Here is a 57,671-nt window from a genome sequence, read left to right as displayed (position 1 = left end):
TTGCTATCACTTGGGATAGTGCAACTCGCACTGTCAACTTACGCTCAATTTTGACAGTTTGCTCCGCACAAATTGACCGGATTCTCTCTAATGGCAATACCTCAGAAGTGCAGTTGCAATTATTCCTGAGAAATAACAATGAAAATGCTCTTGTGAATTTTCCCGACCTACCAAAACTCTATCGGGAAGAAGCCGCTATTGAGGGGATAAACCATGATATTTCTTTCTGCCAAATGTGTATAGAAACTGGATTTTTACGCTTTGGTGGTGAAATTAAACCAGGGCAAAATAACTTTGCAGGTTTAGGCACAATTGGTGGTGGTGCAGAGGCCGCATCTTTTAAAAGCGCTAGACTTGGAGTCAGAGCGCACATCCAGCATTTGAAAGCTTACGCCAGCTTAGAACCTTTGGTACAGGAAGAAGTAGATCCCCGGTTTCGCTTTGTTACACGCGGTATTGCCCCATTAATTGATCAGCTATCAGGACGCTGGTCAGCGGATTTAGAATATGGAGCTAAGATTACAGCAATGGTCAAACGATTATATGAATCAGCAGGAATGCTGTGAGTATTGATTAGGCAGTTTTGAAAAATCTGATAATTTCCCGGACATGATCGAGGAATTGCCCATCGGTAGAAAGTTGGGCGATCGCATTTCTGGCTTCCCGTGACAGCCGCTCATGTTCGGTTTGATTTGTCGCACGTAATTCTTCTAAATTAGAAACTATCCGGGCTAACTCTCTGCGAGTTTCTTCAGAAAAGCGTTGTTGAGTCACTGGTAATGAATAGGGCTGTTCTAAATCAAGTTGGTTCTCTAAAGATTGAATTTTTTGTTCCAATTGGTTGAAGCGGCTGCGAAGTTCAATAATATCTTCGCGGGGATAGGTAAATTCTTGGCGAATCATTGCCAACCTGGCGTATAAATATTCATAGGCGCGGATAGCTGGACGGAGGATGGTTAATAATAAAGCCGCACCAGAAGTTATATAACCCACAGCACTAATACCACTAGCAGCCAGAGTATAAAGACCAACCGCTGAGAATAAGTGTAAGGCAATGGCAACCCAGAGCGATCGCTTTGCCAAAACCTTGACATATCTCACTTGTTTCTCATCCACGGGAATGCCTTTTTCCTCTGATTGCGCCGCTTCCGCTAAGACTTCTTTAGCCTGGAAATGCACATTCCACGGTACGGTAACAATTACCAACAACCACCAAAAACTTGCGCCACCAATCACCCAGTCGAGGAAATTGCCAGTAGGTATGTGGAACCATTGCAGGATACCAAAAGCTAGCAGTACTGTAACCACGATTCCCAAAATGGAACTGATGAAAAAGTTGATATACATCTTGTTCTATCTCCGGTAAAATTATTACCCTGATCATGGCTGCGGATTAGCAGTTCTACTTACACACCTGTGATGGTTTTTCTAGTAGCACATCTCAGCTACAGCATCAGATAGCTGGGGGTTAGCAGTAATCCCAAAATGCTTGTGCTAGTTTTTCTAGTAGCACAACTCAATTACTCTATTAGATAGCTACGCCAAATTGCTTGAGTATTTTGACTCCCCTGTTCTGGATATAGCAAGCGCCAAGTTTTACGTTCTCGCTGAAGTTGCAAGTAAACTTCAAAGGCTTTTTGCGGTTGCGTCAAGTTTCGTTGTTTAGGTAATTTTAAAACCAGATCGTAAGTTCCCTGAACCTTGTAGGACAAAAGGTTTTGTATTGTTAGGGGTTTTTCTTGGGTAATTGATAGCCGCTTAATGTCAAATCCTCGGAACTCTATATCCAGCTTTTGGCTAAGTTGCTGTTGGGTTTGTTCTAGTTGCAGTGCGATCGCTTTTTGCACCAACTCGCTACTCGGTACTAGTGAAACACTGCCACAATTGGTCAATAACACCAGCAAAATCATCGTAAAAACGAGCCGTACCATGCTTTTCATATACTACTCTCCAGCGATAGTATAGCGGTAGATAGTTTAAATTCTCTCATCCAACGATGTGAAAATAGACTATTGGTGTTGATAACCAACTTTCTTTATGCAAACAAACTATGCAGACTTCTATCGATTTGAATTGACTACTTATCTTTAGAACTAATAAAAAGATAAAGAATTTTTCACTAAAGTGTAAATTTTTATTGACAATTTTAAATTACCAGTATTTGCCCAAATCTATGACTAAAGAAGGATAGTAAAACTCCTAGTAGACAGTTATCTTAACGATGGTTTAGTTAATACTTACCTACGCAATAACTCTAGGATCTACAGTTAAACGCCAGAAAACGATGATTAATTGGGATTCTAGATTTTAAATTATGGAAAACTAGTTGCGGCTATTTGTGGTTTTGATACACTGATGGATTAATGGAGTTTACACTAATTGTAAATCTAATTTTTTTGCGCCAAAATTGAAGGAGTGAAGAGCAGAAACTTATGTACTCATTGCTACAAAAAACCCAAAATAAAATCCTGAAAAAGATTTATACAATTCCATTTTTAGAATATCAATCAGAGATAGCTTATCAAATAGCAGCAGCAAAACATACTCTAAATTTACCTGTAATTTCCAGCACTGACCTAGATTTAGTAGAGAGAATAAGACAGTCAGGAGTTGTAATTACTTCATTAGAAGAGTTGGGAATTTCATCTACTCCTCAATTACTCCAGGCAGCAAAAAAACTGATGTCAGAAATAGCAGAAACTGTTGCTATGTCTAAAAATGAATTTGCAATTCATGCTAGTTCCCAGCAAATCATGAAATATCCAGCAGTCTTTTTGTGGGGGCTAGAACAACGTCTACTTAATATTGTAGAAAATTTTCTTGGTCTACCAGCAGCCTATCATGGCGCATATTTTCGTAGAGACATCGCCAATAAGGTAGAGAAAGGGTCAAGGTTGTGGCATCTAGATAAAGAAGCTCGAAAAGTAATCAAAATTATAGTTTATTTACATGATACAAGTGAGAACCAAGGCCCATTTCAATATCTTCCCCAATCTTTAACTTCAAAAATAGCTCGCTCTCTCAAATATACATCAGGCTACATTTTAGACAAAACCATGCAAGAGATTATATCACCAGCAAATTATAAATCCTGTATAGGATCGGCTGGTACAGTAATATTTGCTGCCACTAGTAATATCTTCCATCGAGGCAGCATTCCTATAGCCTCAGATCGATTTGCCGTCTTTTTTGATTACACTCCAAGACTAAAAAATTACTCATTTTATGGATCATCTTCCTTGCCACATACAGATTTACTCTTACTGGCAAAAAATCTTTCAGAAAAACAAAAGCGGTCTATTTTTTAGTAACAAAAGTCTAGGTAGCACTACGGGGATAGGACTATTGAATACAAGGCGGAAATTGGTAGATGGTTATTTTATCAAAATTCTCAAACAGTTAAGTATTACTGAAAAACCGTTTAACCAGTTAAAATACATGGTTTGTGCAGTTTTTACTGAAATATAAAGATTTTCTCTTTTTCCCTCCACCTGCGCGGAGCACAATCGCACTTTTAACACTATGCTCCGCGCCACACTGCACTAAATTGTCAATAGATTGCACCCCTAATACCCTCGCAAACGCCTCAGCTTTTTGAGCAGGCGTTTCGCTATCGCAGCACTCTAGTATCAAGCGATCGCTAAATATCCCAGAAAATTTAAATTACAGCTTCTTCAGGTTTATGATCAAAAACAACCTCAAAACAAGCATTAGGTGTCTCTTGGCGTAGGTGTCTCATATAACCGTCAGCATCAGAACGAGTGCGGAAGCGAGCAACAATCACCCGTTCGGCATTGGGAACTACACGAGCAATAGCCCAACCATTCAGACGCGCTTTGTAGGCGATCGCCTGATTTTCTAACTGAATTTCTGATTTTGGTTCTTTGTAATCCGTATTTTGTGGCATGATTATGTTATCCGTATGTACTTGTAGTAAACGGCGTTAATGAGTCTCTTCGGGGGGATGCACTAGCGCCTTTGCAATTGATGATGCCACCTTGTTATTACATAATTTATGAATTGTCAATACTTAGTGCTACAACTTAGCGCCAGCTAAACAGTACATCTGAGGCGAAGGTTATTTGCAAAGTTGACGGTTACACAAACTAAGCCCGCAAAACAAGGGCTGAAGACAAATGGTTAACTGGTACTGGTCTTGTCTCCAGGTATACCGATGTGTAAGGAATTTTCCCAAACCCTACTACAGGCATTCGTGCCTTTCTCTAGTTAGTAGAGTAATTGTTTTAGAGTGATTAAAATTTTCAAGAATTATTGAGATATTTGAAATGAACTAGCCCTCATTTTTGCAGATATTTTCTGGTAGCTACAAGAATATTTTCCTGGTGTAGCCCTCTAACATTATACCATCTTGACCATTTTTTGCAAATTAGTTAAAATTTTTTGGCGTTAAAATTACACTCGGATAATAAAAATGTCATTAGTGACATCAATGCTTCAAAAAATAGCCCCTCAAATAGGAGCAGTAGTTGTAGTAGAACCTGAATATAAATTAGTGGGGCATATTACATTTAAAAATGGCAACAAGGCAGTCTTTAGCACGACTAAACTAAATATTAATGGCTTCGGTTCAGCAGAGTTAGCAAAAGATAAAGCTTATTCTAACTTTTTTCTCAAACATTTTGGATATAGAGCGACGGAAGGACAAACATTTTTTAATGATAAAATATGTGCAAGGATAGCTAATCCCCGGAATATTGATGATGGATTTAGCTTTGCTAAAGAAATAGGATTTCCGGTAATTGTCAAGCCACTAAATCTCAGTCAAGGACTATTAGTAAGCAAAGTCTACAATCAAACAGAATACTATGAAGTAGCTGAGAAAATCCTGCAAATTAACTCAGGATTAATCGTTGAGCGGTTCTATAGTGGTAATGACTATAGAATTGTAGTATTAGATAATGAAATTATCGCGGCTTATCAAAGAATTCCCTTATCTATCAAGGGAGATGGTAAATCTACTGTTCTAGAACTTCTGGAACAAAAGCAAGAAAATTTTCTCAAAACTGGGAGAAAAAAGCTTATAAATGTTGAGGATTTCCGCATTCATCAAAAATTACAAAGGCAGGATTTAAATTTTAATAGTGTTATCCCCAAAAATACTATTGTCTATCTCTTAGACAATGCAAATTTATCTAGCGGAGGGGAAGCAGTAGATTTAACCGAGAGTATTCATCCTGACTTTCAGAAATTAGCAATAAATATCACAAATGATATGGCCCTGAGACTAGCAGGTGTGGATATTATTAGCAGTGATATTACTCAGTCAATGGTAGACTACACTATCATTGAAATCAATGGTTCTCCTAGCTTATCTCACTATGCTGCCAGTGGTGAAACTCAAATTAAAAGAGTAGAAGATTTATATCTCAAAGTTCTCAAAGCGCTTGAAAATCAGGTAAGTAGAGATGAGATACCAGCCACCCCATAACCTACAGCAGTTTTCGGCTAATTAGACCACTATAGAGACGTTGCATACAGCGTCTCTACACCGGGAAAGAGTTTCTGTTGTGTGGTTCATTTACCTGAAAATATCTCTAGGAACGGGAACGCTTACCGCGCAGCGTCTATCAGAGAAAATAAGAGAAGCAGATTAACGCAAAATACTATTTATTTAAGAGATAGGATAAACATCACCAATTTTTACCTAATAGGGATTCAAATTCAGCTTGTAAACCCTGGATATCGGCTACCCTGGCTACTAGTAAATTATCCCTACCAGCATCAATTAAACGTGCTTTCCAATAGTTAACGCTCTCTGAGTTATTTAACCAAAATTGAACTACTGTTTCTATTACTTGATCTAGATTACCACCCCAGGTTGTTGTAACTGATTCTACAGATCCTAAAAATGCATCCAGTGTACAAATATGCGTTCCTAGATATTCCACGCATTGGGGCTGTGGTGTTTGCCGAATTTGCTGTTGGTGATTAAAAAAGTACAAAACTGGAGATACTCCAACAATATCAAAAGTGTACTTCATTTTAGTTCTCCCAAAGATTAATTCAGTTGTATCGAAGCTTAAGTTTTCACTAAAACTTTTTTCTGAAATAGTACTTAATTCTCTCTATACAAAAAAGTAGAATTTTAGTCTATGTCATAGGTCTTTAACTTTAGTCAATAATTAGCACTTGCAAGGGGAGAGTGCTAATTTTTATTTAGTTGTTGAATGTATTATTCAATATTTTCAGGCATTACTTAAGAACTATATGTTATTTTTAATAATTTCTTAATGATTGCGCTTACTGTTGGCACAGGTGGAGTGGCTGCTTTTTCTAGTAAAGGTTGGCGGAAATAAACCACCTATTCCCATTCACACAATATCTTGGGTGATGCCGCGCTGCACACCGAGTTTACCCATCTAACCAGTAGATTTTAGATAACTTTAATGAAACCCCACGGCAGCGGAGTCTTTAAGAATGCCTAGTAAGCAAAGGCGGAGTTAGATTAGGTGCTTGAGTGGTACTAGCCGAATGGAAACGGGGTTGGTTTAGTAATTTTGAGGTTTTAATTTATTTAATGGGTACTCTGACTTAGTAAGGAGTTATCTATAAGTAGATGTCTGATACCCATGGCTAACAATATTCAAGCCTATCAATGGTTAAGCGGTGTGTTTAAGGTGGCATTTGGCAGAAGTACTGCTCGGCAAAAGCCCCTGTTTGGATTGCTGTTTGCTTCCTCGGCGTTTTTGGTGTTGGCTTTACCAACAATTACTGATTTACCAGGAAGTAAAATACTGGCACAAAACCTGGTTTCTCAGGATCTCGAAGCAGCTAGCTTTTTCCAGCAGGGAGTTATGCGCTATAACCGTCAAGACTTGCAGGGTGCAGAATTTGCCTTTCGCAAGGCGTTGCAACGAGATGGCAATATCGGGGCGGCACGAAATTATTTAGGCAATATCCTCATGCAGCAAAATCGCCTAGATTTAGCTGTGCAAGAATATGGCGAGGCGGTGAGACTGAGTCCCAATCTTGGCGAGGCTTATTATAATTTAGGGCTAGCGTTGCAGCGACAAGAACAAAAAGAAGCAGCGATTACTGCTTACCGTCAAAGTTTGGTAGTAAATCCCACAATGGCAGCAGCTCACTACAATTTAGGGTTGCTACTACAGCAACAAGGACAACTAGAGGATGCGATCGCCTCCTATCAGCAAGCAATTAATTTAGATAGCAGTAATGCCAATGCTTACTTTAATTTAGCGATCGCCCTACAACGGGAAGGTAAAATAGAATCTGCGATCGCGGCTTATCGGCAAGTCTTGAAGCTAGATCCTGAAAATGCTTTAGCCTACAACAACTTGGGGAGTTTGATGGTAATTCAAGGTCAAGCCTCTGGGGCTATTTCCCTTTACCAACAAGCTATTCGCCAAAATCCCAAGACTGCCTCAGCTTACTATAACTTAGGCGTGACTTTATACAATCAAGGCGATCTGAAGACAGCCAGCAGAGCATTAAACCGTGCCAGCAAAGTATACCGTGAGCAAGGCAATATCGAGCAAGTTGAGAAAGTTGACCAGCTAATACAGCAAATTGACCAGCAGAGAGCAAAAAAGCCACCCCAAGCTAGTCAAACAGTTATTCTTGTTGCACCTGTTACGGTTGAACAACAGCCAACTCAACTAACAGTTCCTAATGCAACCCTAGATAAAACTGACACTAATGATCAATAATCGAGGTTAAATTGGCAAGCGATTAATATCTCTGTTGCAGCCAATAACTACCATTACCGAACCACGTTCTAGACGCTTAGTCGGGTCAGGATTAATTTGAAATTTACCATCCTGACTCACCGCCAACACATTTAAACCATAACGGTTACGAAGTTGGATTTCGGTGATGGTTTTGCCCTGAAATTCATCAGGAACAATCAACTCTACAATGCTGTGATCTGGGTCGAGGTCAAATCGCTCTAGAATTGATGGTTTGGTAAGTGTACGTGCTAAGGCAGAACCCGCTTCATACTCAGGAAAAACTACATGATCTGCACCGACTCGCTTTAACAGCTTGCGGTGAACCTCACTAGATGCTTTAGCAACTACGTGGGGTACACCACCCTCTTTCACATTGAGAGTAGTAATAATACTTTCTTGAATATAATTACCAATCGCTACAATGACGGTATCAAATTCAAAAATACCAGCTTCTTTAAGGGCGGCTGGTTCGGTTGAGTCTAGTTGCAAGGCATGACTGACTATTTCTTCAGTTAATGCTTCGCATACCCGCTTTTCATCAATATCTGTGGCTAGGACTTGATAACCTAAATTATGCAGTGTAGAAGAGACAGATCGACCAAAACGACCTAACCCAATTACGGCAAATTGCTGGTTATCTTTACGTAAAGTGCGAAAAAAATTTAATGATGAAAGGTTCATAATTTACTAGTCATTTTTTGTTTGTTATTTAATTTTCCATTTTATAATTTTGATGGAAAATTTGCAAATTAATGCTGTGGAAACTTGATATCTTTTTCTCAATCTATATTTGTCATTTTTTCCCCATGTCTGCTGAATTATCCTACTAGTAAATTTTCTTCAGGATAGTGAATTCTAGTGGGACGGGGGTCGCCTAATATAGCTGACATAAATAATAAAACACCAACTCTCCCAATATACATTGTGATAATTAATATCAGCTTTGCTGCTATAGAAACACTACTAGTTATGCCTGTAGAAAGACCGACTGTAGCAAAGGCTGATACCACCTCAAATAGAATTTGAATAAACTCCAATTTGGGATCTGTGAGACTAATTAAAATCGTTGCCAGAATTACGGTTGCTATTGAACCCACCAATACCCCAACAGCTTTCAAAATTAAGGATATTGCTATCTTGCGATCATATAGTAAAACTTCTTCTTTACCCTGGAGTATTGCTTTTGTACAACTGGTAAGAACTCTCAGGGTTGTTGTTTTTATCCCACCTCCCGTACCACCTGGACTTGCACCAATAAACATCAAGGCAATTGTAATAAATAAACCAGCATCGGTCATTTTTCCAATATCAATGGTGTTAAAGCCAGCAGTTCTAGGCGTAACTGATTGAAACCAAGCTACTAATAACTGGTCACGTAAACTCAAAGAACTAAATGTTTCAGGGTTCCTGAACTCTATACAGAAAAATGCAATTGCTCCTAGCAATAAAAGTATTATGGTTGTGCTAGTAGCAACTTTAAAATCTAGGGAAAAAACTAAAGCCTGTGTCTTTTTTTGTAGGCGATCGCGCAGCCAAAGGTAAATATCTAAAATTACCTGATAACCAATGCCACCAAATATAATTAATCCTGTAATCGTCGCAACGACTAAAAAAGATGATTGATAGCCAATTAAATTGTCTTTAAACAGGCTAAAACCCGCATTATTCCAAGCATTAACACTATGAAATACTGCCAACCACAGTCCTTGGTTCCATCCATAATCGGGAACAAAAGCTGGTAGTAATAACAATATTCCAGTGATTTCAAAAATCATAGTTGTAGCAATGATTGAGCGGATAATTTGAGCGCTACCACTCATTCCTGGTCTATCTAAAGCTTGTTGAATTGCTACTTTTTGCCGTAGATCAAACCTCCGTCCAATTAACAAAATTAGAAAGGTGGAGGTTGTCATGTAGCCCAAACCGCCAATTTGAGCTAACAGTGCAATGAACAACTGACCCCAAAAAGAAAAAAAAGTACCAGGATCAACTACTGATAAGCCTGTAACGCAAACTGCCGAGGTAGAGGTGAATAGTGCCACAATCGGGTCATTCCACGTACCACTGCTAGTTGAGAAAGGCATCATCAACAGCATGGTTCCCACCAGGATGACAGCCAGAAATCCCAAACAAATCGTGCGAGCAACAGTCATAAATAATTCAAAAGTGAAAATTTTAAATTGCCCAAACCACCTGTAGCAACTATTATGACTGCTTGTTCGATGCAAATTCTGGGTTTTAGATTTGCTCAGGATCAAGTTGATAACTTTTTGCCAGCAGGGTAGACCAGGGTTTGCTTTTCCTGGAAGTAAAAATAGCCTGATCTAATTAAAAACACACATGGTAGCCTACCAATATGTTTTTTTATGCAGCTTTGTCTTAATCTGGTGGATTCATGAGTGCAACGCTTTACCAGCAAATTCAACAATTTTATGATGCTTCCTCTGGTCTATGGGAACAGATTTGGGGTGAACATATGCATCACGGCTACTATGGCCCAGACGGTACTCAGAAAAAAGACCGTCGTCAGGCGCAGATTGATTTAATCGAAGAACTGTTGAACTGGGCTGGGGTAGAGGTAGCAGAAAATATCTTAGATGTGGGTTGTGGCATTGGCGGCAGTTCTCTCTATTTAGCAGAAAAATTTCATGCTAGAGCCACAGGAATTACCCTGAGTCCGGTGCAAGCGGCTAGAGCCACAGAAAGAGCTATAGCGGCTAATTTGAATGATAGAAGTCAGTTTCTGGTGGCTAATGCTCAAGCAATGCCCTTTGCTGACAATTCTTTTGACTTGGTTTGGTCGCTAGAAAGTGGTGAACACATGCCAGATAAAGCCAAGTTTATGCAAGAGTGCTACCGGGTGTTAAAGCCTGGTGGGACTTTGATTATGGTGACTTGGTGTCATCGACCAATTGATCAGTCTCCGCTGACGGCAGATGAGCAAAAGCATTTGCAGGATATTTATCGGGTGTATTGTTTGCCTTATGTGATTTCTTTGCCAGAGTATGAAGCTCTAGCTCTTCAACTTCCGTTACGCAATCTCCGCACTGCTGATTGGTCAACCGCTGTGGCCCCTTTTTGGAATTTTGTGATTGATTCGGCTTTCACTCCCCAGGCATTTGTGGGGTTACTGCTTTCGGGTTGGAGTACAATCCAAGGGGCGTTGTCTCTGGGGTTGATGAGTCGGGGTTATCAATCTGGGTTGATTAAATTTGGTTTGTTATGTGGCAGGAAGTAAGTAACGAACCGCAGAGAGGATAAAGAATGAATCAGTTTTCTGGACAAAAGTCTTCTAGTGTTCGGGCTAGTTGGCTTGATAGTTTTTGGAAGTTTTCCCGTCCGCACACGATTATAGGCACGAGTCTGAGTGTGTTGGGTTTGTATTTGATTGCCGTTGCTGTATCTTCAACAGAATTTTCTAGTATTCATCTAGAACAACTTTTGGCAACGTGGATTGCCTGTTTGTGTGGCAATGTCTATATTGTGGGGTTAAATCAATTAGAAGATATTGAAATTGACAAGATTAATAAGCCTGATTTACCACTAGCATCTGGAGCTTTTTCCCGCCGCACTGGACAATTAATTGTCATCGTTACTGGGATTTTAGCGCTAGTTTTGGCTTGGCTATCTGGGCCTTTTTTGCTGGGGATGGTGGCTATTAGTTTGGCGATTGGTACGGCTTATTCTTTACCCCCGATTCGCTTAAAACAGTTTCCCTTTTGGGCGGCATTGTGTATTTTTTCTGTGCGGGGGACAATTGTAAATTTAGGGCTGTTTTTACACTTTAGCTGGGTATTGCAACAAAGCCAAGCAATTCCGCCTGTGGTCTGGGTGCTGACTTTGTTTGTTTTGGTGTTTACTTTTGCGATCGCTATTTTTAAGGATATCCCCGATATGGAAGGCGATCGCCTCTACAATATTACTACTTTTACTCTCCAACTTGGGGCGCAAGCAGTGTTTAATCTGGCGCTTTGGGTGTTGACTGTCTGCTATTTAGGGGTAATTCTCGCTGGTGTACTCCGCATTGCTGACATTAACGCCGTATTTCTGGTGATCACTCACCTGGTATTGCTGGTTGTGATGTGGTTACAAAGTTGGTCGGTGAATTTGCAAGATAAAAGTGCGATCGCCCGCTTCTATCAATTTATCTGGAAACTCTTTTTCCTAGAATATCTAATATTTCCCATTGCCTGCATTTTAGCTTAAAATAATGTCAGAAAGTCTGCCCACAAATGATATCATTGCAATTCTTGTGGTGGGTTCCAGTCTCGCCATTCTCGGTTATTTTGGTTGGAAAACCTTGATCACATCTAATTTGTACCAACAAGGAGTCAAGCTTTATCAGGCAAAAGATTACCAAGGTGCAGAAGCAGCTTTTAGAAAAGTCATTGCTATCAACTCTACTAATGATGTGGTACGCTTACTTTTGGGAGATATTCTCAATCAAAAAGGGCAAATAGAGGAAGCTAAGGAATTGTTCTGCGAAGTAATTAGCCGCAGTCCCAAAAATGCTGATGCTTACTTGCGTTTGGCGAATGTTCTCATGCAGCAAGAAAAGCCAGCAGAAGCCAGAACTAACCTCCAACAAGCTAAAGAATTATTCCAAAAACAGCGCAATCCTCAAAAAGCCCAGCAGCTTGAACAAATTCTCCAAGAAATTAGCAAATTGTAGTCAGATGTTCTTGAAAGTCTCTATGAGTCATGTTGACCAAATTTTAGATTCCGCAAGGGGCGGGGCTTGAATCGAAAAATAATCCAAAATCCAAAATCTAAAATTGTTTGACTCTTGTTTTGGCTCAGATGAGGGTTTCTCTTCCTAATCAACTTAACTGAAATCATGGCTGAAGAAAAAGGCAAAGTTTACCTTGTAGGTGCTGGGCCTGGAGACGCCGCATACCTGACGGTAAAAGCTTACAATCTCTTAGCTGCGGCTCAAGTATTGGTCTATGATGCCTTAGTAGATGCCCAATTATTGCAGTGTGTACCACCTGATTGTTTAAAGCTGGATGTCGGTAAACGTGGTGGTAAACCCAGCACTTCCCAAACTGAAATTAACAAGTTACTAGTAAAATATTGCCAGGAAGGGAAACAAGTTGTCAGGCTAAAATCAGGCGATCCATTTATATTTGGGCGCTGTACTGCTGAAATTGAGGCATTAAAAGCATCGGGTTGTGAATTTGAAGTCATACCAGGAATTTCCTCAGCCCTTGCTGCACCCTTATTGGCAGGAATTCCGCTGACAGATCCGGTTCTCAGTTGCTGTTTTGCTGTGTTGACGGCACACGAACCAGAGGTTTTAGACTGGGAAGCGCTATCACGGTTGGAAACATTGGTGATTTTGATGGGGGGGCAAAATCTGCCAGAGATTGTCCATCAATTGGGGCGCTACGGGCGATCGCATTCCACGCCTATTGCCATTATCCGTTGGGCTGGAACTCCTAGTCAACAAATCTGGACAGCTGAACTGGGGAATATTCTCGAACAAACCGCTAGTTTATCTCTTTCTCCGGTGGTAATTGTGGTTGGGGAAGTTGTTAGGTTACGCAAGTACTTACAACCTGAGAAAATATATTCTGAACATTCAACTACAGTCAAAATTTTTAGTCCGTTAGCTATGTCAAGCAATCTCCCCCTCGCTGGTAAAACGATTCTGGTGACACGTTCAGTTGGACAATCGAGTCAATTTAGCGATCTCCTCACTGCATCAGGTGCAACAGTAATTGAAATGCCTACCTTAGAAATTGGCCCGCCGACTAGTTGGGAAGAGTTAGATCGGGCGATCGCTAATTTATCTGACTTTGACTGGTTAATCCTCACTTCTACCAACGGTGTAGACTACTTTTTTGCTAGGTTAACCGCCCTAGGTAAAGATACCCGTGCCTTAGCTAACCTCAAAATTGCCGTTGTTGGTGAAAAAACTGCTCAAAGTCTCAAACAATACGGCATCCAACCAGATTTTATTCCCCCCAGGTTTGTCGCTGATTCTTTAGTGGAAAATTTCCCTGAAGACATATCAGGTAAAACAGTTTTATTTCCTAGAGTTGAAAGCGGTGGTAGAGACGTTTTGGTAAAACAATTAACCGCCACAGGTGCCCAGGTGATAGAAGTTGCCGCTTATGAATCTTACTGTCCCAGTAGTATTCCCCCAGCAGCAGAGTTAGCTTTACAAAACCGTACAATAGATATAATTACTTTTGCTAGTTCTAAAACTGTGCAATTTTTCTGGCAATTAACAGCAAGTAAATTCGCAGAAAATATAGTTAAAACCTATTCAGACAAAATTTGTATTGCTTCTATTGGCCCCCAAACCTCAAAAACTTGCCGTGCTTTATTTGGGCGCGTAGATATAGAAGCGGAAGAATATACTTTAGAAGGCTTAACTCAAGCACTAATCAAATGGGCAACTAATTCTAAGTAACAAATGACTAATGACTAATGAAAAAACGCTTAATCGGCTTAACTGGTGGTATCGCTACTGGTAAAACTACTGTTGCCAATTATTTGGCTAGTGCTTACAATCTGCCGGTTTTGGATGCAGATATTTATGCTAGAGATACAGTAACTATAGGTTCGCCTATTCTCGGTGCGATCGCTCAACGTTATGGGACACAGATTTTATCAGCAGATGGTAGCCTTAACCGTCAATATCTAGGGGAAGTTATTTTTAATTCTCCACAAGAACGCCATTGGTTAGAAGGATTGATTCATCCTCAAGTAAGAAAGCGCTCTCTCAATGCCATTGCTGAATCACCTGCACAAACACTGGTGTTAGTCATACCTTTATTATTTGAAGCTGAAATGACCGATTTGGTTACTGAAATCTGGGTAGTAAGTTGTTCACAGCAACAGCAAATTCAAAGATTAATACAAAGAAATAATTTAAATACAGAACAAGCAATAGCGAGGATTAACAGCCAATTATCTATGGACGAAAAAGTCTCTCGTGCTGATGTTGTTTTAGATAATTCTTCCACCCTAGCCCTACTACTGAAGCAGGTAGATGAAGCCCTGAAAAAAGGGAGTAATGACTAATACTCAACCTTGAACAGCTTTTTCTTAGCGTAGTCTGCCACAGGTATATTTTGACAAGATTTACCCAATAAGTAATACCAATTCAAAATTCTCTCATAGAGCCTACGGCACCCTACGCGAACGCTATTTTGCACTACAAATATCCTGTAATTATTTACGTTGCTCTACTTAAGTTAGTTCGGTAAGGTAGTAATTTTACGGTTTAAATCTTTAATTTTTTTTTAAAATATTAATTAATCATAAAATATTCAAAAAGAATGATTTTTACTCTTTAGTGCTGAATTACAATAAAAATCTTTAAGGCTGTTTACAATAAAATTCTGGGAATTTATGTATTCCTGTTTATGGGTGTAGATACTTTGTTCTTTTGGGTGGTTCATTGTCTTAATTACATCATAATCCAGTTGATTACTGACTAGATTTTTCACGCCTTCTGTTCCGGATTGGTGACTGCTCAAGATTTAGATTCATCTAGCGATCGCTATTATTGAAGGTATTAAAAACAGAGCCGCCCACGGTTAGTACAAAAACGTTTTATGTTTAATTAGGTTGAGCTACTTAGAAGCCAGAATTTTGATTTTTTAGATATATTCTTCTTCTTTGGGATAACTCACTTATGTCTTTTATCAGAACAGGTATGAACTTAAGTTGGAGTTTTTTAAGTTTATTCACCGTGCTTTTTCGCCCGAAACATGAATTGAAACGGCAGCATAAAGCACATGATTACAGCGAATTAGTTTGGGGAAGCGACTACATATTTGAGTCGCTAAATGAAGGCATGCGAGGTTGTATGACTGGATTTGGTAAAGGTATCAAACCTGGCGATCTCATTATTTTGCAACAAGATCGGAAATTTTATCGTTATCAAATTGAGGAAATTGATTATTACTCTGACCCTGCCGATATGTGGATAGCTTTACTCAAGCCAGTACTGATTGAGTAATAAAACTTAAACTTGGCTCATGAGGAAGGTGCATTTTCCATGAATTTTAAGTTAGTCCTTGTCTTGCTAACTTCCTTTGTATGGTTCTGCAACTTCTAGTTCTTCGGCATTTCCCAATCTTAAGCTTCTCCCCCAACAACTACATCTCGAATTCGCAGACTAGGGCCACCACAACCTACAGGTAAACCGTTTTGTCCACCTTTACCGCAACCCCCGGATTCATCCCAGTAGAAGTCATCACCAATTGCTTCAATATCCGCTAGGGTTTGGAAAACATTACCCGACAGCGTTACATCCCGCACAGGTTCAGTAATCTTGCCGTTTCTAATCATCCACGCTTCCCCAGCGCTAAAGGTGAACATTTCTCCATTGGTCATCCCCCCTAACCAATTGCGGGCATATACTCCTTCTTTAATGCCAGTAAATAAGTCTTCAACTGGCGTATTACCCCTAGCAATCCAGGTATTGGTCATGCGGACAATGGGCGAAAAGTGGTAATTGAGACAACGGGCGTTACCTGTAGGTGCTTCCGCCAATTTGCCAGCGGTTTCACGGGAATGTAAACGCCCCACTAAAACACCATTTTTAATCAGTTGGGTAGTAGTAGCAGGTGTGCCTTCGTCGTCGTACAAATAACTACCACGATGTCCCTCTGGGGCAGCACCATCAAAAATTTGCAGTTCTGCTGGGCCAAAGCGCCGTCCAATAGTCATGACTTCCAGCAAGTCGGGGTTTTCGTAAGCCATATCAGCTTCCGAAAGATGCCCAAAGGCTTCGTGGACAAATAAACCGCTGAGAATTGGGTCAATTACTACGCTGTAAGTGTTGCCTTTCACTGATGGTAGAGATAAGGCCCCAACGGCTCTTTCGGCGGCACTCTTGACTTGTGTATCTAAATCTGTTAAATCTTCGTAGGCTTTGCGAGAACCAGTAGTTTCCCTGCCAGTTTGTACGGTTTCGCCGTTTCTAGCGGTGGCAGCAAAGCGCATTTCCATATCTACCCAAGATTGCTGAATCAAGGTGCCTTCCGAGGTAGCGAGGATCACTTTTTGGGCGCTGTCAGCGTAGCGCACGGAGGTAGTGGTAATGCGAGAGTCAACACTTTTGAGCAAGTCGGTATAGCGATCGCACAATTCTTTCTTTTGCCTCAGGTCAATTTTGCGCGGATCGACACCAGTCAAGGGTAACTGGCAGATGACTTGCACCGGATCAATGGGGGCTAGCAAAGTTTCTTCATCACCAACCATTCGCGCAGCTGCGATCGCTTCCTCTATCCGTTCTTTAATCGTCGCCAGCTGGTTAAAGCTACTCAACCCCCATCCACCTTTATAACAAGCGCGAATATGCCCACCAATAGAGATGCCTTCGCAGAGAGTTTCTACCTTGTCGCCACGCAACAAGATATCCGTCCCTTCAGCTTCTTCCAGGCGAATCATCAGATAGTCTACGCGGGATGCGTAGCGGGCAATCAAGTCAGAAAGCAAATTTTGTGCGTCAGCAAGTGTAGTCGGCATTTCCAGGTATTCACCATGACTAACCACATTTATTTTGCATTTTTTTGGGCAACCTTTACTACTGAATAAGGAATTTAAATTGTCCCACTGCCAAACAACAGTGTTTGATATCTTACTTAAACTAAATATTATCGCTGAGATGAACGAACAATACAGTCTGCTCTTAGTATCATAAAACGTTCAGTTTCTAAAACAGCACATTGTTTACTTACCCTCGCTAACGCTGGAATATCCCCCTGTTTCAAACTGCTTAAAGCCTCCGTAAAAGCCGGTTGAAAACTTTTCAGCCAAGTTTTGTTGGTCAAATACTCAAGCTTAAAAGCTGAACTTTCCAGAATCCAAAAATTGACTCCATACTTTTGAATTAACTTTTGTACTTTTGCTAAATCCTGACTGTATTGAGCCTCAATCAAATCGGTAGTGCGTTGGCGCATTGGTAAGTAATAACCAAGATGGAAAGGAAGCGCATATTCTCTAGCCACTAAAACAGAACGGTGGGCAAAAGTCGGGATATTATCCGCTTCATCAGAGAGAGAAGCAATCAGACTATTTTTTGGTTGCTTTTGCAGATATTCATATATAGCAGACTCTCCAGATGCTCTGTAATCCGTAGTTGGAAAGCGTCCCGATAAATTAGGGTAGAGAAAGAGTACACCTACTAAACTTACTGTTAATCCCAGTTGCCAAAACCTTCGTTTTTGTAGATAAGCATCAAAAAAACTATCCAACATCACAATTAAAGTGATTCCCGCAGCTATTGCCAAGATAATTCGGAAAGTATGAACTGTATACCGAGTAGGAAAAAATAACTTAAGTAGTAAAAAATGAGCAGCAAAATATAAAGTCAAGGATACTATAATAATTTCCGGCAATAATCTAATTTTAAGCTTAACTAAACTGACCAAGGGAAAGCGAAACCGATAGCGCATTACCAGGGGAAAAAACAACCCAATCCAAATCAGCGGCGGCATTAACGGCGGGAGGATGCCGCTATGTTGTCCAATCAGCCAAAACCTGCCAGGATTCTGGTCAAAAAAAGGATGCCGTCCACCTGTCCAGAGTTCTGGCATCTTCCAGGCTTGAGTTGCTGTGACAACTGGGCCAAATTTAGAAGAAGCTAAAGCATAGGGCAACATTACTAAAAACCCTAATCCTAGGCAAGCTACCAGCAAAAAATAATTACTCCGTAATCGCAGACACAAAATTCCCAGAGAAATAAGTAATAGTGGAGGATAGAAAAGTCCTTGCAGAATAATTATCAGGCAAATAATTAGCCAGGATTCACGTAAAAGATAATAGAGAAATGCCAAGAACAAAGGATAAATAAAAGCCCTAGGTGTGGCAGAAACCAAGTCATCCTTAAACCAAAGACTTTGATTGAGTAACAAAGTAGTGATAAATCCAGCAGATGGCACTGGAAACAATTCAAGACATAGCCAAAAACAATAAATGGTAATAATAAAGCCCAACACAATGGGCAAAATTTTACTCAACAAAAGCGGATTGATGCCAAAACTTGCCATCAGTTTAAAAACTGCGGCATATCCAAATGGTGTAATGGATTTAAAATAATCGGCAATCAAATCATGAGGCAGTAATTCTGGATCTATAAATCGCTGCATCCAAAATACATATTCTCGCGCATCATCCTGAACGACATATTCACTTCTGAAGGCTCTCTGTAGTCCTAAAATACCATAAAATGCTGCAAAAATTAGGCTACTAATTAACCAAAATATAACAGATTTACAGTTGTATTTATCTATTGGTGCAGTTAAAAATTTACGCGGATGGGATAATAACATTGCTATTAAGATACTGCTAAATCACTTTTTAAAGTATTCAATATAGAACTTACGCATTGACAAACAATGGTGAATATGTTCATCAATTTTATTCATTGAAACTCCTATAAATTGTGCGTTAGGGAACGCACACTACGTGTAGGACGCGTAAAGAGACCCATCGAAAAAGCTTGAAAAAAGGGTAAATTTGTACAGTGCGTAAGTCCTACAATAAAATCATATATTTTCAATGAAGCTGAGGTTTATTAACTATAGCTTGCTTATTTTGTATTTACACAAATCAAATAGCTTTTGCTTCCTACCTTCTAAAGAGTGAAGACAGGAATCAAATAGATAATAAATAATTCTTGTTTAGCTATTCAAAAAGATATTTCTCGGCAACTTTCCAATAGCGCGAAAACCGCTTTAAGTCAATATAGCCGTCATAGTCAAAAAATGGCTCTACCTCTAGCTCTTTCAGAGTTACAGAATGCTCAATTTGCTTGCAGATATCATTAAACCGGGGGCTGGGACTTGCTGCTGTCACCACTAAGTTAGCATTATGCTCTTGGGAAAAGGCTAAAATTTCTGATGCCACATTGCCACGGCGAATCACAACGGGTAACTCTAGTAAGCATTCATATATAAAGGTCAGGCGTTTGAGACTCAGTTGCCATTCTTCTATTAAAGCATCGTCCCAAACCCAAATAGCTGGAGCATTGGGGTATTTTTGGAGTGCGGGATTTTTGGGGCTAAGACAGTCTCCATGTATCCAAACAATTGGTTGATTCATCGCTTTTTGCCACGCTGCCAACTTTGGCTATTTGGTTGTTTGTTAAATTCCCCATTGGGAAAAAGTCGCTGTTCTAGTTCTTCATAGCTGCCTTCAAAGTCACAATGACCATAAAGGGGACATTTGCGACAGTAAACGCCTTTGGTGTAGCGTTCTAGGTTCTCGCGGTTGAAGAAATAGGGTTTATGGCTAAATGTGCTGGCAACCCACTGCCATGACATATTATTACTAGCTGGGTCACCATCGAGAAGATGTTGGAGAAACCATTTCGCTCCTGCTTGCCAACGAATCTGCCGCCAATGAACAATGTAAGCTGCTAGCCACATCCGGGGGTGGTTGTGTAGGTAGCCAGTTTCTCGTAAGTCGCGGCTAAAACTGTCGATGCAAACTAGTCCTGTGGTGCTTTCTTGGATATCTTGGGGTAAATCTGCTGCATAGCGCTTGGGTGCGTAACCGGTTTTGTATTCTTCTTGATCTTGCCAAATACCATTTTTTAATTTGATATATAATCGCTGCCAGTAGTCACGCCAACCCAATTCGTTAATCAGTTTAGTGGCGTCGTCTGGGTGCTTGACACCGTTAACCACATAATCGCGAATTTCTCGCAAGCTGAAAACGCCATAACGAATATAAGGCGAAAGTCGCGTTACTGCGCCAGTTAATAAGTTACGTGTTTTTGCATAGACTGCTGGGTCTATTTTTTGCAGTACTTCCTCCCCGGCTTGGCGTCCACCCACAATCGTGCTGATATGGTTATCGGCGGTGGGGAATTGTTCTCGGAGGTAGGCTACCAATTCCTCACGGTTGGCAAATTCGCGACGCATATTTTGAGTCATGGGACTTTGGCAGGATGAGAATGGACGAAGTGAAACCACATTATCATCGCATTTTCACTTTCACTTTTGCGATCGCTCTTTTGAGGTGGAAATAACTTTTTTATAGTCATAAATGATGAAAATGTGCGATCGCCCTGATTGCTAATTTTCTTCCGGGATATCAGTTTTGCGCCTCTGGGTGAGACAAAAAAACCTTGTAGTGGCAAAGTGCAATATCTCGCTACAATACTCAAGCCCCAATCTCTAAAAATCCCATCATGACCAATATTCCCCAAACTGGACAACCAGCGCCTGACTTCTCCACCCCCGACCAAAATGACAACCTAGTTACTCTTGGCGACTTAAGCGGACAGTGGATTATCCTTTACTTCTACCCCAAAGACGACACCCCCGGCTGTACCACAGAAGCAAAAGACTTTACCGACTTATATCAAGACTTCAGCCAACTAGGAGCCAAAATATTAGGCGTTAGCCCAGATTCGGGTAAAACCCATTGCAAATTTATTAATAAACATAACTTATCAATCACCCTCTTGAGTGACCCAGAACATATTCTGACAGAAGCCTATGGTGCTTGGCGCTTAAAAAAGTTTATGGGTAAAGAATATATGGGTGTAGCTCGTTCAACATTTCTAATTTCCCCTGATAGAATCATCGCCCATGCTTGGCCCAATGTCAAAGCCAAAGGTCATGCTCAAGCAGTGTTAACAAAATTGCAAGAATTAGCAGTTAATTGAAAGTTGGTGATATTTAATCACACCACTTAAAAACTGCCAAGCAGATATTATACAATAAAAGTATTACCGCGTCTGATAAATTTACTTTCTCCCCAGGAGAAAATGAACTGTACCAAGTTCTCAGCATATTAAAAAAATTAGGTCAAATTTTGAATTACTTATGTCTAATCGCCCTATTTATCTCGATTGTCACGCTACCACACCCGTAGATGAACGGGTACTAGCTGCCATGATTCCCTACTTCACAGAAAACTTTGGCAACCCAGCCAGTAATAATCATGTTTACGGTTGGGAAGCAGAAGCGGCTGTGAGACAAACGCGGGAAATTCTAGCAGCAGCTATTAACGCCACACCAGAAGAAATTGTTTTTACCAGTGGCGCAACAGAAGCTAATAACTTAGCTATTAAAGGTGTTGCTGAAACTTATTTTTCCAAAGGTCAGCATATTATTACTGTTGCCACAGAACATAGTGCAGTTCTTGACCCTTGCAAATATTTAAAAACCCTTGGTTTTGAAATTACAATTCTCCCAGTTCAACAAGATGGACTGATTGATTTAACTGAGTTAGAAAAAGCTTTGCGTCCTGAGACAATTTTAGTATCAGTGATGGCGGCAAATAATGAAATTGGTGTATTACAGCCCTTAGAAAAAATTGGGGAAATTTGCCGCGATCGCCAAATCCTATTTCACACAGATGCAGCTCAGGCAATTGGTAAAATTCCTCTCGATGTGCAAGGCATGAATATTGATTTGCTGTCCATGACGGCACATAAAATATACGGGCCGAAAGGCATCGGGGCCCTATACGTCCGCAGGCGCAACCCCAGAGTCCAAATTGCTCCCCAGATGCATGGTGGTGGACATGAGCGAGGCATGCGTTCTGGGACTTTGTATACACCGCAAATTGTCGGTTTTGGGAAAGCTGTAGAAATCGCTTTAGTAGAACAAGCAAAAGAAAACCAACGCTTAATGGAACTTAGGCAAAGATTATGGTTACAGCTTTCAAGCTTGGGGGGAGTTAATCTCAACGGAGATCCTACCCAACGACTAGCGGGAAACTTGAATATCAGTGTTGAGGGGGTGGATGGTGCCGCGCTGTCCCTCGGATTACAACCAGTAATGGCAGTGTCTTCTGGTTCTGCTTGCACCTCGGCAAACACTTCACCCTCTCATGTTCTCACAGCACTGGGACACTCACCACAGCTAGCTTATGCCTCGGTACGCTTTGGTATTGGACGTTTCAACACCCCAGAAGAAATTGACAAAGTCGCACAACAGGCAATTTCTACTATTGAAAGTTTACGCAAGCAAACCACTCTGGTGTAGAAATCAATTCAAAATGAAGAATTCAATCTTTCCATTTTGCATTATTGATCAATAGGGATTTGAGTTGATCCGTCCCCGCTTAACACTCCTGAGGTAATACCCTGATATCGGTCTATTTTTCAAGTTGAATGTGCCACCACTCCTAACTTTCCAAATCTTGTAGTTAGAAAAAGTCAGCGGAGTTCTGGGTTCGCATACTTCTGGCTTGTGATCACCAAGTACAAAATAAACTGAACCCTTACCCATAACTTTAGCCAAACCGTTTTTATCTACAACTATCGAAGTACCTTCACTCACCGCTATCCCTAAAGCGCTACTCGATACACCGTCCTTAATCTGACGAGCAATGAAAGCCATCAAACGACCCATTCTTTCACGCTTATCGAAGTGTGTATCTACGATGGTGCCGTTGAGATTCTTCCATGTGAAAAAGTTGTAAGTAAAGGTAATATTCCGGTAGGGATCTTCAAGTGCATCCCTAGCATCAACGCTGTTTTCACAGGCATTAAAGATGTAATCACCTTGGATCATTGCACCCGCGCTGGTGCCACCAATACCACCACCTCTTTTGTAAACTGACTCGACGGCAGCCTTTAGCTTAGTGTTTTTCCAGTTGCGGATGTATTTACATTGGTCGCCACCAGCAAAGAAAATCACTTCGGCTTTCTTCACCTTATCGAGCACTTCAGGTTTGTTAGCATCATCTCTGTTGTTAATAAAGAGTGTTTCCACCGAGTCCACTCCCTTCATGGCGTAAATTGGTAGATTGTAGCCATCACTCCCAGATGCCCGAATAACTACAACATCAACTTTGGTAGCGCAGTTAGTACACCCGCGAACCTGGTTAATCATCCACTGAATCGCCTCATCTACATCGGGCCCACCCCCACCCAAGTTAAAGACAGGGCCAGCTAAGGAGGGAGTGACATCATCAGCGTTACCCTTCAAATAACGCTTCACCTTGGTTTCAATAGGTAATGCCAGCAAGCCTGCGATAATCAACAACAGTGCCACCCCAATCTGGAACCACTTTGTCATCAGCTTGCCCTCTGGATAGAACTGCAATTTTCACTTCTGTATTTCATCCTCAAACTCCACTTCATTAAATTTGGGGATCAAAGACAGGATCTAACAACAAAGGTCGTAGATTTTCTGTAGCAAAATATAGATTATCCAAAATAGTTGTTTTAGATAACCTGAGGTAATAGGTATGGGAAATAAAGCCTCTATATTTAGACTCTACCCTAACAAAACACGGCCAGATTTTTTAGTCAAGTGTTTTGGATAATCACACTTTGTATATAACCATTTTTTAAGAATTACAATAAATATTGATGCAGACTTGAAAAAGTATTTAAGATATAATAGAAATTGAGCAAAAATACTGTTTATTTCAAAAAGTGAATTTGATTTTTTTAATTTATTGCCTAAGACAAGCCTTGCTCAGGACAGCTAAAATTAGCTGTCCCAAACGTCACATATAAAACAATTTAATCAATTTAAAACCAAACAACTTGCGATCGCTCTCGCATAACTCGCTGATAAACAGCTGCTGTTTGTTTGGCTAATTTCGGCCAGCTAAAGCGTCTTCCTAAATCCTCATAAGCATTATCAACTAGCCATTGTCCATAACCTGGATTTTGCAACACTTCCAGTATTCCCCAAGCAAGAGAATCAGAGTTGTTTGCCCAGGTAATCACACCTGTTTTGGTATGTTGTACTACTTCGGGAAAGCCGCCTGCATCAGAAACTACTACAGGTACGCGAGAAGCAAAGCTTTCTAAGGCAACAATACCAAATGGTTCATAAAGACTAGGAAATACTGCACAATCGGCGACAGTTTGGAATTTATCTAAGTATTCGTCGGAGAGAAAGCCAGTGAAATAGCATTTGTGCCAAATTCCTAAATCCTCAGCTTGGCGCTTGAGATGGTCGGTATTTCCGCCACCAATAATCACAAATTTAACGTTACCCCCCATTTGAGCGAGTATTTTGGGAGCGGCATTAAGCAATACAGGTATACCCTTTTCATAGGTCATGCGACCGAGGTAATAAACAATTTTTTCATGATCACAGGCAAATTGACGGCGAAAATCCTGAGCATAAAAATCTTTGTGCTGCTGTTTTTTTTCTGGGCGGATACCGTTATAAATGATATCAATTTTGTTCCCAGGACTGTGTAACGCTTGCTCTACTTCCCGTCGCATATAGTGGCTACAAACGATTACTCGCCAAGCATTGTAAGCTAGTAGGTTTTCTTTGCTATTAATATAATGTTGGGTATCATTGTGAATACCGTTATAGCGCCCGTGTTCAGTAGCATGAATTGTCGCAATTAAGGGGATTTTAAAGTTGTGTTTGAGTGCGATCGCTGCATCTCCTACTAACCAATCATGAGCATGGATTAAATCAAACGGGCCTTCCTCCAAAAGCAACTTACCACCGTGATGCCCCATACTCGCATTCAGGTTAACTACCCAATGGAAAAAATCGTTACTGTAAGACACTGGCACTCGATGCACATATACTCCCTCAACCACTTCATACAGTGATGCCTGAGCATACTCTACCGTGATCAAGTGGATTTCATGGCCTAGCTTCACTAATTCCGGATACAACTCAGCCACATGACGCGCAATTCCTCCTACGATCCTTGGCGGAAATTCCCAACTCAGTACTAGTATCTTCATTGACTTAACTCCCTGATGATTTACAAATATCTAAAATTTTTTAATTTTTTTGGCAAGACGATATCTGATCAAAGATTATCAAGGTTATGGAACTGACTGCACTTTTCTCAATCATTTAGGATTTACGCATACCTATATCAGAAACCCGGTTTCTTCAAGAAACCGGGCTTTTAACTATCTGTGATTTGGGCTTGACAGAGATTCAGTATTAGAAAAAGACAAGGGAGAAATTTCTCCAATAATCCCCCTTTCTCCTCCTGGGAGTAAAAAGTTCCCAGTTTTGGCTTTTTTAGCAGCTAGTTTTGATCTAAGCGTAACACTGCCATAAAAGCTTCCTGGGGGACGTCCACTGTCCCTACAGATTTCATCCGCTTTTTACCCTTTGCCTGCTTTTGTAAGAGTTTCTTTTTCCGGCTAATATCACCGCCGTAGCACTTGGCTAGCACGTCTTTCCGCAAGGCGGGGATGTGTTCGCTGGCAATAACTTTACTGCCAATAGATGCCTGAATTGGCACTTTGAATTGGTGGCGAGGAATCAGTTCTTTTAACTTCTCAGCCATTGATCTACCTACATTGTAGGCTTTATCTCGGTGGACAATCATCGCCAAAGAATCCACTGGATCACCGTTAATCATAATATCCAGTTTTACCAAAGGATTTTCACGGTAGCCGATCAGATGATATTCCATACTGGCGTAACCACGCGATCGCGATTTCATTTGGTCAAAAAAGTCAGTGACCACTTCCGCCAAAGGTAGCTCGTAGGTCAGTGTGGTGCGTCCTTGGGTAAGATATTTCATATCCTTGAAGATGCCACGCCGATTTTGCGACAACTCCATTAAAGAGCCAACGTAGGTTTCTGGCGTAATCATTTCTACTTTGACGTAGGGTTCCTCGATTCTTTCGCGTTCGTTAGGTGAGGGTAAGCGGCTGGGATTATCAATGTACAGTTCTTCTCCTTTGATGGTGATTACTTTGTAAACCACCGAAGGGGCTGTAATGATTAAATCTAGGTTGTACTCTCGCTCTAACCGTTCTTGGACTATTTCCATGTGCAGTAACCCCAAAAACCCGCAACGGAAGCCAAACCCCATGGCGCTAGAAGTTTCTGGTTCGTAGTGTAGGGCCGCATCGTTGAGTTCGAGCTTTTCTAGGGCTTCCCGCAAGTCTTCAAATTGGTCTGCATCAATGGGGAACATCCCGCAAAAGACCATTGGGTTAGCTTCGGTGTAACCAGGCAGAGCTGCGGCAGCTTGGGCGTTAGCTAGGGTAATTGTATCTCCCACCCGTGCATCGGCTACAGCTCTAATTGATGCGCCTAAATAGCCTACTTCTCCAGCGTGCAGTTCTTCAACTTGCTTTTGGGTAGGAGAGAGTACACCCAACTCATCAATTTCATATTCTTTGTCTGATGCCATCAAATGGATGCGATCGCCTTTTTTGACTGTGCCATCCATCACCCGGAAATAGACAATTACCCCTCGGTAACTATCATAGTAGCTATCAAAAATTAACGCCCGTAAGCGTTCATTGACTGTATTAGATGGTGGCGGTATGCGATCAACAACTGCTTCTAAAATCTCATCAATCCCCAGTCCTTCTTTAGCAGAAGCCAGAATTGCACCACTGCAATCTAGACCAATAATTTCTTCAATTTCGCCGATTACCCGCTCTGGTTCTGCCCCCGGCAAATCGATTTTATTCAAAACTGGGATAATTTCTAGGTTATGCTCCAGCGCTAAATACACATTCGCCAAAGTTTGTGCTTCCACACCTTGGGAAGCATCTACCACCAACAGTGCCCCTTCACAAGCAGCCAGAGAGCGTGACACTTCATAAGAAAAATCTACGTGACCAGGAGTATCAATTAAGTTGAGAACATACTGCTGACCATCTTTAGCTGTGTAGTTCATCCGGGCAGCTTGCAGCTTAATTGTAATGCCGCGCTCCCGTTCCAGATCCATATTGTCGAGAAACTGTTCCTTCATTTGTCGGCTTTCTACAGTGCCAGTGGCTTGTAGTAAGCGATCGGCGAGGGTTGATTTCCCGTGGTCAATGTGAGCGATAATACAAAAATTGCGAATGCGAACTGCGGGAACGTCAGTCATATACTATTTGTGCTAAAGCAGCAACCAAAGTGAAAGCAATTTACTTAATGTATTTTAATGCTTTCTTTGCCAAGACGCTGCCAGAGAAAGATAGAGAACTCAGAACCACCTCTGGGGACTAGCGGCAGTGTTCAGAAAAATTAATAAATATTGACTCTTTAATAACTGACTCTAGAGACAGGTGTACTTTTAAGAATTTTATGAAAGTCTATTTATAGCTGCTGGTATTCATCAGCCAGGAGCGTACAATAAATATAACTTAAAGTATATGTAGAGATCAGGGACAATTACCATCGATAATTACCCAAAACCTCTGATGTACTGACAAAATGTCTAAAGAAGCTATTGTCTAGCGATTTATATGAAAATTGCCACTTGAAACTTGAAGAAGTGTTACTTTGGTACTATTTCGGGGAACTATGTAACTGTACTCTTTCATATTTGTCAGCTAAATAGCCCGAATCATGAATATAGACGCTTGACAGAGCTTTGGACAAAACAATTTCAGAGCATCTAAACCCATGAATATGCAAGAAAAACCTACCGATCCGGGACACAGACAAGCCGATAAGGTAGAAATAGCTGTCCGCCTGGACTCTGAGTTAATAGAACAAATTCAGCATCTCACTAATGATCCTAGTAAAGTGATCGAGGTGGCAATCCGCCAGTGGTTACGCGGTGATGTGCCCAGAGATGATGAACTGACACGCACCCCGGTGCGTACACCTGTTCCACCACGGGGCGAATGGAACGATTGAAATTATCTATCCAACTGTTAGCCAAAGATTAAAAAAATGTGAAGTTTGCTGATCTGGATTCCAGAAAAGCTGAATATAGCCAACTAGAAATGAAAAAGCTGTAAAATTTTATGCCAAAATTTAAACAGCTTTAGTATAACCACGGTGGGATGCCATTTGTCTACCCAACTCGATTAATGACTATTACTGCCAATACCCAATTGCCGAATTTGTCTCCCCAAAATCTGGACTCTGTTACCAGTAATAATGATGGTGTATTACCAACTTCTGGAGCTGAGTTGGTATATACCCAAGATGGGGCAGGGCGCTATCTGACCTTTTATTGGCAGCACAGCGAACTCCTGGTGTTAAACCCTGAGAAAATACTTGAGGATCTGAATCCGGATGAGAACTTTGTGCCAGTAGACAAAGTTACTTATTTGGAAAGGTTGCAGCGGATTTTAACAAGTTTAGTGCCGGAAAGGGTTCAGTGTTGGTTTAGCTACTGCCAGGAGTTATTTGAGTTGGAGTTGGCAATCACTCCGATCATGCCGCGATTGGGTCACGCTGCGACTACAGTGTTGGTGATGGGACGGTTGCTGCAAGCTAAAGTCAACGCCAAAGAAGTGAATGGGGCAACAAAAACGCCTACACAACTAGAGTTGGCGATGCGATCGCAGCAACACCAAAAACTGGTAAATCAAATTACCAGCAATATCCGGCGGACATTAGATATAGATATTATTTGGCAGCAAACAGTTGACAGTTTAGGCAAAGCGCTAAAGCTAGAGCGTTGTATTATCTGTCCCTACCAGCCCTCTAGCTCAAAAGTGCGGGTGATAGCAGAGTATCACCAGCCAGGGCAAAGTTCAATGATTGGCTCAGATATAGATATCAGTTCTGAGCCTGCCTTTGCTCAGACCCTGGCAACCCTAGAACCAATCATCATGGAAGTGACTGGCCATGGTCAGTTTCAGCAGCAGAAAATTTTGGTCGTAGCTACTTGCTATCAAGACCAAGCCAATGGATTGATTGCCTGGAATTTGCGAGATGAATGCTACCAGTTGACAGCAATAGAACTGGAACTAGCTAAAGAGATAGCAGATCAGCTGGGAACTGCGATCGCTCATGCTACTTTATATAAAGAATTAGAAGCAGCAAGACAAAAAGCAGAAGAAGCCTCCCGCCTCAAAACCGAGTTTCTGGCCAATGTATCCCATGAAATTCGTACCCCCCTCAATGGAATAATTAATCTTGTGCAGTTAATTTTGGACGGCACAGTCACCGATCCAGAAGAACAAAATGAGTTTTTGACAGACGCTCACAAATCATCAATTCATCTGCTGAATGTCCTCAATGATATCTTGGACATTGCCAAAATCGAAGCAGGCAAAATGGAGATAGTTTGTTCTCCAGTGAGTCTAGATGAGCTATTTAGTGATGTAGAAAACTTCATGCGTCCCCAAGCAGAAATGAAAAAACTGAGCTTCCGGATGCAACAACCTGCGATCTCCGATGAAATCATCGTCCAAGGCAACTATCAGCGGCTGCTACAAGTCATGCTCAATTTGGTAGGCAATGCCATCAAATTTACCCATGAAGGTGGTGTCACCATCAGTGCTGATTTAGTACTGAAAAAGGGGAAGGCAAAATTACCCAGCCAGGGATTTCCAGGGATAGTAAAAGTCCGGGTGGCAGATACTGGTATCGGTGTTTCACTGGACAAACAAGATAAACTATTTCAATTATTCTCTCAGGTAGATGGCTCCCGCACTCGCCATTACGGCGGTACAGGTTTGGGACTAACAATATCCCAAAAGCTAGTAGAGGCGATGGGTGGCGAAGTGCATTTTTATAGTCTAGGGGAAGGACTTGGCTCAACAGTCACATTCACCATCCCACTCTATCAACAACCAGTGGTGTTTTCTTCTAGCGAGGTAGTTCAACAACCCTACCTTTAGAAGTTGGGGAGAATGTCAATAGTCTGGTTGTAGAAACAGACCGATAACGTTCTAGGTCTCGGTACTTCAACTACACTGAATAAAAGTGATGTCGAAGTTGTGATATGACAGTTCAGACAACAGCAGGTGTTTTATTCCAAACCGCTTACGAAAGTCGTTACACTTGGGACGAAAACTTTCCTGGCTACAGTGCAGATGTGCAGCTGCTACAGGGGGATGAAGTTTACACTGGAAAAATACGCATTAACCACGACTTGAGCGTAAAAGTGACGGATGTTAGGGATGCAGAAGTAGAAGAAGGTATCTATATCCAGTTGCAGGAAATGGTTACCCACTGCAAACGCTCCGATTTCCAGCAGTCCTATGGTAAATTTGAGTTTATCTTAGGCGAGATAGATAAAAGTGGTGTGGTAGAAATTTTGGTTCAGGGCGACTCCATAAATTCTCATTACAAAATCCGAGACCAGGAAATTTGCCAGGAAATTCGGGTAATGGGTCGCATGGCTTTAGTGATTAATACCCACGAAAACTTCAATACTGGTGCTGGCTACATTGCAAGTCGCTACGATGCAGTTTTCCGCGACTCAAAATCGAATCAAGTTAATAGTGTCCTAAAATTCGCCGACACATATCAAAAAGTTGGCGACTATTACATAATGACCAAGCAGGTTGTGCAAGAGTATCAAGAGTGCGCTAACGATACTCCTGCCCAAGAGGCTCTGTCCATAACTGAGTTTAACTACTCCAATATCAAGCTGCTAGAACCAGTAACCGTTTAGGGCAAAATCTCACGGTCATTGGATCTAGTAGGATCGATTTGAAAGCAGGAAAATAATATTTTGGGTAATGGATCACAATCCTAATCTCCAATTTACTTCCCCATCTTTAACTTAGCAGGTCTAAAACTATGGAACTTACAATCGCCAACGTGGAAACAGTCTTAGATGAAATGCGTCCTTATCTCATATCTGATGGCGGTAATGTAGAACTCGTAGAACTTGATGGGCCAATTGTCAAACTACGGTTGCAAGGGGCTTGCGGTTCTTGTCCCAGTTCCACAATGACCTTGAGAATGGGTATTGAACGACGCTTACGGGAAATGATTCCCGAAATTGCCGAAGTAGAACAAATTATGTAGGGACTGAGGATTAGGGGCGATGGGTGTTTGATGAGTGATCAAGATTAACTTGTTATCATTGATAATTTATCATGAATGCCTGATCTCTAAATAGCCCCTAACTACTCCCTATGTCTCAACCCCTCTACGTCGCTTTTATCTGGCATCAACATCAGCCGCTGTACAAATCCCCTGGCAGCGGCATTTCACTATCTTCTAGTCAACAGTACCGTTTGCCTTGGGTACGCTTGCATGGTACTAAAGACTATCTGGATTTAATATTAATTCTAGAGCGGTATCCTAAGCTTCACCAAACGGTGAATCTAGTGCCGTCGTTGATATTGCAATTAGAAGATTATATTGCTGGTACTGCCTTTGACCCTTACCTCACAGCCAGCTTGACGCCTACTGAAAATCTAACTCAGGAACAGCGGGAATTTATTATCCAACACTTTTTTGATGCCAATCACCACACTCTGATTGACCCACATCCCCGGTACGCCCAGTTGTATTACCAAAGGCAAGAAAAAGGGCAGGCTTGGTGTTTGGCTAATTGGCAGTTGCCAGATTACAGCGATTTATTAGCTTGGCACAATCTGGCGTGGATTGATCCGCTATTTTGGGATGACCCGGAAATTGCCACTTGGTTAAAGCAGGGACGAAATTTCACTTTAAGCGATCGCCAACGAATTTATACCAAACAGCGAGAAATTCTCAGCCGCATCATCCCCCAACACCGTAAAATGCAAGACTCAGGGCAACTAGAAGTCACTACGACGCCCTACACTCACCCGATTTTACCTTTGTTAGCGGATACTAACTCCGGTCGGGTAGCAGTGCCACAGATGAATTTACCAGGGCAGCGGTTTCAGTGGGCGGAAGACATTCCTCGTCACTTGCAGAAAGCTTGGGATTTGTATACAGACCGTTTTGGGCAGGAACCGCGTGGTTTGTGGCCTTCAGAACAGTCAGTCAGCCCCGATATTCTGCCGTACATTATTAAGCAAGGTTTTAATTGGATTTGTTCAGATGAAGCCGTTTTGGGTTGGACACTAAAACACTTCTTCCATCGCGATGGGGCGGGGAATGTGCAGCAACCAGAACTACTATACAAACCCTACCGCTTGCAAACTCCTGCAGGTGATTTATCAATTGTTTTTCGCGATCACAGATTATCAGATTTGATTGGTTTTACCTACGGGGCAATGCCAGCAAAACAAGCAGCAGCTGACTTAGTGGGACACCTGCAAGCGATCGCCAGAAAGCAAAAAGAATACCCTAGCGAACAACCTTGGTTAGTTACCATCGCCTTGGATGGGGAGAATTGCTGGGAATATTATCCTCAAGACGGCAAACCCTTCCTGGAAGCTTTATATCAAAATTTAAGCAACGAACCCCATCTGAAACTCGTCACCGTTTCCGAATTTCTAGCAGAATTTCCCGCCACAGCCACTATCCCCGGAGAGCAACTGCATAGCGGTTCTTGGGTGGATGGTAGCTTCACCACCTGGATAGGTGATCCCGTCAAAAATCGCGCTTGGGACTACCTAGCACAAGCTAGGGCAGTGCTGGCAAATCATCCCGAAGCCACAGAAGAAAATAACCCCGAAGCTTGGGAAGCTTTGTATGCTGCCGAAGGTTCCGATTGGTTCTGGTGGTTTGGTGAAGGACATTCTTCAAATCAAGATGCCATCTTTGACCAGTTGTTTCGGGAACACCTTTATGGCATTTATAAAGCGTTAAATGAACCAATACCTTCATATTTACAGAACCCGCTAGAGGTTCACGAAGCACGCACCAACCATACCCCAGATGGGTTTATTCATCCCGTAATTGATGGTAGGGGTGATGAACAAGACTGGGACAAAGCTGGACGGATAGAAATCGGTGGGGCCAGAGGAACGATGCACAACAGCAGCCTCGTCCAGCGACTTTGGTATGGGGTGGATCACCTGAATTTCTATGTGCGGGTGGATTTTAAAAATGGTGTTTTTCCAGGTCAGGGGTTGCCCACAGAGTTAAGTTTGCTGTGGTTCTATCCAGACAAAACAATGGTCAATAGTCCGATTCCCTTAGCAGATTTGCCGGATACAGGGCCTGTTAATTATCTGTTCCACCACCATCTGGAAATTAATTTGCTGACGCAATCGCTTCAGTTTCGCGAAGCTGGAGAAAATCATCAATGGCATCCCCGTTTCAGCCGCGCTCAAGTAGCGTTAAACACCTGTTTAGAGGTGGCTGTGCCCTGGGCAGACTTGCAAGTACCGCCTGATTATCCCTTGCGGCTGATTTTGGTACTTGGGGATGAAGGGCGATTCTGTAACTATTTGCCGGAAAATACTTTGATTCCCATTGAGGTGCCATAATCCAGGCAATAGAGGCGGCATTTTACGCAGTATTAATCCTTAATTTCAAAGCTGGTGCAGGGATAAAAACTCCGCACCAGCTTTGTATGACTATATCGTCGAGTGCCTGATCAGTCTGCTTCCATAAAAGCGCTAAAAAGCTGGGGGCAGACTATATGGCGAGACTAGAAGTCTGACTAATTGACTAACTTAAGGCGACGGCGGTAGCAACCTAATAAAGCAAGGGCGCTGACACCGAGAAAAGAGCCAAAACTAATACTTGGTTCAGGGACAGCAACAACCGTGAGTCCGATGAGACGCTTCTCACTACCGATAGTGCCTAATGAGGTAGCGGCACCTGTGGTCAAGTTGATGTTATATAGAATGGAGCCTGATGCCGAGGCTGGAGTCAATGCGGCGAAGGCAGTATTCACCCCATTGTTGGTAAAAATGTCGAACCCTGCTGCCGAGTCAATGTCAATACCGAGTGAACCTACTTGCACCAAAGTACCATTATTAGGCGGATTCTGTATAAATAATGCGTCGAGGATGTAGTCAATGTCGTACAGCGTCGTTCCAGTTGCCGGGTTAATATCTGCATTAGTGTATGCTACAGCAGTGATGTTGGGGTCTCCTGGGTTCAGTGTGCCGTCAACAATGACCGCACCAGTATCTACATTGATGCGGTAGTTTTGGTCATTGCTACCGACGACCCGTAGGCGATCAGGTACTGGGTTGAAGTCCACTCCGGAAATATTCCCCCCATTGAAGGGTACGGAGAGGGTACTCACAAAAGTAGCCGCACCAGTGAACGGGTTAATTGTGTATATCTCATTGGTAGTCGTGAGACCGTATATCTTATTGTTAGCTGGACGACGGTCAATGCCCAACAAAGTACCATTAAGCCCAGTAACTTGGGTACTGGTAGTAGCGGTCGGAGTGCTGGAGTCAAACAAAACTAGAGTGTTGTTGTCAGTTAGACCTACCAGAGTAGCGGCTGCCACAGGTTTGGCTACGCTGATTAGGTCAAATATCGTTGCCACGGCCAGTGCAGTGACGACTGTAGCGAGCTTATTTATTTTCATTGAAAAGCCTCTAAATTATTAAATTTTTGCTAAATCTAAACAAGTAAAATTTCAGACGACTACGCAAAGGCTAAGTATACTTGCGTCCTTGTAACTTGCTTTTTGTAACATTTCTTAAATCTTACTCTAAGAATAGACAGTACATTAGGTAATACGGTTAACTCAAGTAAATAGATTTACCTTCATCAAATCTTTAAAGAACTTTAGATAAAATTATAGCTAATTGAACTATGGGTAAAATTATACCTAATTCCTGACTTTTACTTGGCGATACCCATGAAAAACAGTGAGAATCCTTGCAATTGGACACTTTAGTTATTAGGAAAATACTGAAACTATTCCTGTAACACCTAACTATTATTATACATAAATACATTTAGGCAATTTCTGGTACGGTTGTCCCATTTTGTATAGTTTCGATAAAGGGCTTATGCTTTTCTTTGCCATGAGAAGAGAATGGCATGAAGGCAAGGGACTAGGGGTTTCATTAAAGTTATCCTTTCATTGGCGGTTCCTGATCCAAAATCTACTGGTTAGATGCGTAAACTCGGTGCTTTTTGGCGGCTTCACACAAAATCTTGGGTGAAAACGAGATTGTAAAAACCGCCAATGGCTGACCAATTTTGGACAGGTTTTCCCCAAGGGAGAAAAATATAGGCGCAGGCAGATTTATTCAAGATTTTACAGACTACTAGCGCTAAATACTAATTGTAGTTAAATTAAAAATATCCCAGAGTAGCTCTTTCACTTCAACTAGCCTTTTTAACCGATGAATCGCTTCTCTCAGAACATAACGAATTTGCACGATTACACTTTACAGCAAACTCAGCTTGCTCAGATGTGTGGTTCTAATGTGCTATTTCGCGATCGCTATGAAATAGTGCGAATTTTGGGTAGAGGTGGTTTTGGTGTCACCTTTTTAGCCAAAAATACCCCACTACCTGGTAGCCCTCTATGTGTAATCAAACAGCTTTATCCCAAGGTAACTAGTGCCAAGAGTTGGCAAAGGTCATGTCAGCGTTTTGAAAAAGAAGCAAAAATATTAGGTCAACTTGGTAGCCATTCTCAAATTCCCATGCTTTTAGACTATTTTGAAGGTAATGGAGAGTTTTATTTAGTCCAAGAATATGTGCGTGGTTCTACTCTGGCAAGAGAAGTGAGGCGAACAGGCCCCAAAAGTGAAGCCGCAGTTAAACAGTTTTTGCAAGAATTATTGCCAGTATTGCAGTATCTTCAAAAACATCATGTAATTCATCGGGATATTAAGCCCCAGAACTTGTTGCGGTGTGAAGAGTATCAACGGATAGTGCTGATAGATTTTGGCGCGGTGAAAGAGGAGTTAGTTGATGCTTGTCAAAACTCAAGCAATAAAAATGCTAGTACCAATTTTGTAGGTACAGTAGGATTTGCACCACCAGAACAGCTTTCTCTCAGTCCGGTTTATGCCAGTGATATTTATGCTCTGGGTATGACTTGTCTTTATCTGTTGACTGGTAAAGGCCCTTTAGATTTTCAATATGACATGAATACTGGTGAGGTATGTTGGCAAAAAGAGGTAAATATCAGCAACAATTTTGCTAGGCTTTTGGACAAAATGTTGAAAATTTCTTTAGATGAGCGGTTTAAGACTGCTAATGAAACAATCGAAGCTCTTGGCAGAGAAAGCCAACCTACTTTGACTAACTGTTTAACTACCCAAATATTGAGTAGTAAAAGTTATACAGAGGAAGAAAAACAGCCCCAGGTATATGTATCACCTGTGGCCAGAACTGCTAGCGCTATTCGCGAATGGAGACAAAAGCTCAAGGAAAAAAAGCTGTACGGCAATTTTTCTCGTTACGAATCTAAAGTATCAAATTAGCAATAAATCATCAGCTATTTAAATTTTTCAAAAAAATTAGTAAATATTTAGACCGCATTAAATTTTATTGATGCTTGAGGAATCAGGGTTTTCACTTTTAACTCAGTAGCTTTCTGGTGGCGAATATACAAGCAAAATTACAGCCTCAGCAGTTTTACAAGCTTTTCAATTCAGATTGTTATATAATCGGGAAAATAACTAATCCTATGGCTTTCGTGGTTTTTTACTGCTGATGATAACTGACTACTATTTTCAAATTCTGATTATATTAAGTAATTCTCCAATCTTCAAAACAGGGTCATCTAACATCAGTAGACGAGAACCTATTCTTTTCAGGGTACAGCCGGGGTCAAATTAGCATAATTTGTTACGCAGTCGCGCCTGTCAGCTCATGATCTGCTGCTTAAATCCCGATTGCCCAAATCCCCAAAATCCCGATGGAAAAAAAATTTGTCAAGCTTGTAGTACCCCGCTGGTACCACTTTTGAGAAATCGCTTTCGTGTCATTCGGGTGCTTTCAGACGAGGGGGGATTTGGCAGAACCTATCTCTCAGAAGATATAGATAAACTAAATGAACGTTGTGTAGTTAAGCAATTAGCGCCCAAATTTCAAGGAACTTGGTCGCAAAAGAAGGCAATGGAGTTGTTTGCTGAAGAAGCAAAACGACTCCAAGAACTGGGAGAACATCCACAAATTCCCACTTTGTCAGCTTACTTTGAGCAAGATAACTGTTTGTATTTAGTGCAGCAGCTAATAAATGGAGATAATTTATTAAGAGAATTGCAGTTGCGATCGCACTATAGAGATTGGGATATTCAATCAATTTTGCTAGATTTATTGCCTATCCTCAAGTTTATCCACGACCGCGGAGTTATTCACCGAGATATCAAGCCAGAAAATATTATCCGGCGTCAAGGTGATGGGCGATTAATTCTGATCGATTTTGGCTCATCCAAACAATTTACAGCAAAAGTACAAAATAAAATTGGCACATCAATTGGTTCACACGGCTATTCGCCAATTGAACAACTCCGAGATGGTCAAGCTTACCCATCTAGTGATTTGTTTGGTTTGGGGGCTACTTGCTTTCATCTACTAACAGGAATTTCACCTTTTCATTTGTGGATGGAACATGGGTATAGTTGGGTAGCAAATTGGCAGCAATATTTACATTGTCCTTTGACTAATGAATTAGCTCAAGTTCTCGATAAACTGTTACAAAAAGATATACGGCAGCGCTATCAATCAGCCGATGAAGTTATTAGAGACTTGACTAAAAACCAAAGGAATTTATTATCTCCTGCCACCAATTCATCTGTTAAAAAACCAAAGCTTAGGTCAGTTTTTGTTCCTAAAAAATATATCTTTCTCAGAAATTTACTATTGATAGTTGCTGTTATTTTGGTATTCGGATTAGGCGAATCTGGGTATAGACAATATATGCGTCTGCAAACTGGTCTACCCTCTAGTTTGAGTCGGCCGAATTACCATTCAAATAGTGAGGCGGTTCTGAGTCAACCACCAAAAATTGGCTGGGGTAATATTGCCTTAGTCAACACGCTGAAAGGACATGATCAATCGGTTTTATCTGTCGCTATTAGCCCCGATGGTAAAACTATAGCCAGCACTAGCGATGGGCTTCGCCCAACCGGAGGTGATGGGCTACGCCCCACCGGAGGTGATCGCATTATTAAGCTATGGAATCTCGCCACAGGTCAGCAAATCTCTAGCCTGAGTGGGAATTCTCAAAGGGTGAATGTGGTGATTTTCTCCCCAGATGGTAAAACCCTGGTTAGCGGCGGTGATGATAACACAATCAAAGTCTGGAATCTGGCAACAGGTAAGCAAATTCGCACCCTGGAAGGGCACTCTGACTCAGTTCACGCCCTAGCAATCAGTCCTGATGCCCAAACCCTGGTTAGTGGTAGTGATGATAACACAATCAAAATCTGGAATTTGACAACAGGTAAGCAAATCCGCACCTTAGTCGGTCATACATTCTGGGTGCGGTCTGTGGCTTTGAGCAAAGATGGTGTCACCCTCGCTAGTGGTAGTTTTGACAAAACGATCAAACTCTGGAATATCAGCAAGGGAAAAGAAATCATCACACTCAAGGGGAATACTCAAACAGTGACATCTGTAGCCTTTAGCCCCGATGGTAAGACCTTTGCTAGTGGAAGTCGCGTTCGCTTCCAGCACGACGGAGGTGATGGGCTACGCCCCACTGGAGGTGAACGCACTATTAAACTGTGGGATTTAGCAACAGGAAAGGAAACTCGCATATTGGCGGGACACGCTAACACCGTGACATCTATAGCCTTTAGCCCCGATGGTAAGATTTTGGCTAGTGGGAGTCGTGATCGCACTATCAAACTGTGGAATCTCGCCACGGTCGAGGAAATTACCACCTTGGAAGGACATACCAATACTGTTACATCCCTCGCCTTTAGTCCTGATGGTAAAACTTTGGTTAGTGGCAGTGAGGATAATACAATCAAGATTTGGCGTTTATCTTAGTGTTAGGGGCACAAGATTGTTTTTTAATGTTTAAATACTCCACCATCTTCTAGGTAGCAGATAATTTATGTAGGCTAGAAATAGAAAAAGGTTAGTTTTTAATAACTTGGATCTAACCATGCTATTTTCACTATTCAAGTAATAATTAATTGGTACGTCCAGTAAATAAGCCCCAGAGAAAAATGGCAATAATGGCACCAATAATGGCAACAATTAGCCCAGGAATACTTAGTGCGGCAGTGGTAAATTGTAGTCTTCCTGTTTCTAAAAGAGTCACAATAATCCCCCCGATGACCGCACCTATGAGTCCTAAAATCATTGTTGAAACAATTCCACCACCTTGACGGCCAGGGTAAATAGCTTTAGCGATCGCTCCGGCAATCAAACCTAGAATTATCCAAGCAATAAAGTTCAGCATAATTCAACCCAACAAAAACCTTATAACTAGATTAGTTATTCCAGTTGAGTTGTACTTCTACCATAAGTGATAGTTAATGAGCAAACAATAGACTCATGTGTCCAAATTAACTTTTTCTTCAGCAGTAGAAAATATGTAATTCCTGGGAGCAAAGCTTGTAATGAATCTAAGAATTTATTAAAAGCTGTACTTAGGGAAAAAAGTGGACTTCTTCGTAAACCATTCTCAAAAATCAAATCTTTTGTAGATATTCAGGTGGTACTTGATCTACCAACCAAACACCATTATCAGAACAGTAAAAAATGTAACCCATCTGATGCATTGCCTTAGAATCAACAGCAAAAACTATGGGATTACCATGTCTTGATCCGACTGTTCTTGCTGTGGCAATATCCCTTGATAAATGGACATGATGCCGCAACATTTTGGACAGTCCTGTTTGGAGAATTGACTCTACAGATTTACATCCCGTACCGTGATAAAGGACATCTGGAGGAACAGCAGGTTCTAACTGTAAATCAATTTCCACACTGTGCCCTTGATTAGCCCGAATTAGAGTACCTGTAGAGTCAAAAGAAAAACGTTGTTTATCGTTAGAGTCAACTACTACCTGTAATTCTTGACGAGTAATCGGAAACTTGTTTTTAGTACAAGCAATAAGTAGTTCATCAACAGCAACCCAACCACCAGAATTAAGTTTAATTCCAATTGCATTTGGTGTGTGTCGCAGATATTTGCTGAGAAATTTACTGATTTTTACTAGGCGAGAATTATTCATTTGTAATCATCTGCTATCGGTATTTAATCAGGGAGATACTCATGGTTTTCTAGTAATCCCAGAAGCAACCTATCAAGGCGATGACACACATCCATAAACTGAATATATCATTCCACAAATTGTGTTAATTATTTCCGAGTATTTAAATTGACAGTATTTGTTTAACTATCAAGGCTAAGGCAACTGTAATCATGATAATTAATGTCGCCTTACCACCAGGAACGAGTGGTTGATTCATACTATTTTTGAGTTCTTGTGCTTCACGTTGCTTCCAACTCATCAATGCTGGAATAATTCCACCTAAAATGGAAATGCTTAAGGTTCCCGTATAATCTAGGGCAGTAAAAAAGATGCTGGGATTAAGGGTTCCGAGACTCATCGGCGGGAACAGAATCAACGAATATAGGGGTAAGCGAGAAAGTCCACCTTGTGTAATTAGAGAAATATCTTTGAATAAATCCAGCAACCCGTAGACAAATCCAATGAAGGATGTAACGATCGCAAATTCTGAGAAAATCGATACTAGCACTCCTAACAATTCTCCTGCACCACCCGCTCGCAGGATTTGCAGGGGGTCAAAAACAGTTGCGCCAACTGATGCCAGCTTTAGCATATCGGGACTGACGCTTCCCAAAATCACTGCATTCCATGCCAAGAACATAATTAGGGGAATCAGGGAACCAATAACGATAGACTGACGAATCTTTTGCACATCTCCTTCTAGTTGAGTTACAACCACTGGCACAACGTTTTGGTAGAACAGCGCTACACACATCACCGAAACGGCGCTACCCAAAGCAGTCCAGTCTTGAAATAATATTTGGGCGCTCTTAACTTGCCCCCCTCCCAGCAACAATAGTCCCAAAAAGGAAACAATGACAATGGCAACAAAGGCGCTGTTTAACTTTTGAATAAATCTTTCTCGCCCAAGATACATAATGCCGCCAAACAAAAGCGTGAAAGTCGTTGTTCCCACCCATGTAGGTAAAACGTTCTCCATACCGAAAATTTTAGCGATCGCAGATATTAGAATATCTCCACCTTGGGTGATGTATGCCACTAACAGGGCATAGTGCATAAATAAATATGCGCCACCGGCAATTCTGGCTCCCAGCTTACCCAGAGTCTTCTCAACAACTACCAACAAACCTACGCTTGGACGTCCTTCCAGACGCATCGCGTTCAAAGTCACTTCTGCAATCAACAAACCTGAGACTAAAGCGTAAAGCCAAACAGCAATCAACAGGGCTGTAGATGGCAGCACACCAGACGGTAGAGTTACCGCAGGTAGGGCAAGAATACCAGCCCCAACAGTGGTTCCCGCAACCAGTGCCGTACTGCCTAATACAGTGCCTGGTTGATGATTTAGCTGTTTGCCATCAAATTCCAGGTGAGAAAAGAAGCGAGTGACTTGGCCTTGATCTGATTTGAGAACAGTCTTCATAGTTGATGCCAAAATACGCGCCTAAACTGAGGACACAATATTAACTTATATGACTAAGTATAACAAACTTCCTCGATTTACTGCTTTTTTCAGCTACAAGCTAGTGCTAGCGGCAGATTACGCTGTCATACATGCCACTTTCACATCTCAAAAATTAGTGGCGATCGCTCCTGTTTTTAATAGATAGTGGGTGATAGAGGAGTCGAACCTCTCTAGGGCGGATTAAAAGTCCGCTGCATAGCCGCTTTGCTAACCACCCATTAATTAAACAATAAGTAAATACACTGGGAAGGTACTGCCCCTTCTACAACACAGTTATCGGCTGTGTGCGTCGCTATCCCGCCTCCAGTGCATCAAAGGAAGATGGAGGAATCGAACCCCTACAGTTGCCTATACCCTGGTTTTAAAAAATAAGTTTACTTATTCCTTAGATTTTCTAGTTCTTCCTTGAGGTTTTTGATTTCTTGGTTGAGCCTTTCGACTGTTTTCCTTAACCCAATTACCCCCAGTCTTTTTTGTCTGAGTTTCTCTGCTTCTTTCTGCCAATATTTTTTTAGATCCAAATTCCTTTTTGAAGAATATTCAAATTTATCTCTTGCAACTTTTAATTTATCTATTGTAAAGTTTAATTTATCTATTGCGGCTTTGGAGACAGACTTTTGCCATTTTATCTTTTCTAAAGAAATACGCCTATTGGCTGCATTATTTATTTTTTCAAGAATTGTTTCATAAGGTTTTTTTAGCTCTTCTATTCTTCCTAATAAAATTTCATTTTGTATTCTCAAGTTTTTGTTTTCTTGTCTCAGAGTTTCGTTTACGTCGTTTAGAAAGTTATTATGTTTTTTAAGATTTTCAATTCTTGTATCTTTTGGAAGAGATATCCCTGTTTTTTCAACAGAAGTATTGACTTGTGAGTTCAATACTTCATCGCTGCGCTCCTGAATGTCTTCATTATAAGATACATATCCCATATAAAATGACTCCGGGCTAAAGGGTTAGTCTTAATTATACCTCAAGCAATATTACAGCTACTGGGTCTTCCATTTGGTAACGAGAGAGCAGTACCCCTGACAGGAGTCGAACCTGCATAAAAAACCAGGTCTAAGCTGGCCACGTTTTCCAATTACGTCACAGGGGCAAAGTCGGGGTGACAGGGATCGAACCTGTGACATCCTGCTCCCAAAGCAGGCGCGCTGCCATCTGCGCTACACCCCGTTGATGCTCCTGGAGGGAGTCGAACCCACACATAAACCGTGTTTAAGACGGCAGCCTCTACCAATTGGGCTACAGGAGCAAGGGTTTGGTACTCCTGGTGAGACTCGAACTCACAACCTACTGATCTTGAATCAGTCGCCTCTACCAATTGGGCTACAGGAGCATATATAAATTAAAATTGGCTGCCCTGCCTGGGTTTGAACCAGGAATCTTCCCGTTCAAAGCGGGAGATGTTGCCAATTACACCACAGAGCAATAAATGGATGCCGGAGTTGGGGTTGAACCAACCTCTCCATCGTTCAGAGCGACAGCGACTTACCCAATCGTCCATCCGGCAATAAATGGCTGCCCCAGTAGGACTCGTAGCTTGCTTCCCGAAGGGTACCTACAACAAAAGCAGTTAACAGCTGCTTGCTCTACCAATTGAGCTATGAGGCAACGAAGCCCCCCAGGTCAGAATTGAACTGACGACCTCTTGATTTTCAGTCAAGCGCTCTCACCAACTGAGCTACCGGGGGATAAATGAGACGAGAACGGAGGGATTTGAACCCTCAAATCTCCAGTTTCGTAGACTGGGATGTTATCCAGTTACACCACGTTCTCAAAAACGGAGAGGACAGGATTTGTTCGCGTAGCGTGCCGGAGGCATACCTGGGACGGATTTAAAAACCCGTTTCCTCTTAGCAGGAGGACGCTTTGAGCCACTCAGCCACCTCTCCACAGTGGGTTGGGTAGGAATTGAACCTACAACCAATAAAGGACACTTTTACAGAGTGCTGCCTACACCATTAGGCGAGCCAACCCAAAACCATAGCCCCAACGGGAATCGAACCCGTGTTAACCAATCGAAAGCTGGTTGTCCTTGACCGCTAGACGATGGGGCCAAATAAGGCAGGGACTAGGATTTGTAGACGCGGAGCGGCTTCCCGTAGGGTACCTAGAACTAACGGTTTTGGAGACCGTGATGTTGCCGTTACACCATCCCTACATTTGGTGGCAGCGGTGGGATTTGCACCCACATCACCCAGGTTATGAGCCTGGTGCTTTGCATTAAGCTACGCTGCGTTATCACGGGAGTAACGAGAATTGAACTCGCAACCTTTCGCTCGACAGGCGAATGCTCTAACCAATTGAGCTATACCCCCATGTTCGATATCTGCGCCTAAAGTTTTAGGGATTTGGGCACAGATGTTTGGTGAAGTTGCCCTTTTCTTATTCAGTTTTCAAGGTTCGGAAGATTTACTTTTAAGTCTGAAAAATTGTTAGAAAAACAACCGACGATCAAGGTAATAAACTTGTCGTGTATTACGGATGTATTCTATGGTTTTTATCTTGGCAAACTGAGAACTTTTTTTGTTCATTGCCTCTACTTCAGATGGTTTGGAAGTGTGAGGGGTTTTAGTGGGTGGGGAATTTGGTTGATGCCAACGTTTTTCCTTTCTTACTGTGTAGAACATGACTTTTGAGTCTTGAGAAGCTTTGTTTTACGCTTCATACATTTATACTACATAAATACTACAAAGGTGTCAAGGGGTTGGAGAAAATATTTTTTAAATTGTCTACAACTGTTGCTGTAGTTAGCTTTTAACCGGAGGGCATCTAGAAAAAGTCAAACTACAGCTTATGATTATGTGAGTCTTTGGAAACCTGATTTGACAGACAACCACCTTCAGCGACAAAAGATTCTTGGTGTTGTCGCGATCGCCTTTTTTGTAACCGCTTGTAGTATTGCCCCAAGCTCCCCGCCAAAACAGCTTAAAAGCGAACCCAATTCGGTATCTATCCCCGAAAATCCGGCAACCAGCCAGGCTAATCCTCAATCACAGCCAGCAGCTAAAGTAGAAAACCTCACTTTTAGCGTCCCAGCTAAATTTCAGGGAAAAACCGTTTATAAAGTCCAACCCAGCAATAGCGATAAAGTGATCGCCCTGACTATTGATGATGGCCCCTGGCCGAAAACAACCTTAGAAATGTTGGATATACTCAAACAAAATGACGTTAAGGCGACATTTTTTTGGGTAGGGAGTGCCTTAGAAGCACATCCAGAAATTGCTAAACGAGTTGTAGCTGAAGGTCATGCCATTGGTAACCATACTTGGCATCATTGGTATCGAAAAATGGATGAAGCCACAGCTAAGAGTGAAATTGAACGCACGGCTCAACTGATGTACAAAACTACAGGTGTAAAAACATCTTTGTTTCGTCCTCCAGGAGGGTTTTTAAACAACGGATTAGCTGCTTATGCTAAAAGCCAGAAGCAGTCTGTCGTTATGTGGTCTGTAACTTCAGCCGATACTGATCCTCATGCCAAACCACAGGCATTTGTGAATAATGTCCTCAAAGGCGCAAAACCAGGTGCTATTGTGTTGATGCACGATGGCGGTGGCGATCGCTATAGAACAGTCAAAGCATTGCCAGAAATGATCAGAGGACTCAAACAGCAAGGCTACCGATTTGTCACAGTTCCCCAACTACTATCTATGGAAAACTAATGGGTAGGCTGCAGACCTAACCCAATAGTTTGATTATTCACTCATTACAGAGGCGCTGCTTTCTTGCGCTTCCTGCCAAAGTTTTTGCAGAAAGAACTCTGTGCGATCGCTCAAAGTGGTGACAAACACACCCACCCCATCCTCGGAAGCATCTGCTAACCAAGAACCTTGCAGAGTAACTTCCATATACTCAGCATCGCAGGTAGAGAGCGCCATGATTTCACTATCATTGCGTTTCACCCCAGCAATCAGAGTTTCTACTCCTGGCAAATCAACAGGAAGCAAAAAGGAAGCAGTGCTCGGTTCAATGCAGATACTTTGCCCGACTCGCAGTGCCAAAATCACTCGCTGTGCCACCCATTCTTCTAAGGAATGAGTGAGACACTCTAAATAAAAGCTCCCTTCGGTGTAAGTTAATTTCAGCATTCCTTATGCTCTCCTGTTATTCCAGGTTTGCTTGCACATCATTCCAAAACTGTGTAGTGCTTTCGCGGACGGCAAAAGAAATTGCCGGGTGAAGTGGTGCTTTCGGTTTAGTACGAAGTTGCATACCAGCTTCAGCAAGGGTGCGATCTCCTTTACGGGAGTTACATCTTTCACAAGCCGTGACTACGTTATCCCAGGTGTGTGGGCCGCCTTTAGATCGCGGCAGCACATGATCTAGTGTTAGCCGTTTGTTGCTACCGCAATATTGGCAACTGTGATGGTCTCGCCGCAACACTTCCCGCCGATTGACCGGCGGAACTTTCCACATCCGCTCAGTAGAAGCGATTTTTAAGCGGATGTGTTTTGGCACATAAAGTACCAAGCTGGGTGAGTGAACTTGCCATCCGCTTTCCGTTGACAAATCCAGCGCTTCCGCCTTATCTGTTACTAACAGCACAATCGCCCGCTTGATATTGATCCGACACAGTGGCAAGTAATTTTGCGAAAACACCACCACAGATTGCTTTAACACTTGCATTCCGCTCGTCACAGCTTCACTCCTTATAAAGAAACCCCCGCTTCTTATTTGGTAGAAGCGGGGGTTAGAAATAGACCGAAAAGTTCTCTGGTCTTATATCGATACAGTGTTCCTTTCCCTGTACCCCCCGCTTCTCGCGTCTAGTTGTGGTTTTGCATTCAGCCCATTAATGCTGATATCTCTAAAATCATAATTACCCTCTGTGTTATGCCGTTGATCTCGGCTGCCGCCACCCATAAATAAATACTCCACTCCCATAGCGACTAATTCCCAACTGAAACGGCAATTGGTAGCTCGCAAAGAAGTAGAGATGGGGTAAGCGGATTTCACAGAAAATTTCACCTATTGAACATTCCTTTAAACATACTACACTTGTATTACTATCCTGTCTATACCTTTAAGGAGAAAAAATCATGCATACCATTACTCGCACCCCAACCACCGACATGGAAGTTACCAGCATTCGCTTAGAGCGAGAACTCAAAGATAAACTCAAAGAAATAGCAGGCAATCAGGGATATCAAGCCCTAATTCGAGATATCCTCTGGAATTATGTCCAGCAAAAATCAGGCGAGTGGAAACCCCGATTTTCACGAACTGACATTCGAGCGAGTATAGCTGCTACAGCCCAGCAAGAGGAACGCTGTGTACTCACAGGTCAACTAATTCAAGCACAACAACCGATGTTATTAGGACTAACGAGGAATGGCGATATGGTTCCTCTAAGTGTCGAGAGTCTGGCTGGCTAGTCTCATATTCAGTTGAATGCAGCCCAGTTAGCTCAATAGCAACTGGGCTGTACTCAAAATTTAGCTTTGTTTTTGAAGATCAATAAATTTAATTTTTAAAGCTTAAAAGCTATATAGTTATTAAATTGTACTGATATGGCAAATAGTCAAGACTTACGCAAAAACTCTCTCAAACCCTTCTTCCTTTGCGTCCTTTGCGTCCTTTGCGGTTGGTTTCTTCATGATGAAAGCCTAAGTCCCGATAGTTTATCAATCTGCTTCCCACCCCATAGATGCTTTGCAGTTATCCCTCAATAGAATTTTTATTAGTCTTTGGACACCTAGGAATAAACTGCAATCCCTCTAAATCTCAATAATTTGGGATTACTTATACCTGTGCGTGTCTTTGTCTAGACTAGGACTTACGCATTGACAAAAAATGGTAAATATGAAGATCAGTTTTATTCATTGAAAGTCCTATAGATTGTGCGTTCCCTAACGCACACTACGGGTAGGATTGCTAAAGAGACGCATCCAAAAAGCCTGAATAGAAGATAAATTTTTACCGTGCGTAAGTCCCATAGGCATAGAAATTGAATTTGTAAAGTACAGCAAAATATGCGACTTAACCACGGCTTTACTACACCCAATAGATAGATACCGCAGTCAAGACAAGGTGAGAGAAAAATATTACGTGTTACTGTAGGCGTACCAGTGTTAACCCGGAGGCAATTAACTGAGATTTGGGTGAAATTCTAGAGAAATTACGGTTTAACAAGAGCTAGAGACAGGCTATTGTAGGTCAAAGATAGTAAATTAACTCAAAATATAAATGCCAAAAATAATATCTGTAAAGCATCTATTTGTGAGTAATCTTACTATCCTCTAGAATTTTTATCGCCTATGTAGAAATTTGTTGAAAATATTAAATAACTTGTTCATCTGACATAGAAAGGAACTATAACAGGTGAAAGGAACTTTCATAAAAAAATTAGTAAATAATTTATTAGGGTCTAGCAATACAACTAACTGTAAAGGACATAGCAAGAGGTTGGGTACAAGAAATGGGATCATTATCCAAAAGCGTGCTAGGAATGAAAAAGCGTTTATCGTCACTGCCAAAGTGTTCAGATGAATTTGAACGACAAGTATACCCAGTCAAGCTGATGCAGCATCAGGAAAAAACTGCCGATGGGTTGGCACAAAAGATTAACCAAATCATTGCTAAGAGTTCGGTGTCTTCGATGTTGCAAGAAATTGCTCAATTGCTAGGAGGAGCCTTTCAAGTAGATTGTTGCTGTATGGTTACAGTGACAGGTGAGATATCTGGTGAAGCGACTGCGGCTAATTGGTGCGCTGATAAGTATTTAAAATTGCCTCACTCAGACGGAATGTTCTCAATGGAACAGTTGCTGATAAACTTGCCAGTGGTACAGTGCGCTGCTGAAACATTAACGATTGAAGACATTTCGACAATTCAAAAAAGTCTGGTAATTGGATGTCAATATTTTCCACTCCCAATCAAGGCAGTGTTAGCAATTCCTACTCGGTTGGGCGGGAAAAATAATGGCATAATTAGTCTAATAAAATTCCAACCCTATGAGTGGAATGAATCAGAAAAACAATTGCTCAAAGCGATAGAATCGTCTTGTGCGATCGCATTTTCCCAAGTCGCACAATTACAGTTGATTGCCTCTCAACAGCAGTCTCTGCAAAAGAGCAACCAGTATCAAAGCTTAATCAAGCAATTAACCATACTGAGCCGTAGCAACTTGGAGTTGAATCAAATGCTCCAGTTAGTTATTGCCTCAACTGCCGAATCTCTACAGGCAGATAAGGGTTTGCTGATTCTCCTAAAATATACAGATCCCCTGTTTAGAACTCAATCTAAAAAACAAATTCCCAAAGCAAAAGCCACTGTCATTGGGGAATGGAATCAGGTTAAATCCATCTCCCGCAGCAGTAAACCAGACAAATCAGATCAGTCCTACTGGCTTTCAGACTGTGGTTTATGCCAGCGTGTGTTCACAGAACCGGGAAAAGCAGTAGTCATTGATGACTATCAAGACCAAAAGGATAGCTGTACCCCTAATCCATTGTTTGGTGTTGAGGAAATGCCTGCGGTGTTGTTAATGCCATTAGAGAGCCAAGGCAAAGTTTTAGGATTTTTAGTCCTCCAACAAGCAGTTGCTCGCAGTTGGGAACCAGCAGAATTAAATATTGTGGAAATGGTCTGCGCTCAACTGAGCAATGCCATCATACAGTCACAGACACTACGGCAAGTACAGACTTTGGTAGATGAGCGCACAGAGCAACTAAAGCGCAGTCTGGAAGTGCAGGCAAAACTCTACGAAAGAACAAAGCAATATGTTGAGCAATTGCAGGAACTAAACGAGCTCAAAGATGAATTTTTGAGCAATATGAGCGATCGCTTACGTTACCCCCTGACAAATATGCTAATGTCCATCAGAAACTTGCGTCTGCCGGGAATCGCACCAGAACGCCAGGCTAAATACCTAGATATCCTAGAGGTAGAGTGTACCAAAGAAATTAACTTGATTAATGACTTACTCACCCTCCAGAAACTAGAGTCTCATCAAGGAACTCCACACCTAGAAACCATTGATGTAACTCTAAAAATTCAGGATTTAGCCGCATCTGTTAGTAAAAATCTAGCAGAAAAAGGATTAAGCATCGCTGTAGATTTACCCAATAAGCCGTTAAAACTCCAAACTGAACTAGAGAGTTTTGACCGCATTCTCAAAGAGTTATTAACTAATGTCTGTAAATACTCGGAGCATGATAGTATCGTTCACCTGGAAGCGGCTCACCGAGTTGATCAAAAAATTGATCAGGTTATTATTAAAGTGACCAATATAGGACGTGGCATCTCTGAAGAAGAAGCAACCTATATTTTTGACAAGTTTCGTCGCGGTAAAGGGCGCTGGATTCCAGGGACTGGCTTGGGACTTGCTTTAGTCAAGTCTTTAGTGCAGCATTTGAATGGAGCGATCTCACTAGAGAGTATTCCCCTAAAGGATTCGCATTTGAGCGAAATCTGTTTTACCTTAACTCTGCCCCAATTTTCTGACGCAAGTAAACCACCTAGCTGAAAGTGACTAAACAACAAAACACTATCAAGGGACTTGATAGCAACTCCCCTAGTGATCACACCAACCTAGAAATAACTTCGAGTGCTAACCCAGCTGCTGTAATAACCACTGATGTAGCAATCCAAGTTGAGAAAATATCAGAGCGGCAGCGGCAAATCAAGGCCACAGTACAAATTCCTCAACCAGTGGAAAAAATCTGGAATATTCTCACAGATTATGAAGCCTTGGTTGAGTTCATCCCCAACCTTGCTAAGAGTCGCTTGCTAGAGCATCCCCAGGGCGGTATTAGACTTGAGCAAATAGGCTCTCAGAGCTTGCTTAATTTCAAATTTTGTGCGCGTGTAGTTTTGGATCTAGAAGAACTATTCCCCAAAGCAATTAATTTCCAGATGGTAGAGGGAGATTTCAAAGGCTTTTCTGGTAGCTGGTGTTTAGAGCCTTATTCCCTCGGTGCAGCCCAAGGCACAAATCTCTGCTACACGATCCAAGTTTGGCCTAAGCTCACTATGCCAATATCAATCATTGAAAATCGCCTCAGCAAAGACCTGCGGTTAAACCTGTTAGCAATTCGTCAGCGGGTAGAAGCACTACCTAGTTAATAAGCTTGAAAAAGCGAGTAAAGTATCTCTAAAATCCACAGTAGTTATACTTTACTCACTCAGATAAAAGCTTTAGACTTTCTTCTTACTTTTTTAAAAGTACCCCCAGGGGAATTCGAATCCCCGTTACCTCCGTGAAAGGGAGGTGTCCTAGGCCTCTAGACGATGGGGGCATCTGTCTCAAACCTTTTATAAATTAACTGATTTTCCAGCAGATGTCAACAGTTTTTAGAAAAAAGTTTTGGAGGCAGCCAATAACCATAACTTTTGACCGAAAACGCTCCTGGGTCTCAACTGGAACATCACAGAGACAAAGAACATCTTTGATGGAAGAGCAGCCATTGAGGGCGGTTTGCTGGGCAGTGGGATCTTTTCTGTGATACTAACTAAAAGAGCACGCCCAACAGTTCCTACTTGATCCCTAACTAGCTGATCAGTGGGTATTATAAAAAACCAAGGATGAGAAAATCTCTGAATTCAGCAAGGGTCAAGAGATGTACTGTTGTACCCTGTAGAGCTAATATCTACTGTTCTTTACAAAAGATTTTGAAATAAATCACTCAAAATCTACAACATGGAAGCATCATTTGAAATCACCCTACAGATGGTGGCCACTGTTCTCGCAGGCATTAGCGCCCAGGTGCTGGCTGCATATCTGAAAGTACCCAGCATCGTCTTGTTACTCCTGCTAGGCATTCTGCTTGGCTCTGATGGCATTGGGCTGTTGCACCCACACTTGCTAGGCGCGGGACTGGAAGTGATAGTTGCTCTAGCAACGGCGATAATTTTGTTTGAAGGCGGACTCAACTTGGATTTGCGAGAGTTGGGCAAAGTTTCAGTTAGTTTGCAATTGCTCGTCACATTGGGAACCCTAGTCACACTAATGGGCGGTAGTATGGCGGCTCACTGGCTGGGCGAATTTCCCTGGAATATAGCTTTTCTCTACGCTTCGATCATCGTGGTGACAGGGCCAACGGTTGTCGGCCCTCTGCTCAAACAAATCAACGTAGATCGACAAGTGGCGACCCTTTTGGAAGGGGAAGGGGTTTTAATCGATCCAGTGGGAGCTATTCTCGCCTTCGTTGTCTTGGACACGATTTTGAATGGTGATGCTGACCCCATCAAAGCCATTATCGGTTTACTGATGCGTTTGGGTGTTGGCGGGGCAATTGGTGGCGCTGGCGGTTATCTGATGAGCTTGATTTTTAAACGCGCCAACTTTCTGTCATTTGAACTCAAAAACCTGGTGGTGCTGGCGGTACTCTGGGGTCTGTTTACCTTAGCGCAGACAATCCGCAGTGAATCGGGAGTGATGACAACGGTGATCGCTGGGGCCGTATTTGCCAATTCTTCGGTGCCAGAAGAACGCCTGTTGCGGAGCTTTAAAGGTCAGCTGACAATTCTCAGCGTTTCTGTACTGTTCATTTTGCTAGCAGCTGACCTATCAATTGCTAGTGTATTTGCCTTGGGTTGGGGCAGTTTATACACGGTTTTGGTGCTGATGCTAGTCGTTCGTCCGATTAATATTCTCTTGTGTACCTGGAACAGTGACCTCAATTGGCGACAGAAACTTTTTTTAAGCTGGGTAGCTCCGAGGGGAATTGTATCTGCTTCTGTTGCTTCTTTGTTTGCGATTTCTCTAACTCAACGGGGCTTCAACGGTGGTGATGCTATCAAAGCTCTGGTGTTCCTGACAATTATCATGACGGTTGTCTGCCAAGGGCTAACCGCTGGACAGGTTGCTAAGTGGCTGCAAATCACTTCTAAAGATGCAACTGGAGCGGTGATTGTGGGTTGTAATCCTTTGAGTCTGTTGATTGCCCGGTTTTTTCAAGAACGGGGAGAAAACGTAGTGATGATTGATACTGACTCGGAATATTTTGTCCAAGCTGAAGCCCAAAATCTCCGGGTGATTGCTAGCAGTGCGTTGGATGCTGAGGTTTTGGAAGAGGCGGGAATTAGCTCTCTTGGCACTTTTTTGGCGATGACGAATAACGGTGAGGTGAATTTTGTTTTGGCCCAACGGGCTGCTGAGGAATTTAACCTGCCGCGGGTCTTAGCGGTGTTCCCCCGTGATCCACAAGCGAATAACTCTGTAAATAGTAAAGTTAATCAAGCTTTTGTCTCAGATTTAGCGATTAAGACCTGGATTGAGTACTTGAATGATGGGCGTGTGAAGTTGGGGACAACGACCTTGAATGAGGAAGAATTTTCTAGCCAACAGGAGCATATACAGGAAAAGGTGCGGACTGGGGTATTAGTACCGCTATTGGTAGAACGAGAACAACGTTTACAGATAATGCAAGTCAGCCAAGAGTGGGAAATTGGCGATCGCATTATCTATTTGTTATATGATTCCCGACCGAATCTTTTAAAACGTCTATCTGGTGCTAGTCAGTCTACTCCCCTGTCTCTGGAAACGTTGCCAGAAGTTGAAGAACTACCCCTAGCTAAATTGTCTCAACTTTCTGCTAGTGAGGTTTCTAGCGGTTGAATTTCTTTTTCTTGCCAAAGTAAAGCAGATAAATGCACCACAGCCAGAATAATTACAGCAGGCAAAATAATGTAACTGTGGATGGCGTAGAGATGTTGTACAGTAACCGTGCTAATAGCTCCACCACCCGCAAGGATATCTCTGAGTTGCTCACCAATCAAAGGAATGGCTTCGATGTTTCTTAATTCGATGTTAAAACGCCAATATCCTTCTTGATCCCAACTCAGGAGCATTGCTGTCCAATTTAAGGCGATCGCACTCAGGGTAAATAAAATTCCACTAATCCAAGCAGTCAGCCAACTCTGGCGAAATTGCCTTCCTAAAAACATCACCACAATATCAATTAGAGCGAGGGCAATTACGGCATTACCAGCGATATCATGTGCTCTGTGGAATAACCAGCCGTAAGGCACTTGTGTATTAATCATTTTTAATGATTGATAAGCCCCTCCGGCTGTTGGTGCATAGTAAAAAGAGAGCAAAACACCAGTAGAGGTGTAAATCAGGCACAGGGTAAGAACCACGACAGATAATATCGTTGCTAGTCGCCGCAAAATCCGATCAAATTGGGTGGTTTGCATGGCTGACCCCTTTTTCTTTAACTAATTTTGTATTTATATTACAATTCTAGCTAAGAGATATTAAATTTATTGAAGAAAATTAGATATTTAAGCTAAATATGATATCTAAGCTTTTAAAGGTTCTGGTGAACCATACCAAATTCCCCGACTTCTGGGAGAATGCTTCACACCTTCAATGACAAGATTTTGGGCACCATCCAAATGAGCAGCTGCAATAGGTGTGATTCCATCACCCCAGGTGTTACCTTGCCCACAAGTTAATTGATAACTGCTGTAAGCTAACCAGCTACCACGCCGCCTTTCCCCAAAAATAGTTTTGCCAGCTACACAAACATAACGAACATTTTGATAAAAGGCTGCGGGGTAGTTATTGTTGACAAAATCTAGATTCCCGCGTGTCCAACGCTCTTGGCTAATATGAGGTGTCCCCAAGGTGATGAGAGTAGCAACCAAGGGATGTGCTTGCCAACAGCCTCCCAAATAAGGTTTTTCTCCTAGGTAAATACGGGATATCCACCCCCCTGCTGAGTGACCAATCAGGTTAATTTGGCTGGCATTATATTGCTGCATTATCTGCTTGACCGTGCGATCTAGTTGCTGCACAATCAGCGTTATTGGCCTTCCTCCAAAAGTGGGTATCCAGTCACGCCGTCGCAGTGGTACCGTAACTGTGGGAAAACCCAAATCTTGTAGAGATTGCTCTAGTTGGCGGTATGCGATCGCACTTTCTAGATAACCGGGTAAAATAACTGTTGGTAATGGCATCTGGGATAATTGGATACAACTTTAACATCCTCCCACCGCAAGGTAAGAGTATCACAATGTTTGCCAAAAACTCAACCCTCTTCCTATCTCTGCTTGCGCTCAGTATCAATCAAGGGGTGCATCGTTTTTAGCCCCACATTGATCTCATTGCTAACTTGCCGTATAGCGATCACCTTCTGCACGATTTAGGTAACTTGAGATTTTTCTCTAAAATCACCAGAAATATTTAAGGTAATATTTAATGGAGTGGGAATTTGGGAAAAAGTTTGATACTAGGATGATCTGGTAGTTTTGATGAGAATCATTGCATCTATTCAGCAAATATTTGGGTAGTGATAAAAGAAACTTGTTCAGAGATAGACGATTCCCCAAAGTCAAGTCTGATATAGCTTTTGAGCTTAATTTTGCTAGTCAGAAACATCATCAGTAGTAATTTTTCAATCCCCTGGTTAGCAAGTGCAAATTTTGAAGTATAATATTACTTGAATTAAAATAATAAAAAGAAAAAAAATGGCAATCTTCCTGTTTTGAGTGCTAGTCTAGGAAATTATTATTTATTAGAGAGCCACATCTCTAATAGTGCAATATAGTCTGAAAGATAAAATTGCTATTCAACTGCAACCGAGCCGAGTGAACGATAACAGCTATGTCTTACGCCTCCCTGCTGAGAAATATACCAGAAATCCTAAGCCAACCAACTGGGATAGCAGCTATAGCCTCTCTTGGCATCCACGGTGCTATTGCGTTGATTGTGCCATTGATGCCTGTGGACTCCAGTAAACCCAAAGCAACAGACTCATCAAAAACCGTCGGACTCCTGGAATTGAGCCAAGCTGACCAAAGCCGACTGCCACAAACCGCACCTGACCCATCCCAAATCGCCCTACAACAGCAACTGCCCCTACAACAACAACTGCCTTCAGCAAACTTTGGCGGACAGACGACTATCTTGCCCCCATTGCCTCCAGCGGCATCTAATCAGGTAGGAATGCCAGTTATCCCTTCATCAACTGCTAACTTCCGCACATCTTCTTTGCCCAGAAGGCAGTCTTTATGGCGCATTCCCAAAACAAATAATCGGTTTGATACCTCTAGTTTTAATATCAGTAGTAAATACTCTTCATCAGCTTCTCGTTTTAATGACCAAGATATCAGGATTGCAGACAGGTCTCTGGCTGTGAATAGGTTGCCAGAAGTCCAGGCCAATAATGTACGACCGGAAGATATAGGACCCGAACCCTCTAATATGGGCCCGATGACAACAGCAAGGGGAAATACCACCGAACAACCCATGCTGTATGGAGATGGTGCAGCAAAAGTTACTCAAAATGGGCCGCTAGTCGCTCCACTTGGAGAAATTCCACAAAGTACAGATAAATTAGCTCTGGCTGGGCAAAGTGTCCAAGGAAGTTCACTAAATAAAGCACCTGAATTGCCTGCTTTTAATAAACCAGGTTCATCTTCCAAGGTGACGGATGCGGCGATTGCACAGGGAAATTTAGAGGGTTTTGAAAACCTGAGAAAAGCAGTTCTGGAAGAATACCCGAATGCTAAACAAGAACCAGTTATTCGTGACACTATCTCTACGGATAAACCGGGTTTGGAAGGTACTGTTTTGGGTCGATTAGTCCTACATCCTGATGGTAAGGTATTGGACATCAAGTTCCAAGGCAATGCATTAAACCCTGAACTGGAATCAAAGACTAGGGAATATTTCAACGCTAATCGACCCAAGGTTGATCAGCGAATTAGCTCTTATCCATTCAACCTGCGGTTCCAAAATAACAGCAGTAAAACGAATGGGGTGACTCCAGAGTTAAAACCTACGCCGTCAACTACTATCAAACCAGCGATCGCACCAACAGCTAATAACAATCAGCCTGTGGCGATGCCGTCAACCACTATCAAACCAACAGCTAATAACAATCAGCCTGTGGCGATGCCGTCAACCACTATCAAACCAACAGCTGATAACAATCAGCCTGTGGCGATGCCGTCAACTACTATCAAACCAACAGCTAATAACAATCAGCCTGTGGCGACGCCGTCAACCACTATCAAACCAACAGCTAATAACAATCAGCCTGTGGCGACGCCGTCAGCAAATCCCACACCATCCTCTACCCAGGGAGTCAATGACAAGCAGCCTGTGCTATCTGCTGAATCTGCGAAAAAATTAACACAACAGTTACGCCAGTTGAGGGAACAAAGACAAAACTCTCAACAAAAATAATCAAAGTCTTCTGGAGATTTTGAATTAGGGATTGGGATCAGAAAAGAAAAACCCTCTGGTGTACCAAAGGGCTTTCTTCCTATGCAGACAAAACTTGCCGCTAAATTACCAACCTTGTTCTGCTTGTTGGAAAATATAAGCCGCTACCTCTGAAATCTCCTGAGTACTTAACTTGTCCTTAAAGGCAGGCATAGCATTTTTCCCGTTCTGCACTTGGTAAATAATCGCCTGGATAGGGTTGCTATCATAATTTTCCAGGTACTTTGACAATGCTTCCTTTTTCAAGGTTTTATGGTCAACGAGGATGTTACCACCACCTATATGGCAAGAAGCGCAGTTAGCATTAAAGATTATGGCGCCGTTGGCTGTTTCGGCAGCTAGTGCTGGATAAACGAATGTCAATTTAAGCAGGGCGATCGCCAACAGCAGGATTAATAAAAATATTCTCAAGAGATTCTCCTTGCAACAAGCATCCAGCAACTGAAAAACCTTGTCCAGTAGCTATTTTATGGCGGATATCAGCCTTTAAAGTTGCCAACCGCTATGTGTACTCTACTGTATGTTGCAGATAAATCCCCGATTATAGGTAAATCTGATTAAAATTGGCGGAACGAGCTTCATCCCAGTTATTATCACTAGGCTTTCACCATCTGAGGTAGGGATAAGTCTCGTTACCGCCTGCTCCATTGTGTGTCCCAAAGTGGGCTTATGGCTTATTGCTCGGCGCTAATACAAGCTATTGAGCAAGGA

The 57,671-nt window shown here is 41.9% G+C and carries 51 protein-coding genes and 16 tRNA genes (1 of these 67 only partly in view); 26 read left to right on the top strand and 41 right to left on the bottom strand.

What is annotated here, in order from left to right; translation table 11 throughout:
• Window positions 1-566, top strand: the 3' end of a protein-coding gene (gene tftA, locus H6G32_RS01595) for a hormogonium tapered terminus morphoprotein TftA (protein WP_190453772.1). It extends 787 nt beyond the left edge of the window; the window shows 566 of its 1,353 coding nt (coding positions 788-1,353); its start codon lies beyond the left edge, outside the window; the stop codon is at window positions 564-566.
• Window positions 567-573: 7 nt separating this feature from the next.
• On the opposite strand, the gene H6G32_RS01590 is transcribed toward tftA, so the two are convergent.
• Window positions 574-1,347, bottom strand: coding sequence for a hypothetical protein (locus H6G32_RS01590; RefSeq protein WP_190453769.1), 774 nt, complete (start codon window positions 1,345-1,347; stop codon window positions 574-576).
• Between the two features lie 173 nt (window positions 1,348-1,520).
• The gene (locus H6G32_RS01585) at window positions 1,521-1,931 is read right to left on the bottom strand and encodes a hypothetical protein (RefSeq protein WP_190454009.1); all 411 of its coding nucleotides are present in this window, start codon (window positions 1,929-1,931) and stop codon (window positions 1,521-1,523) included.
• 501 nt (window positions 1,932-2,432) lie between these two features.
• On the opposite strand from H6G32_RS01585, the gene H6G32_RS01580 reads away from it, so the two are divergent.
• Window positions 2,433-3,308 carry a 2OG-Fe(II) oxygenase gene (locus H6G32_RS01580; RefSeq protein ID WP_190453766.1) on the top strand — a complete coding sequence of 292 codons (876 nt, stop codon included), beginning with the start codon at window positions 2,433-2,435 and terminating at the stop codon, window positions 3,306-3,308.
• A 350-nt stretch (window positions 3,309-3,658) separates the two neighbouring features.
• Here the strand turns inward: H6G32_RS01580 and H6G32_RS01575 are convergent, their stop codons facing one another.
• Window positions 3,659-3,907, bottom strand: coding sequence for a hypothetical protein (locus tag H6G32_RS01575; RefSeq protein ID WP_190453762.1), 249 nt, complete (start codon window positions 3,905-3,907; stop codon window positions 3,659-3,661).
• 525 nt (window positions 3,908-4,432) lie between these two features.
• On the opposite strand from H6G32_RS01575, the gene H6G32_RS01570 reads away from it, so the two are divergent.
• Window positions 4,433-5,449, top strand: a complete 1,017-nt coding sequence (locus tag H6G32_RS01570) for a cyanophycin synthetase (RefSeq protein WP_190453759.1) — start codon at window positions 4,433-4,435, stop codon at window positions 5,447-5,449.
• A 202-nt stretch (window positions 5,450-5,651) separates the two neighbouring features.
• Here H6G32_RS01570 and H6G32_RS01565 read toward each other — a convergent pair whose 3' ends face one another.
• Entirely contained in the window at window positions 5,652-6,002 is a 351-nt protein-coding gene (locus tag H6G32_RS01565) for a hypothetical protein (RefSeq protein WP_190453756.1), read from the bottom strand.
• A gap of 588 nt (window positions 6,003-6,590) precedes the next feature.
• On the opposite strand from H6G32_RS01565, the gene H6G32_RS01560 reads away from it, so the two are divergent.
• Window positions 6,591-7,688, top strand: coding sequence for a tetratricopeptide repeat protein (locus tag H6G32_RS01560; RefSeq protein WP_190453753.1), 1,098 nt, complete (start codon window positions 6,591-6,593; stop codon window positions 7,686-7,688).
• A 6-nt stretch (window positions 7,689-7,694) separates the two neighbouring features.
• Here H6G32_RS01560 and H6G32_RS01555 read toward each other — a convergent pair whose 3' ends face one another.
• Both H6G32_RS01555 and H6G32_RS01550 read right to left on the bottom strand, forming a co-directional pair.
• The gene (locus H6G32_RS01555; protein ID WP_190453750.1) at window positions 7,695-8,390 is read right to left on the bottom strand and encodes a potassium channel family protein; all 696 of its coding nucleotides are present in this window, start codon (window positions 8,388-8,390) and stop codon (window positions 7,695-7,697) included.
• 137 nt (window positions 8,391-8,527) lie between these two features.
• A complete protein-coding gene (locus H6G32_RS01550; protein ID WP_190453747.1) occupies window positions 8,528-9,862 on the bottom strand; it encodes a TrkH family potassium uptake protein in 1,335 nt (444 codons plus the stop codon).
• Window positions 9,863-10,104: 242 nt separating this feature from the next.
• On the opposite strand from H6G32_RS01550, the gene H6G32_RS01545 reads away from it, so the two are divergent.
• The 6 genes from H6G32_RS01545 to H6G32_RS01520 all read left to right on the top strand — a co-directional run bounded on the left by H6G32_RS01545 (window position 10,105) and on the right by H6G32_RS01520 (window position 15,684).
• The gene (locus H6G32_RS01545) at window positions 10,105-10,947 is read left to right on the top strand and encodes a methyltransferase domain-containing protein (protein ID WP_190453743.1); all 843 of its coding nucleotides are present in this window, start codon (window positions 10,105-10,107) and stop codon (window positions 10,945-10,947) included.
• A gap of 26 nt (window positions 10,948-10,973) precedes the next feature.
• Window positions 10,974-11,915, top strand: a complete 942-nt coding sequence (locus tag H6G32_RS01540; RefSeq protein ID WP_190453740.1) for a homogentisate phytyltransferase — start codon at window positions 10,974-10,976, stop codon at window positions 11,913-11,915.
• A gap of 4 nt (window positions 11,916-11,919) precedes the next feature.
• Window positions 11,920-12,381, top strand: coding sequence for a tetratricopeptide repeat protein (locus H6G32_RS01535; RefSeq protein ID WP_190453737.1), 462 nt, complete (start codon window positions 11,920-11,922; stop codon window positions 12,379-12,381).
• A 165-nt stretch (window positions 12,382-12,546) separates the two neighbouring features.
• Window positions 12,547-14,127, top strand: a complete 1,581-nt coding sequence (gene cobA, locus H6G32_RS01530; protein ID WP_190453734.1) for a uroporphyrinogen-III C-methyltransferase — start codon at window positions 12,547-12,549, stop codon at window positions 14,125-14,127.
• Between the two features lie 17 nt (window positions 14,128-14,144).
• Window positions 14,145-14,741, top strand: a complete 597-nt coding sequence (coaE, locus tag H6G32_RS01525) for a dephospho-CoA kinase (RefSeq protein ID WP_190453731.1) — start codon at window positions 14,145-14,147, stop codon at window positions 14,739-14,741.
• A gap of 616 nt (window positions 14,742-15,357) precedes the next feature.
• Entirely contained in the window at window positions 15,358-15,684 is a 327-nt protein-coding gene (locus H6G32_RS01520; protein WP_190453728.1) for a hypothetical protein, read from the top strand.
• Between the two features lie 119 nt (window positions 15,685-15,803).
• Here the strand turns inward: H6G32_RS01520 and H6G32_RS01515 are convergent, their stop codons facing one another.
• From H6G32_RS01515 to H6G32_RS01495, 5 genes are all read right to left on the bottom strand, one after another.
• Entirely contained in the window at window positions 15,804-17,198 is a 1,395-nt protein-coding gene (locus H6G32_RS01515; RefSeq protein WP_190453725.1) for a TldD/PmbA family protein, read from the bottom strand.
• 128 nt (window positions 17,199-17,326) lie between these two features.
• Entirely contained in the window at window positions 17,327-19,003 is a 1,677-nt protein-coding gene (locus tag H6G32_RS01510; protein WP_199327947.1) for a hypothetical protein, read from the bottom strand.
• 355 nt (window positions 19,004-19,358) lie between these two features.
• On the bottom strand, window positions 19,359-19,775 hold the full coding sequence (locus H6G32_RS01505) for a hypothetical protein (RefSeq protein WP_190453722.1): 417 nt from the start codon (window positions 19,773-19,775) through the stop codon (window positions 19,359-19,361).
• Entirely contained in the window at window positions 19,772-20,611 is an 840-nt protein-coding gene (locus H6G32_RS01500; protein ID WP_190453718.1) for an FAD-binding domain-containing protein, read from the bottom strand. Before H6G32_RS01500 ends, H6G32_RS01505 begins: the two co-directional genes overlap by 4 nt.
• On the bottom strand, window positions 20,608-20,844 hold the full coding sequence (locus H6G32_RS01495; protein ID WP_190453715.1) for a hypothetical protein: 237 nt from the start codon (window positions 20,842-20,844) through the stop codon (window positions 20,608-20,610). The genes H6G32_RS01500 and H6G32_RS01495 overlap by 4 nt, the downstream gene beginning before the upstream one ends.
• 24 nt (window positions 20,845-20,868) lie before the next feature.
• On the opposite strand from H6G32_RS01495, the gene bcp reads away from it, so the two are divergent.
• Together bcp and H6G32_RS01485 are read left to right on the top strand one after the other, a co-directional pair.
• Entirely contained in the window at window positions 20,869-21,348 is a 480-nt protein-coding gene (gene bcp / locus H6G32_RS01490) for a thioredoxin-dependent thiol peroxidase (RefSeq protein ID WP_190453712.1), read from the top strand.
• Between the two features lie 160 nt (window positions 21,349-21,508).
• Entirely contained in the window at window positions 21,509-22,675 is a 1,167-nt protein-coding gene (locus tag H6G32_RS01485) for an IscS subfamily cysteine desulfurase (protein ID WP_190453709.1), read from the top strand.
• 48 nt (window positions 22,676-22,723) lie between these two features.
• Here the strand turns inward: H6G32_RS01485 and H6G32_RS01480 are convergent, their stop codons facing one another.
• From H6G32_RS01480 to lepA, 3 genes are all read right to left on the bottom strand, one after another.
• Complete coding sequence (locus H6G32_RS01480; RefSeq protein ID WP_190453707.1) at window positions 22,724-23,713, bottom strand: cyanophycinase; 990 nt, start codon at window positions 23,711-23,713, stop codon at window positions 22,724-22,726.
• Between the two features lie 461 nt (window positions 23,714-24,174).
• On the bottom strand, window positions 24,175-25,365 hold the full coding sequence (locus H6G32_RS01475) for a glycosyltransferase family 4 protein (protein ID WP_190453704.1): 1,191 nt from the start codon (window positions 25,363-25,365) through the stop codon (window positions 24,175-24,177).
• Between the two features lie 296 nt (window positions 25,366-25,661).
• Window positions 25,662-27,473 carry a translation elongation factor 4 gene (lepA, locus tag H6G32_RS01470; RefSeq protein ID WP_190453701.1) on the bottom strand — a complete coding sequence of 604 codons (1,812 nt, stop codon included), beginning with the start codon at window positions 27,471-27,473 and terminating at the stop codon, window positions 25,662-25,664.
• 521 nt (window positions 27,474-27,994) lie between these two features.
• Here lepA and H6G32_RS01465 point away from each other — a divergent pair.
• The 5 genes from H6G32_RS01465 (at window position 27,995) to H6G32_RS01445 (ending at window position 33,654) form a co-directional block, all read left to right on the top strand.
• Window positions 27,995-28,231, top strand: a complete 237-nt coding sequence (locus H6G32_RS01465; protein ID WP_190453698.1) for a hypothetical protein — start codon at window positions 27,995-27,997, stop codon at window positions 28,229-28,231.
• A gap of 176 nt (window positions 28,232-28,407) precedes the next feature.
• Entirely contained in the window at window positions 28,408-30,171 is a 1,764-nt protein-coding gene (locus H6G32_RS01460) for an ATP-binding protein (protein ID WP_190454003.1), read from the top strand.
• A 104-nt stretch (window positions 30,172-30,275) separates the two neighbouring features.
• The gene (locus tag H6G32_RS01455; protein WP_190453695.1) at window positions 30,276-30,950 is read left to right on the top strand and encodes a DUF3386 domain-containing protein; all 675 of its coding nucleotides are present in this window, start codon (window positions 30,276-30,278) and stop codon (window positions 30,948-30,950) included.
• A 128-nt stretch (window positions 30,951-31,078) separates the two neighbouring features.
• Window positions 31,079-31,309: a NifU family protein gene (locus H6G32_RS01450; RefSeq protein ID WP_190453693.1), complete on the top strand. Its 231-nt coding sequence runs from the start codon at window positions 31,079-31,081 to the stop codon at window positions 31,307-31,309.
• Window positions 31,310-31,419: 110 nt separating this feature from the next.
• Complete coding sequence (locus tag H6G32_RS01445; RefSeq protein ID WP_190453690.1) at window positions 31,420-33,654, top strand: glycoside hydrolase; 2,235 nt, start codon at window positions 31,420-31,422, stop codon at window positions 33,652-33,654.
• A 176-nt stretch (window positions 33,655-33,830) separates the two neighbouring features.
• Here H6G32_RS01445 and H6G32_RS01440 read toward each other — a convergent pair whose 3' ends face one another.
• Window positions 33,831-34,718 carry a DUF4394 domain-containing protein gene (locus H6G32_RS01440; protein ID WP_190453687.1) on the bottom strand — a complete coding sequence of 296 codons (888 nt, stop codon included), beginning with the start codon at window positions 34,716-34,718 and terminating at the stop codon, window positions 33,831-33,833.
• 769 nt (window positions 34,719-35,487) lie between these two features.
• Between H6G32_RS01440 and H6G32_RS01435 the strand changes: the two genes are divergently transcribed.
• Window positions 35,488-36,579: a serine/threonine-protein kinase gene (locus H6G32_RS01435; protein WP_190453684.1), complete on the top strand. Its 1,092-nt coding sequence runs from the start codon at window positions 35,488-35,490 to the stop codon at window positions 36,577-36,579.
• 391 nt (window positions 36,580-36,970) lie between these two features.
• Window positions 36,971-39,097 (top strand): serine/threonine-protein kinase, encoded by a 2,127-nt coding sequence (locus tag H6G32_RS01430; protein ID WP_190453681.1) that lies wholly within the window; start codon window positions 36,971-36,973, stop codon window positions 39,095-39,097.
• A gap of 145 nt (window positions 39,098-39,242) precedes the next feature.
• Here the strand turns inward: H6G32_RS01430 and H6G32_RS01425 are convergent, their stop codons facing one another.
• The 3 genes from H6G32_RS01425 to H6G32_RS01415 all read right to left on the bottom strand — a co-directional run bounded on the left by H6G32_RS01425 (window position 39,243) and on the right by H6G32_RS01415 (window position 41,737).
• Complete coding sequence (locus H6G32_RS01425; RefSeq protein ID WP_190454000.1) at window positions 39,243-39,512, bottom strand: GlsB/YeaQ/YmgE family stress response membrane protein; 270 nt, start codon at window positions 39,510-39,512, stop codon at window positions 39,243-39,245.
• A gap of 235 nt (window positions 39,513-39,747) precedes the next feature.
• Entirely contained in the window at window positions 39,748-40,293 is a 546-nt protein-coding gene (locus H6G32_RS01420) for an RNA 2'-phosphotransferase (protein WP_190453679.1), read from the bottom strand.
• Between the two features lie 142 nt (window positions 40,294-40,435).
• Window positions 40,436-41,737: an amino acid permease gene (locus tag H6G32_RS01415; protein WP_190453676.1), complete on the bottom strand. Its 1,302-nt coding sequence runs from the start codon at window positions 41,735-41,737 to the stop codon at window positions 40,436-40,438.
• A 49-nt stretch (window positions 41,738-41,786) separates the two neighbouring features.
• Here H6G32_RS01415 and H6G32_RS01410 point away from each other — a divergent pair, with 49 nt between their 5' ends.
• Window positions 41,787-41,924, top strand: a complete 138-nt coding sequence (locus H6G32_RS01410) for a hypothetical protein (protein WP_190453674.1) — start codon at window positions 41,787-41,789, stop codon at window positions 41,922-41,924.
• Here the strand turns inward: H6G32_RS01410 and H6G32_RS01405 are convergent.
• The 16 genes from H6G32_RS01405 to H6G32_RS01330 form a co-directional block, all read right to left on the bottom strand.
• Window positions 41,925-41,996, bottom strand: a tRNA-Lys gene (locus H6G32_RS01405).
• Window positions 41,997-42,153: 157 nt separating this feature from the next.
• Complete coding sequence (locus H6G32_RS01400) at window positions 42,154-42,708, bottom strand: hypothetical protein (RefSeq protein WP_190453671.1); 555 nt, start codon at window positions 42,706-42,708, stop codon at window positions 42,154-42,156.
• Window positions 42,709-42,799: 91 nt separating this feature from the next.
• Window positions 42,800-42,875: transfer RNA gene (locus tag H6G32_RS01395), tRNA-Leu, on the bottom strand.
• 4 nt (window positions 42,876-42,879) lie between these two features.
• Window positions 42,880-42,952, bottom strand: a tRNA-Pro gene (locus H6G32_RS01390).
• A gap of 4 nt (window positions 42,953-42,956) precedes the next feature.
• Window positions 42,957-43,031: transfer RNA gene (locus tag H6G32_RS01385), tRNA-Leu, on the bottom strand.
• A 7-nt stretch (window positions 43,032-43,038) separates the two neighbouring features.
• Window positions 43,039-43,115 (bottom strand) — tRNA-Leu (locus tag H6G32_RS01380).
• A 16-nt stretch (window positions 43,116-43,131) separates the two neighbouring features.
• A tRNA-Gln gene (locus H6G32_RS01375) sits at window positions 43,132-43,207 on the bottom strand.
• A gap of 5 nt (window positions 43,208-43,212) precedes the next feature.
• Window positions 43,213-43,289: transfer RNA gene (locus H6G32_RS01370), tRNA-Gln, on the bottom strand.
• A 5-nt stretch (window positions 43,290-43,294) separates the two neighbouring features.
• Window positions 43,295-43,390: transfer RNA gene (locus tag H6G32_RS01365), tRNA-Asn, on the bottom strand.
• Window positions 43,391-43,396: 6 nt separating this feature from the next.
• A tRNA-Phe gene (locus H6G32_RS01360) sits at window positions 43,397-43,470 on the bottom strand.
• Window positions 43,471-43,480: 10 nt separating this feature from the next.
• Window positions 43,481-43,555 (bottom strand) — tRNA-Arg (locus tag H6G32_RS01355).
• A 5-nt stretch (window positions 43,556-43,560) separates the two neighbouring features.
• Window positions 43,561-43,671: transfer RNA gene (locus H6G32_RS01350), tRNA-Ser, on the bottom strand.
• A 4-nt stretch (window positions 43,672-43,675) separates the two neighbouring features.
• Window positions 43,676-43,756 (bottom strand) — tRNA-Tyr (locus tag H6G32_RS01345).
• A gap of 7 nt (window positions 43,757-43,763) precedes the next feature.
• Window positions 43,764-43,836 (bottom strand) — tRNA-Glu (locus H6G32_RS01340).
• 107 nt (window positions 43,837-43,943) lie between these two features.
• A tRNA-Met gene (locus H6G32_RS01335) sits at window positions 43,944-44,017 on the bottom strand.
• A 6-nt stretch (window positions 44,018-44,023) separates the two neighbouring features.
• Window positions 44,024-44,097, bottom strand: a tRNA-Asp gene (locus H6G32_RS01330).
• A gap of 507 nt (window positions 44,098-44,604) precedes the next feature.
• Here H6G32_RS01330 and H6G32_RS01325 point away from each other — a divergent pair.
• Entirely contained in the window at window positions 44,605-45,444 is an 840-nt protein-coding gene (locus H6G32_RS01325) for a polysaccharide deacetylase family protein (protein WP_199327946.1), read from the top strand.
• A gap of 33 nt (window positions 45,445-45,477) precedes the next feature.
• Here H6G32_RS01325 and H6G32_RS01320 read toward each other — a convergent pair whose 3' ends face one another.
• Both H6G32_RS01320 and H6G32_RS01315 read right to left on the bottom strand, forming a co-directional pair.
• Window positions 45,478-45,870 (bottom strand): alr0857 family protein, encoded by a 393-nt coding sequence (locus H6G32_RS01320; protein WP_190453667.1) that lies wholly within the window; start codon window positions 45,868-45,870, stop codon window positions 45,478-45,480.
• 16 nt (window positions 45,871-45,886) lie between these two features.
• Window positions 45,887-46,408 carry an HNH endonuclease gene (locus H6G32_RS01315; RefSeq protein ID WP_190453997.1) on the bottom strand — a complete coding sequence of 174 codons (522 nt, stop codon included), beginning with the start codon at window positions 46,406-46,408 and terminating at the stop codon, window positions 45,887-45,889.
• A 413-nt stretch (window positions 46,409-46,821) separates the two neighbouring features.
• Between H6G32_RS01315 and H6G32_RS01310 the strand changes: the two genes are divergently transcribed.
• From H6G32_RS01310 to H6G32_RS01300, 3 genes are all read left to right on the top strand, one after another.
• Window positions 46,822-47,157 carry a hypothetical protein gene (locus tag H6G32_RS01310; protein WP_190453664.1) on the top strand — a complete coding sequence of 112 codons (336 nt, stop codon included), beginning with the start codon at window positions 46,822-46,824 and terminating at the stop codon, window positions 47,155-47,157.
• 1,073 nt (window positions 47,158-48,230) lie between these two features.
• A complete protein-coding gene (locus H6G32_RS01305) occupies window positions 48,231-50,249 on the top strand; it encodes a GAF domain-containing sensor histidine kinase (protein ID WP_190453662.1) in 2,019 nt (672 codons plus the stop codon).
• Window positions 50,250-50,251: 2 nt separating this feature from the next.
• Window positions 50,252-50,848: an SRPBCC family protein gene (locus H6G32_RS01300; protein WP_190453659.1), complete on the top strand. Its 597-nt coding sequence runs from the start codon at window positions 50,252-50,254 to the stop codon at window positions 50,846-50,848.
• A gap of 100 nt (window positions 50,849-50,948) precedes the next feature.
• On the opposite strand, the gene H6G32_RS01295 is transcribed toward H6G32_RS01300, so the two are convergent.
• Window positions 50,949-51,021, bottom strand: a tRNA-Glu gene (locus H6G32_RS01295).
• A gap of 401 nt (window positions 51,022-51,422) precedes the next feature.
• On the opposite strand from H6G32_RS01295, the gene H6G32_RS01290 reads away from it, so the two are divergent.
• Entirely contained in the window at window positions 51,423-53,342 is a 1,920-nt protein-coding gene (locus H6G32_RS01290; RefSeq protein ID WP_190453656.1) for a cation:proton antiporter, read from the top strand.
• On the opposite strand, the gene H6G32_RS01285 is transcribed toward H6G32_RS01290, so the two are convergent.
• Window positions 53,309-53,923, bottom strand: coding sequence for a cytochrome b N-terminal domain-containing protein (locus tag H6G32_RS01285; RefSeq protein ID WP_190453653.1), 615 nt, complete (start codon window positions 53,921-53,923; stop codon window positions 53,309-53,311). The genes H6G32_RS01290 and H6G32_RS01285 overlap by 34 nt on opposite strands.
• A 105-nt stretch (window positions 53,924-54,028) precedes the next feature.
• Window positions 54,029-54,688 carry an esterase/lipase family protein gene (locus H6G32_RS01280; RefSeq protein ID WP_190453649.1) on the bottom strand — a complete coding sequence of 220 codons (660 nt, stop codon included), beginning with the start codon at window positions 54,686-54,688 and terminating at the stop codon, window positions 54,029-54,031.
• A gap of 646 nt (window positions 54,689-55,334) precedes the next feature.
• Between H6G32_RS01280 and H6G32_RS01275 the strand changes: the two genes are divergently transcribed.
• On the top strand, window positions 55,335-56,921 hold the full coding sequence (locus H6G32_RS01275) for a hypothetical protein (protein ID WP_190453644.1): 1,587 nt from the start codon (window positions 55,335-55,337) through the stop codon (window positions 56,919-56,921).
• Window positions 56,922-57,026: 105 nt separating this feature from the next.
• On the opposite strand, the gene petJ is transcribed toward H6G32_RS01275, so the two are convergent.
• A complete protein-coding gene (petJ, locus tag H6G32_RS01270) occupies window positions 57,027-57,371 on the bottom strand; it encodes a cytochrome c6 PetJ (protein WP_190453641.1) in 345 nt (114 codons plus the stop codon).
• The gene (locus tag H6G32_RS26990; RefSeq protein WP_255502378.1) at window positions 57,325-57,459 is read right to left on the bottom strand and encodes a hypothetical protein; all 135 of its coding nucleotides are present in this window, start codon (window positions 57,457-57,459) and stop codon (window positions 57,325-57,327) included. The genes petJ and H6G32_RS26990 overlap by 47 nt, the downstream gene beginning before the upstream one ends.
• Window positions 57,460-57,671 lie beyond the last annotated feature (212 nt).

The sequence above is a fragment of the Cylindrospermum sp. FACHB-282 genome, from assembly GCF_014697195.1.
In the GTDB taxonomy this organism is placed as follows: Bacteria; Cyanobacteriota; Cyanobacteriia; order Cyanobacteriales; family Nostocaceae; genus Cylindrospermum.
This window is presented reverse-complemented; position numbering and strand designations above follow the sequence as displayed.

Excerpts from the sequence above, each read along its gene's own strand:
- H6G32_RS01590 (WP_190453769.1), bottom strand. The coding sequence starts at position 1,347 with ATGTATATCAACTTTTTCATCAGTTCCATTTTGGGAATCGTGGTTACA.
- H6G32_RS01585 (WP_190454009.1), bottom strand. The coding sequence starts at position 1,931 with ATGGTACGGCTCGTTTTTACGATGATTTTGCTGGTGTTATTGACCAAT.
- H6G32_RS01580 (WP_190453766.1), top strand. The coding sequence starts at position 2,433 with ATGTACTCATTGCTACAAAAAACCCAAAATAAAATCCTGAAAAAGATT.
- H6G32_RS01575 (WP_190453762.1), bottom strand. The coding sequence starts at position 3,907 with ATGCCACAAAATACGGATTACAAAGAACCAAAATCAGAAATTCAGTTA.
- H6G32_RS01570 (WP_190453759.1), top strand. The coding sequence starts at position 4,433 with ATGTCATTAGTGACATCAATGCTTCAAAAAATAGCCCCTCAAATAGGA.
- H6G32_RS01565 (WP_190453756.1), bottom strand. The coding sequence starts at position 6,002 with ATGAAGTACACTTTTGATATTGTTGGAGTATCTCCAGTTTTGTACTTT.
- H6G32_RS01560 (WP_190453753.1), top strand. The coding sequence starts at position 6,591 with ATGGCTAACAATATTCAAGCCTATCAATGGTTAAGCGGTGTGTTTAAG.
- H6G32_RS01555 (WP_190453750.1), bottom strand. The coding sequence starts at position 8,390 with ATGAACCTTTCATCATTAAATTTTTTTCGCACTTTACGTAAAGATAAC.
- H6G32_RS01550 (WP_190453747.1), bottom strand. The coding sequence starts at position 9,862 with ATGACTGTTGCTCGCACGATTTGTTTGGGATTTCTGGCTGTCATCCTG.
- H6G32_RS01545 (WP_190453743.1), top strand. The coding sequence starts at position 10,105 with ATGAGTGCAACGCTTTACCAGCAAATTCAACAATTTTATGATGCTTCC.
- H6G32_RS01540 (WP_190453740.1), top strand. The coding sequence starts at position 10,974 with ATGAATCAGTTTTCTGGACAAAAGTCTTCTAGTGTTCGGGCTAGTTGG.
- H6G32_RS01535 (WP_190453737.1), top strand. The coding sequence starts at position 11,920 with ATGTCAGAAAGTCTGCCCACAAATGATATCATTGCAATTCTTGTGGTG.
- cobA (WP_190453734.1), top strand. The coding sequence starts at position 12,547 with ATGGCTGAAGAAAAAGGCAAAGTTTACCTTGTAGGTGCTGGGCCTGGA.
- coaE (WP_190453731.1), top strand. The coding sequence starts at position 14,145 with ATGAAAAAACGCTTAATCGGCTTAACTGGTGGTATCGCTACTGGTAAA.
- H6G32_RS01520 (WP_190453728.1), top strand. The coding sequence starts at position 15,358 with ATGTCTTTTATCAGAACAGGTATGAACTTAAGTTGGAGTTTTTTAAGT.
- H6G32_RS01515 (WP_190453725.1), bottom strand. The coding sequence starts at position 17,198 with ATGCCGACTACACTTGCTGACGCACAAAATTTGCTTTCTGACTTGATT.
- H6G32_RS01510 (WP_199327947.1), bottom strand. The coding sequence starts at position 19,003 with ATGTTATTATCCCATCCGCGTAAATTTTTAACTGCACCAATAGATAAA.
- H6G32_RS01505 (WP_190453722.1), bottom strand. The coding sequence starts at position 19,775 with ATGAATCAACCAATTGTTTGGATACATGGAGACTGTCTTAGCCCCAAA.
- H6G32_RS01500 (WP_190453718.1), bottom strand. The coding sequence starts at position 20,611 with ATGACTCAAAATATGCGTCGCGAATTTGCCAACCGTGAGGAATTGGTA.
- bcp (WP_190453712.1), top strand. The coding sequence starts at position 20,869 with ATGACCAATATTCCCCAAACTGGACAACCAGCGCCTGACTTCTCCACC.
- H6G32_RS01485 (WP_190453709.1), top strand. The coding sequence starts at position 21,509 with ATGTCTAATCGCCCTATTTATCTCGATTGTCACGCTACCACACCCGTA.
- H6G32_RS01480 (WP_190453707.1), bottom strand. The coding sequence starts at position 23,713 with ATGACAAAGTGGTTCCAGATTGGGGTGGCACTGTTGTTGATTATCGCA.
- H6G32_RS01475 (WP_190453704.1), bottom strand. The coding sequence starts at position 25,365 with ATGAAGATACTAGTACTGAGTTGGGAATTTCCGCCAAGGATCGTAGGA.
- lepA (WP_190453701.1), bottom strand. The coding sequence starts at position 27,473 with ATGACTGACGTTCCCGCAGTTCGCATTCGCAATTTTTGTATTATCGCT.
- H6G32_RS01465 (WP_190453698.1), top strand. The coding sequence starts at position 27,995 with ATGAATATGCAAGAAAAACCTACCGATCCGGGACACAGACAAGCCGAT.
- H6G32_RS01460 (WP_190454003.1), top strand. The coding sequence starts at position 28,408 with ATGACTATTACTGCCAATACCCAATTGCCGAATTTGTCTCCCCAAAAT.
- H6G32_RS01455 (WP_190453695.1), top strand. The coding sequence starts at position 30,276 with ATGACAGTTCAGACAACAGCAGGTGTTTTATTCCAAACCGCTTACGAA.
- H6G32_RS01450 (WP_190453693.1), top strand. The coding sequence starts at position 31,079 with ATGGAACTTACAATCGCCAACGTGGAAACAGTCTTAGATGAAATGCGT.
- H6G32_RS01445 (WP_190453690.1), top strand. The coding sequence starts at position 31,420 with ATGTCTCAACCCCTCTACGTCGCTTTTATCTGGCATCAACATCAGCCG.
- H6G32_RS01440 (WP_190453687.1), bottom strand. The coding sequence starts at position 34,718 with ATGAAAATAAATAAGCTCGCTACAGTCGTCACTGCACTGGCCGTGGCA.
- H6G32_RS01435 (WP_190453684.1), top strand. The coding sequence starts at position 35,488 with ATGAATCGCTTCTCTCAGAACATAACGAATTTGCACGATTACACTTTA.
- H6G32_RS01430 (WP_190453681.1), top strand. The coding sequence starts at position 36,971 with ATGATCTGCTGCTTAAATCCCGATTGCCCAAATCCCCAAAATCCCGAT.
- H6G32_RS01420 (WP_190453679.1), bottom strand. The coding sequence starts at position 40,293 with ATGAATAATTCTCGCCTAGTAAAAATCAGTAAATTTCTCAGCAAATAT.
- H6G32_RS01415 (WP_190453676.1), bottom strand. The coding sequence starts at position 41,737 with ATGAAGACTGTTCTCAAATCAGATCAAGGCCAAGTCACTCGCTTCTTT.
- H6G32_RS01410 (WP_190453674.1), top strand. The coding sequence starts at position 41,787 with ATGACTAAGTATAACAAACTTCCTCGATTTACTGCTTTTTTCAGCTAC.
- H6G32_RS01400 (WP_190453671.1), bottom strand. The coding sequence starts at position 42,708 with ATGGGATATGTATCTTATAATGAAGACATTCAGGAGCGCAGCGATGAA.
- H6G32_RS01320 (WP_190453667.1), bottom strand. The coding sequence starts at position 45,870 with ATGCTGAAATTAACTTACACCGAAGGGAGCTTTTATTTAGAGTGTCTC.
- H6G32_RS01315 (WP_190453997.1), bottom strand. The coding sequence starts at position 46,408 with ATGCAAGTGTTAAAGCAATCTGTGGTGGTGTTTTCGCAAAATTACTTG.
- H6G32_RS01310 (WP_190453664.1), top strand. The coding sequence starts at position 46,822 with ATGCATACCATTACTCGCACCCCAACCACCGACATGGAAGTTACCAGC.
- H6G32_RS01305 (WP_190453662.1), top strand. The coding sequence starts at position 48,231 with ATGAAAAAGCGTTTATCGTCACTGCCAAAGTGTTCAGATGAATTTGAA.
- H6G32_RS01290 (WP_190453656.1), top strand. The coding sequence starts at position 51,423 with ATGGAAGCATCATTTGAAATCACCCTACAGATGGTGGCCACTGTTCTC.
- H6G32_RS01285 (WP_190453653.1), bottom strand. The coding sequence starts at position 53,923 with ATGCAAACCACCCAATTTGATCGGATTTTGCGGCGACTAGCAACGATA.
- H6G32_RS01280 (WP_190453649.1), bottom strand. The coding sequence starts at position 54,688 with ATGCCATTACCAACAGTTATTTTACCCGGTTATCTAGAAAGTGCGATC.
- H6G32_RS01275 (WP_190453644.1), top strand. The coding sequence starts at position 55,335 with ATGTCTTACGCCTCCCTGCTGAGAAATATACCAGAAATCCTAAGCCAA.